This window comes from Paracoccus tibetensis, from assembly GCF_900102505.1.
GTDB lineage: Bacteria > Pseudomonadota > Alphaproteobacteria > Rhodobacterales > Rhodobacteraceae > Paracoccus > Paracoccus tibetensis.
This window is the reverse complement of record NZ_FMVT01000009.1, coordinates 109,700-163,494: the sequence shown is the minus strand read 5'-3', so window position 1 is coordinate 163,494 and position 53,795 is coordinate 109,700. Positions and strand designations below refer to the sequence as shown.

At 70.5% G+C, this 53,795-nt stretch carries 59 protein-coding genes (2 of these 59 running past the window's edge); 36 read left to right on the top strand and 23 right to left on the bottom strand.

Annotation, left to right across the window (positions count from 1 at the left end; all coding sequences use genetic code 11):
* Nucleotides 1-659, top strand: the 3' portion of a protein-coding gene (locus BLP73_RS13875; protein WP_090745789.1) for an NAD+ synthase. It extends 1,006 nt beyond the left edge of the window; 659 of the gene's 1,665 nt are visible here — the last part of the coding sequence; its start codon lies off the left edge, out of view; the stop codon is at nt 657-659.
* A 277-nt stretch (nt 660-936) separates the two neighbouring features.
* Here the strand turns inward: BLP73_RS13875 and BLP73_RS13870 are convergent, their stop codons facing one another.
* Nucleotides 937-2,493, bottom strand: coding sequence for an MFS transporter (locus BLP73_RS13870; protein ID WP_245686682.1), 1,557 nt, complete (start codon nt 2,491-2,493; stop codon nt 937-939).
* Between the two features lie 460 nt (nt 2,494-2,953).
* On the opposite strand from BLP73_RS13870, the gene BLP73_RS13865 reads away from it, so the two are divergent.
* The 3 genes from BLP73_RS13865 to BLP73_RS13855 all read left to right on the top strand — a co-directional run bounded on the left by BLP73_RS13865 (nt 2,954) and on the right by BLP73_RS13855 (nt 5,989).
* Nucleotides 2,954-3,925, top strand: a complete 972-nt coding sequence (locus tag BLP73_RS13865; RefSeq protein WP_090745783.1) for a L,D-transpeptidase — start codon at nt 2,954-2,956, stop codon at nt 3,923-3,925.
* 132 nt (nt 3,926-4,057) lie between these two features.
* On the top strand, nt 4,058-5,002 hold the full coding sequence (locus BLP73_RS13860; RefSeq protein WP_090745780.1) for a hypothetical protein: 945 nt from the start codon (nt 4,058-4,060) through the stop codon (nt 5,000-5,002).
* Between the two features lie 15 nt (nt 5,003-5,017).
* Complete coding sequence (locus BLP73_RS13855) at nt 5,018-5,989, top strand: lytic transglycosylase domain-containing protein (RefSeq protein ID WP_090745777.1); 972 nt, start codon at nt 5,018-5,020, stop codon at nt 5,987-5,989.
* A 79-nt stretch (nt 5,990-6,068) separates the two neighbouring features.
* Here BLP73_RS13855 and BLP73_RS13850 read toward each other — a convergent pair whose 3' ends face one another.
* Nucleotides 6,069-8,261: a primosomal protein N' gene (locus BLP73_RS13850; protein WP_425415695.1), complete on the bottom strand. Its 2,193-nt coding sequence runs from the start codon at nt 8,259-8,261 to the stop codon at nt 6,069-6,071.
* A gap of 132 nt (nt 8,262-8,393) precedes the next feature.
* Between BLP73_RS13850 and fsa the strand changes: the two genes are divergently transcribed.
* Genes fsa through BLP73_RS13825 form a run of 5 tightly spaced genes read left to right on the top strand, consistent with a single transcriptional unit; the run spans nt 8,394 to nt 12,181 of the window.
* Nucleotides 8,394-9,047, top strand: a complete 654-nt coding sequence (gene fsa, locus BLP73_RS13845) for a fructose-6-phosphate aldolase (RefSeq protein ID WP_090745769.1) — start codon at nt 8,394-8,396, stop codon at nt 9,045-9,047.
* Nucleotides 9,048-9,060: 13 nt separating this feature from the next.
* Complete coding sequence (locus BLP73_RS13840; protein ID WP_090745766.1) at nt 9,061-9,744, top strand: DUF484 family protein; 684 nt, start codon at nt 9,061-9,063, stop codon at nt 9,742-9,744.
* Nucleotides 9,741-10,685 carry a tyrosine recombinase XerC gene (locus BLP73_RS13835; protein ID WP_090745763.1) on the top strand — a complete coding sequence of 315 codons (945 nt, stop codon included), beginning with the start codon at nt 9,741-9,743 and terminating at the stop codon, nt 10,683-10,685. The genes BLP73_RS13840 and BLP73_RS13835 overlap by 4 nt, the downstream gene beginning before the upstream one ends.
* A 51-nt stretch (nt 10,686-10,736) precedes the next feature.
* Entirely contained in the window at nt 10,737-11,312 is a 576-nt protein-coding gene (msrA, locus tag BLP73_RS13830) for a peptide-methionine (S)-S-oxide reductase MsrA (protein ID WP_090745760.1), read from the top strand.
* On the top strand, nt 11,312-12,181 hold the full coding sequence (locus BLP73_RS13825; protein ID WP_090745757.1) for a 50S ribosomal protein L11 methyltransferase: 870 nt from the start codon (nt 11,312-11,314) through the stop codon (nt 12,179-12,181). Before msrA ends, BLP73_RS13825 begins: the two co-directional genes overlap by 1 nt.
* A gap of 75 nt (nt 12,182-12,256) precedes the next feature.
* On the opposite strand, the gene BLP73_RS13820 is transcribed toward BLP73_RS13825, so the two are convergent.
* Together BLP73_RS13820 and BLP73_RS13815 are read right to left on the bottom strand one after the other, a co-directional pair.
* Nucleotides 12,257-12,448 carry a DUF1127 domain-containing protein gene (locus BLP73_RS13820; RefSeq protein WP_090745755.1) on the bottom strand — a complete coding sequence of 64 codons (192 nt, stop codon included), beginning with the start codon at nt 12,446-12,448 and terminating at the stop codon, nt 12,257-12,259.
* Between the two features lie 205 nt (nt 12,449-12,653).
* Complete coding sequence (locus tag BLP73_RS13815) at nt 12,654-13,379, bottom strand: 16S rRNA (uracil(1498)-N(3))-methyltransferase (protein WP_090745753.1); 726 nt, start codon at nt 13,377-13,379, stop codon at nt 12,654-12,656.
* A 14-nt stretch (nt 13,380-13,393) separates the two neighbouring features.
* On the opposite strand from BLP73_RS13815, the gene ubiA reads away from it, so the two are divergent.
* The 3 genes from ubiA (at nt 13,394) to BLP73_RS13800 (ending at nt 16,909) form a co-directional block, all read left to right on the top strand.
* Nucleotides 13,394-14,344 (top strand): 4-hydroxybenzoate octaprenyltransferase, encoded by a 951-nt coding sequence (ubiA, locus tag BLP73_RS13810; protein WP_090745751.1) that lies wholly within the window; start codon nt 13,394-13,396, stop codon nt 14,342-14,344.
* Between the two features lie 61 nt (nt 14,345-14,405).
* Nucleotides 14,406-16,583 carry an OmpA family protein gene (locus tag BLP73_RS13805; RefSeq protein ID WP_090745748.1) on the top strand — a complete coding sequence of 726 codons (2,178 nt, stop codon included), beginning with the start codon at nt 14,406-14,408 and terminating at the stop codon, nt 16,581-16,583.
* A complete protein-coding gene (locus BLP73_RS13800; protein ID WP_090745746.1) occupies nt 16,580-16,909 on the top strand; it encodes a hypothetical protein in 330 nt (109 codons plus the stop codon). Before BLP73_RS13805 ends, BLP73_RS13800 begins: the two co-directional genes overlap by 4 nt.
* A gap of 92 nt (nt 16,910-17,001) precedes the next feature.
* Here BLP73_RS13800 and BLP73_RS13795 read toward each other — a convergent pair whose 3' ends face one another.
* From BLP73_RS13795 to smpB, 3 genes are read right to left on the bottom strand one after another with little or no spacing between them, the layout of a single operon-like run.
* Nucleotides 17,002-18,183 (bottom strand): amino acid aminotransferase, encoded by a 1,182-nt coding sequence (locus tag BLP73_RS13795; protein WP_090745743.1) that lies wholly within the window; start codon nt 18,181-18,183, stop codon nt 17,002-17,004.
* Complete coding sequence (gene sseA / locus BLP73_RS13790) at nt 18,183-19,037, bottom strand: 3-mercaptopyruvate sulfurtransferase (RefSeq protein ID WP_090745740.1); 855 nt, start codon at nt 19,035-19,037, stop codon at nt 18,183-18,185. The genes BLP73_RS13795 and sseA overlap by 1 nt, the downstream gene beginning before the upstream one ends.
* Nucleotides 19,038-19,092: 55 nt before the next feature.
* Nucleotides 19,093-19,566 carry an SsrA-binding protein SmpB gene (smpB, locus tag BLP73_RS13785; protein WP_090745737.1) on the bottom strand — a complete coding sequence of 158 codons (474 nt, stop codon included), beginning with the start codon at nt 19,564-19,566 and terminating at the stop codon, nt 19,093-19,095.
* Between the two features lie 95 nt (nt 19,567-19,661).
* Between smpB and BLP73_RS13780 the strand changes: the two genes are divergently transcribed.
* Together BLP73_RS13780 and BLP73_RS13775 are read left to right on the top strand one after the other, a co-directional pair.
* Nucleotides 19,662-21,308 (top strand): thiamine pyrophosphate-binding protein, encoded by a 1,647-nt coding sequence (locus BLP73_RS13780; RefSeq protein ID WP_090745852.1) that lies wholly within the window; start codon nt 19,662-19,664, stop codon nt 21,306-21,308.
* Nucleotides 21,305-22,294, top strand: coding sequence for a P1 family peptidase (locus BLP73_RS13775; RefSeq protein WP_090745734.1), 990 nt, complete (start codon nt 21,305-21,307; stop codon nt 22,292-22,294). The genes BLP73_RS13780 and BLP73_RS13775 overlap by 4 nt, the downstream gene beginning before the upstream one ends.
* A 57-nt stretch (nt 22,295-22,351) precedes the next feature.
* On the opposite strand, the gene BLP73_RS13770 is transcribed toward BLP73_RS13775, so the two are convergent.
* Entirely contained in the window at nt 22,352-23,023 is a 672-nt protein-coding gene (locus BLP73_RS13770) for a DUF1236 domain-containing protein (RefSeq protein ID WP_090745732.1), read from the bottom strand.
* Between the two features lie 180 nt (nt 23,024-23,203).
* Here BLP73_RS13770 and BLP73_RS13765 point away from each other — a divergent pair, with 180 nt between their 5' ends.
* A complete protein-coding gene (locus tag BLP73_RS13765) occupies nt 23,204-24,676 on the top strand; it encodes an NAD-dependent succinate-semialdehyde dehydrogenase (RefSeq protein ID WP_090745849.1) in 1,473 nt (490 codons plus the stop codon).
* A 103-nt stretch (nt 24,677-24,779) separates the two neighbouring features.
* Nucleotides 24,780-25,046: a GlsB/YeaQ/YmgE family stress response membrane protein gene (locus BLP73_RS13760; RefSeq protein ID WP_090745729.1), complete on the top strand. Its 267-nt coding sequence runs from the start codon at nt 24,780-24,782 to the stop codon at nt 25,044-25,046.
* 57 nt (nt 25,047-25,103) lie between these two features.
* Here BLP73_RS13760 and BLP73_RS13755 read toward each other — a convergent pair whose 3' ends face one another.
* Nucleotides 25,104-25,856 (bottom strand): DUF1013 domain-containing protein, encoded by a 753-nt coding sequence (locus BLP73_RS13755; protein ID WP_090745726.1) that lies wholly within the window; start codon nt 25,854-25,856, stop codon nt 25,104-25,106.
* 189 nt (nt 25,857-26,045) lie between these two features.
* On the opposite strand from BLP73_RS13755, the gene BLP73_RS13750 reads away from it, so the two are divergent.
* On the top strand, nt 26,046-26,681 hold the full coding sequence (locus BLP73_RS13750; RefSeq protein ID WP_090745723.1) for a ribonuclease T2 family protein: 636 nt from the start codon (nt 26,046-26,048) through the stop codon (nt 26,679-26,681).
* Nucleotides 26,682-26,919: 238 nt separating this feature from the next.
* Here BLP73_RS13750 and BLP73_RS13745 read toward each other — a convergent pair whose 3' ends face one another.
* Together BLP73_RS13745 and BLP73_RS13740 are read right to left on the bottom strand one after the other, a co-directional pair.
* On the bottom strand, nt 26,920-27,915 hold the full coding sequence (locus tag BLP73_RS13745) for an NAD(P)H-quinone oxidoreductase (RefSeq protein ID WP_090745846.1): 996 nt from the start codon (nt 27,913-27,915) through the stop codon (nt 26,920-26,922).
* A gap of 8 nt (nt 27,916-27,923) precedes the next feature.
* Entirely contained in the window at nt 27,924-28,577 is a 654-nt protein-coding gene (locus BLP73_RS13740; RefSeq protein ID WP_090745720.1) for a COQ9 family protein, read from the bottom strand.
* Between the two features lie 92 nt (nt 28,578-28,669).
* On the opposite strand from BLP73_RS13740, the gene rpsU reads away from it, so the two are divergent.
* Together rpsU and BLP73_RS13730 are read left to right on the top strand one after the other, a co-directional pair.
* Nucleotides 28,670-28,876 (top strand): 30S ribosomal protein S21, encoded by a 207-nt coding sequence (rpsU, locus tag BLP73_RS13735; protein WP_022705914.1) that lies wholly within the window; start codon nt 28,670-28,672, stop codon nt 28,874-28,876.
* 158 nt (nt 28,877-29,034) lie between these two features.
* Nucleotides 29,035-30,342, top strand: a complete 1,308-nt coding sequence (locus BLP73_RS13730) for a CitMHS family transporter (protein WP_090745717.1) — start codon at nt 29,035-29,037, stop codon at nt 30,340-30,342.
* Here BLP73_RS13730 and BLP73_RS13725 read toward each other — a convergent pair.
* Nucleotides 30,339-30,806, bottom strand: coding sequence for an Lrp/AsnC family transcriptional regulator (locus tag BLP73_RS13725; RefSeq protein ID WP_090745714.1), 468 nt, complete (start codon nt 30,804-30,806; stop codon nt 30,339-30,341). The genes BLP73_RS13730 and BLP73_RS13725 overlap by 4 nt on opposite strands.
* Before the next feature lie 135 nt (nt 30,807-30,941).
* Between BLP73_RS13725 and ald the strand changes: the two genes are divergently transcribed.
* Nucleotides 30,942-32,060 carry an alanine dehydrogenase gene (ald, locus tag BLP73_RS13720; protein WP_090745712.1) on the top strand — a complete coding sequence of 373 codons (1,119 nt, stop codon included), beginning with the start codon at nt 30,942-30,944 and terminating at the stop codon, nt 32,058-32,060.
* Here ald and mscL read toward each other — a convergent pair.
* The 3 genes from mscL to BLP73_RS13705 form a co-directional block, all read right to left on the bottom strand.
* The gene (gene mscL, locus BLP73_RS13715; protein WP_090745709.1) at nt 32,057-32,506 is read right to left on the bottom strand and encodes a large conductance mechanosensitive channel protein MscL; all 450 of its coding nucleotides are present in this window, start codon (nt 32,504-32,506) and stop codon (nt 32,057-32,059) included. The two genes, ald and mscL, sit on opposite strands and share 4 nt — an antisense overlap.
* 124 nt (nt 32,507-32,630) lie before the next feature.
* Nucleotides 32,631-33,260 (bottom strand): DsbA family protein, encoded by a 630-nt coding sequence (locus BLP73_RS13710; protein ID WP_090745706.1) that lies wholly within the window; start codon nt 33,258-33,260, stop codon nt 32,631-32,633.
* 11 nt (nt 33,261-33,271) lie between these two features.
* On the bottom strand, nt 33,272-33,805 hold the full coding sequence (locus BLP73_RS13705) for a DUF721 domain-containing protein (RefSeq protein ID WP_090745703.1): 534 nt from the start codon (nt 33,803-33,805) through the stop codon (nt 33,272-33,274).
* Nucleotides 33,806-33,889: 84 nt separating this feature from the next.
* Between BLP73_RS13705 and mutY the strand changes: the two genes are divergently transcribed.
* The 3 genes from mutY (at nt 33,890) to BLP73_RS13690 (ending at nt 37,080) form a co-directional block, all read left to right on the top strand.
* Nucleotides 33,890-34,915 carry an A/G-specific adenine glycosylase gene (mutY, locus tag BLP73_RS13700; RefSeq protein WP_139165965.1) on the top strand — a complete coding sequence of 342 codons (1,026 nt, stop codon included), beginning with the start codon at nt 33,890-33,892 and terminating at the stop codon, nt 34,913-34,915.
* A 9-nt stretch (nt 34,916-34,924) separates the two neighbouring features.
* Entirely contained in the window at nt 34,925-36,064 is a 1,140-nt protein-coding gene (locus tag BLP73_RS13695; RefSeq protein WP_090745700.1) for an alkane 1-monooxygenase, read from the top strand.
* A gap of 287 nt (nt 36,065-36,351) precedes the next feature.
* Nucleotides 36,352-37,080 carry a Crp/Fnr family transcriptional regulator gene (locus BLP73_RS13690; protein WP_139165964.1) on the top strand — a complete coding sequence of 243 codons (729 nt, stop codon included), beginning with the start codon at nt 36,352-36,354 and terminating at the stop codon, nt 37,078-37,080.
* Nucleotides 37,081-37,137: 57 nt separating this feature from the next.
* Here BLP73_RS13690 and BLP73_RS13685 read toward each other — a convergent pair whose 3' ends face one another.
* The 5 genes from BLP73_RS13685 to BLP73_RS13665 form a co-directional block, all read right to left on the bottom strand.
* Nucleotides 37,138-38,268 carry a site-specific DNA-methyltransferase gene (locus BLP73_RS13685; RefSeq protein ID WP_090745694.1) on the bottom strand — a complete coding sequence of 377 codons (1,131 nt, stop codon included), beginning with the start codon at nt 38,266-38,268 and terminating at the stop codon, nt 37,138-37,140.
* A 91-nt stretch (nt 38,269-38,359) separates the two neighbouring features.
* A complete protein-coding gene (locus BLP73_RS13680; RefSeq protein WP_090745691.1) occupies nt 38,360-38,992 on the bottom strand; it encodes a ribonuclease HII in 633 nt (210 codons plus the stop codon).
* Entirely contained in the window at nt 38,989-39,471 is a 483-nt protein-coding gene (locus BLP73_RS13675) for an ureidoglycolate lyase (RefSeq protein WP_090745688.1), read from the bottom strand. Before BLP73_RS13675 ends, BLP73_RS13680 begins: the two co-directional genes overlap by 4 nt.
* 20 nt (nt 39,472-39,491) lie before the next feature.
* Nucleotides 39,492-41,189: a glycosyl transferase family 90 gene (locus tag BLP73_RS13670; protein ID WP_090745685.1), complete on the bottom strand. Its 1,698-nt coding sequence runs from the start codon at nt 41,187-41,189 to the stop codon at nt 39,492-39,494.
* Nucleotides 41,190-41,195: 6 nt separating this feature from the next.
* Entirely contained in the window at nt 41,196-42,407 is a 1,212-nt protein-coding gene (locus BLP73_RS13665) for an MFS transporter (protein WP_090745682.1), read from the bottom strand.
* 188 nt (nt 42,408-42,595) lie between these two features.
* On the opposite strand from BLP73_RS13665, the gene BLP73_RS13660 reads away from it, so the two are divergent.
* The 3 genes from BLP73_RS13660 to BLP73_RS13650 all read left to right on the top strand — a co-directional run bounded on the left by BLP73_RS13660 (nt 42,596) and on the right by BLP73_RS13650 (nt 45,543).
* Complete coding sequence (locus BLP73_RS13660; protein ID WP_090745679.1) at nt 42,596-43,336, top strand: histidine utilization transcriptional repressor HutC; 741 nt, start codon at nt 42,596-42,598, stop codon at nt 43,334-43,336.
* A gap of 111 nt (nt 43,337-43,447) precedes the next feature.
* Nucleotides 43,448-44,746, top strand: coding sequence for a L,D-transpeptidase family protein (locus BLP73_RS13655; RefSeq protein ID WP_090745676.1), 1,299 nt, complete (start codon nt 43,448-43,450; stop codon nt 44,744-44,746).
* Complete coding sequence (locus tag BLP73_RS13650) at nt 44,743-45,543, top strand: extensin-like domain-containing protein (RefSeq protein WP_139165963.1); 801 nt, start codon at nt 44,743-44,745, stop codon at nt 45,541-45,543. The genes BLP73_RS13655 and BLP73_RS13650 overlap by 4 nt, the downstream gene beginning before the upstream one ends.
* Before the next feature lie 2 nt (nt 45,544-45,545).
* Here BLP73_RS13650 and BLP73_RS13645 read toward each other — a convergent pair whose 3' ends face one another.
* Both BLP73_RS13645 and BLP73_RS13640 read right to left on the bottom strand, forming a co-directional pair.
* Complete coding sequence (locus tag BLP73_RS13645) at nt 45,546-46,277, bottom strand: Crp/Fnr family transcriptional regulator (protein ID WP_090745670.1); 732 nt, start codon at nt 46,275-46,277, stop codon at nt 45,546-45,548.
* 124 nt (nt 46,278-46,401) lie between these two features.
* The gene (locus BLP73_RS13640; protein WP_090745667.1) at nt 46,402-47,718 is read right to left on the bottom strand and encodes a FliI/YscN family ATPase; all 1,317 of its coding nucleotides are present in this window, start codon (nt 47,716-47,718) and stop codon (nt 46,402-46,404) included.
* A gap of 96 nt (nt 47,719-47,814) precedes the next feature.
* On the opposite strand from BLP73_RS13640, the gene BLP73_RS13635 reads away from it, so the two are divergent.
* From BLP73_RS13635 to BLP73_RS13590, 10 genes are all read left to right on the top strand, one after another.
* On the top strand, nt 47,815-48,201 hold the full coding sequence (locus BLP73_RS13635) for a FlgB family protein (RefSeq protein WP_090745664.1): 387 nt from the start codon (nt 47,815-47,817) through the stop codon (nt 48,199-48,201).
* Between the two features lie 11 nt (nt 48,202-48,212).
* Nucleotides 48,213-48,605 carry a flagellar basal body rod protein FlgC gene (gene flgC, locus BLP73_RS13630; protein WP_090745661.1) on the top strand — a complete coding sequence of 131 codons (393 nt, stop codon included), beginning with the start codon at nt 48,213-48,215 and terminating at the stop codon, nt 48,603-48,605.
* 9 nt (nt 48,606-48,614) lie between these two features.
* Complete coding sequence (fliE, locus tag BLP73_RS13625; RefSeq protein ID WP_090745658.1) at nt 48,615-48,902, top strand: flagellar hook-basal body complex protein FliE; 288 nt, start codon at nt 48,615-48,617, stop codon at nt 48,900-48,902.
* Between the two features lie 3 nt (nt 48,903-48,905).
* Complete coding sequence (locus tag BLP73_RS13620; RefSeq protein WP_090745653.1) at nt 48,906-49,172, top strand: flagellar biosynthetic protein FliQ; 267 nt, start codon at nt 48,906-48,908, stop codon at nt 49,170-49,172.
* 3 nt (nt 49,173-49,175) lie between these two features.
* Nucleotides 49,176-49,892, top strand: coding sequence for a flagellar hook-basal body complex protein (locus tag BLP73_RS13615; protein WP_090745650.1), 717 nt, complete (start codon nt 49,176-49,178; stop codon nt 49,890-49,892).
* An 8-nt stretch (nt 49,893-49,900) separates the two neighbouring features.
* Nucleotides 49,901-50,686, top strand: coding sequence for a flagellar basal-body rod protein FlgG (gene flgG / locus BLP73_RS13610; RefSeq protein ID WP_090745647.1), 786 nt, complete (start codon nt 49,901-49,903; stop codon nt 50,684-50,686).
* Nucleotides 50,686-51,102, top strand: coding sequence for a flagellar basal body P-ring formation chaperone FlgA (flgA, locus tag BLP73_RS13605; protein WP_090745644.1), 417 nt, complete (start codon nt 50,686-50,688; stop codon nt 51,100-51,102). The genes flgG and flgA overlap by 1 nt, the downstream gene beginning before the upstream one ends.
* 18 nt (nt 51,103-51,120) lie before the next feature.
* Nucleotides 51,121-51,846 carry a flagellar basal body L-ring protein FlgH gene (flgH, locus tag BLP73_RS13600; protein ID WP_090745641.1) on the top strand — a complete coding sequence of 242 codons (726 nt, stop codon included), beginning with the start codon at nt 51,121-51,123 and terminating at the stop codon, nt 51,844-51,846.
* A 9-nt stretch (nt 51,847-51,855) separates the two neighbouring features.
* Nucleotides 51,856-52,467, top strand: coding sequence for a flagellar basal body-associated FliL family protein (locus BLP73_RS13595; RefSeq protein ID WP_090745638.1), 612 nt, complete (start codon nt 51,856-51,858; stop codon nt 52,465-52,467).
* Between the two features lie 76 nt (nt 52,468-52,543).
* Nucleotides 52,544-53,515 carry a glycosyltransferase gene (locus BLP73_RS13590; protein ID WP_090745635.1) on the top strand — a complete coding sequence of 324 codons (972 nt, stop codon included), beginning with the start codon at nt 52,544-52,546 and terminating at the stop codon, nt 53,513-53,515.
* 16 nt (nt 53,516-53,531) lie between these two features.
* Here the strand turns inward: BLP73_RS13590 and BLP73_RS13585 are convergent, their stop codons facing one another.
* Nucleotides 53,532-53,795, bottom strand: the 3' end of a protein-coding gene (locus tag BLP73_RS13585; RefSeq protein ID WP_090745632.1) for a hypothetical protein. 378 nt of this gene lie beyond the right edge of the window; the window shows 264 of its 642 coding nt (coding positions 379-642); its start codon lies beyond the right edge, outside the window; its stop codon occupies nt 53,532-53,534.

The window sequence follows — 53,795 nt, the reverse complement described above, 5'->3', positions numbered from 1 at the left end:
GCGCCCACCGCCTCGGGGCGCGGCTAGACGAGGTCCATATCGACGGCGCGCGCGAGGCGGTCACGGGCGCGCTGGCGCATCTGATGGCGGGCACCGAGCCCGACATCACCGAGGAGAACATCCAGTCCCGCCTGCGCGGCCTGATGCTGATGGCGCTCTCGAACAAGTTCGGCGAGATGCTGCTGACGACCGGCAACAAGTCCGAGGTGGCGGTGGGCTACGCCACGATCTACGGCGACATGGCCGGCGGCTACAACCCGATCAAGGACCTCTACAAGACCCGGGTCTTCGAGACCTGCCGCTGGCGCAACGCCAATCACCGGGACTGGATGATGGGCCGCCCCGGCGAGGTCATCACCCCGCGGATCATCTCCAAACCCCCTTCGGCCGAGCTGCGCCCCGACCAGAAGGACGAGGACTCGTTGCCCCCCTACGAGGTGCTGGACGCGATCCTCGAAGGGCTGGTCGAGAAGGACCTCTCGCTCGCGGAACTCACCGCGCAGGGATTCGACGCGGAGACCGTTCGCAAGGTCGAGGGCCTGCTCTATGTGAGCGAGTGGAAGCGCTATCAGGCGGCGCCCGGCCCGCGCATCTCGACCAAGGCCTTCTGGCTGGACCGCCGCTACCCGCTGGTCAACCGCTGGCGCGACCTGCCGTGAGGCAGCAGGGGGGCGCTGCCCCCCGTCCCTGCGGGACTCCCCCCGGGATATTTCGGGACCAAAGCAGGACAGAGAACACCCTGCCTGCCGGGGATCGCTCCAGCGTCAGACAGGGTGCCTGCTTCGGTCACGGTCATCGGCGTCCCCGCCTGTACCGTAGACCTCAAGTAGCACCTGCCCGTTAAGAAAGGCTTAAGCCTGCTTTGGTCGTGAAATATCCTCCGGGGGTCCGGGGGTGGAAAACCCCCGGCTTGCGAGGGTGCCGCCGGCGCTACGCTCAGGGGATCTCCATCTTCCCGATCAGCGGCAGATCGTCCTCGGGCGTGACGTTGTGGCGCTCGATCATGCGGTGGACCAGCGGATCGCCCTCGCCTTTGTGCAGGGCGCGCAGCGCCACCGTCACCTCGGCGTCCGACTTGGTGCGGCGCAGGTTGTGGCGGACATACTCGTCCCAGGTCGCGATGTGGTAGGTCTCGCTCCACTGGTCGGGATGCTCGAGGTCACGCAGCAGCGCCCAGTTGCGGGCGCCGTCGCGGCGGCGGATGTTGCGGCGCAGGCGCATGAGGCGCAGGAACTCGGCCACGTCCTCCTGCTCGATCCGGTAGTCGACCATCACCATGATCGGGCCCGAGCGGCCGCGCAGGTCCAGCCGCAGCGAGGGCTCGCGGAAGCGGTTCACCGGGTCCAGATCGGCGGTCCCGAACTCGGGCGCGCGGAGCCAGAAGCCGAGCGCCGCGCCGACCAGCAGCAGCAGGCCCGCCGTCGTCAGCGCCCGGTCCACCCCCTCGGCGCCTGCGAGCGCCCCCCAAGCCCAGGAACCCGCCGCCATCCCGCCGAACGTCGCCGTCTGGTAGAGCGCCAGCGCCCGCGCCACGACCCAACGCGGCGTCGAGAGCTGCACCGTCACGTTGAAGAGCGACAGCGCCAGCACCCAGGACGCCCCGGCCGGCACCAGCGCCAGCGCGTGCAGCCAGACGGACTGGGTCAGCCCCAGCAGCAGGGCTGCGGCCGCGAAGCCGGCGAAGGCGAGGCGCACTACATGCTCGTTCTCCAGCCGCGCCCGGATGCGGCCGTTCAGCATGGCGCCGATGATCGCGCCGATCCCGTAGCAGCCGAGCAGCCCGCCGAAAAGCAGCGAGCCGCCCTCGGGATGGCTGGTGGCGACAAGCGGCAGCAGCGCCAGCACCGCGATGGCGGCAAAGCCGAAGAGCGCGCCGCGCAGGATCACCCGCATCAGGTTCGGCGACAGGGCGACATAGCGCAGCCCCGCGCCCATGGCCGCGACGAAGGGCTCGGGCGTCGTCACCCGCGGCGCAAGCTTCGGCCGCCAACGGCTCATCGCGCCGAGCAGCGGCAGGTAGCTCACCGCGTTCACCGCGAAGGCCGCGGCGGCGCCGAACCCGGCGACAATAAGCCCTCCGGCGGCCGGGCCGACGCTGCGCATCAGGTTGAAGCCGACCGAGTTGAGACTGACCGCCGCCGGCAGGTCCTCGCGCGCGACCAGATCGCCCATGCTGGCCTGCCAGGGCGGGTTGTAGACCGCCTGGCCCGCCCCCAGCATGAAGGTGAAGCCGAGGAGCAGCCAGGGCGTCAGCCCGCCGCTCCAGGCAACCAGCGCCAAGGCGGCCGAGACGACGGTCATGAAGATGAGCGCCAGCATCAGCAGCGTCTTGCGGTCGAAGATGTCGGCAAGCGCCCCCGAGGCGATGGCCAGCAGCATCACCGGCAGCGTGTTCGAGGCCTGCACCAGCGCGATCAGCGTGGCGCTGTCGGTCAGCTGGGTCATCAGCCAGGCCGCCCCCACCGCCTGCACCAGCCCGCCGAAATTCGACATCAGCGTCGCCCCCCACAGGAGGCGGAAGTCCGGGTAGCGGAACGGCGCCAAGGCGGAGGCCGGGCGGGACGATCTGGACGGGGGCCGGTTCTGGCGCAAGGGCGGGACTTCTCGTGCTTCTGGTCGTGGCCCCGGTGACATGCGCCGGCGGCCTTGTCACCGGCGAACGCGCCCCGGGACGCGGGGCAACTAAACGCGCCGCAGTTGAAACCAAAGGACACGTCAAGTTGTTCCCCTGACGTAGAAAGTTGATTGTGCTGACGCCCTTGCGCCACAGAAGCGGCCAGCCGGGTCCTGCTGACGCCGAGTTGTGCGGCCTTGGACTTGACGTGCACCGGGCTTGCAGGCTCAACGAAGAACGTACGAATCGCGCATGACGGCCTGTTGCGCGCGACGACCCCCAGATGCTGCCCGGACGCGTCCCTGCCGATGCGTTCTTGATGGACAAGGAAAGCGAACGATGCGCCTCGCACCCCTCTTTGCGGCGCTGGCCCTCGGGCTGGCGGCCTGCGGCCCAAGCCAGGAAACCGCCACCGCGCCCGCCCCGACGCGTTCGGCCGAGGTGCCCGCGATTTACCAGGCCCGCCAGGACGCGGGCCCGAGCGGAGAGGTCATCCAGATCCCGGCCGTCCGCGCCGCCTACCTGACCGACCGCAACCGTCGCCAGATGGTCCCCTTCAACGGCAGCGAGGCTCCCGGAAGCATCGTCGTCGATCCCTATGCGCGCGTCCTCTACCACGTGCAGCCCGGCGGGCAGGCGATGCGCTACGGCGTGGCGGTCGGCCGCGCCGGCAAGGGCTTCGAGGGCTCGGCCACCATCGCCCGCAAGGCATCGTGGCCCAGCTGGCGCCCGACCGACAACATGATCCGCACCGAGCCCGAGCTGTACAGCCAGTTCGCGGGCGGCCTGTCGGGCGGGATGCACAACCCGCTCGGCTCGCGGGCGCTCTATCTCTACCAGGGCAACACCGACACCTATTACCGCATCCACGGCACGATGGACCCCTCGTCGATCGGCAAGGCGACCTCGGCCGGCTGCATCCGCCTGTTCAACCAGGACATCATCGACCTCTTCGAGCAGGTGCCGAACGGCACCCGCGTCACCGTCCGCTCGCAGAGCGACAGCCTGCGGATGGAAGGCCCGATGATCGAGACGCCCGAGGGCTACGTGATCCCCGCCTCCGAGATGCAGCAGGCGCAGGCGCAGGGGCAGGCGCCGGCCGCCGCGCTCGCCGCGCCGGCCTATGACCCGATGGCGGCGCAGCCGGCCGATCCCTACGCGCAGATGGCGACCGCGCCGGCCTTCGATCCGATGGCCAGCGGCGCCGTGGCGGTGACCGATCCCTTCGCGCCGAGCGCGCCGGCGGCCCTGCCCGCGGCCACCGCCACCACCTGGGTCTCGCCGGTCGAAAGCGCCGTGCCGGCCTGGTAGGCATCGCCTGCCCCGCGGAACCTGCGACGGACCCCGGCCCCGGCCGGGGTCTTTCCATTTGCATCCGCAGCACAATTTGAGCAAAGTCTTGGCGTGCGCGATGTCCTGCAACCGGGTTTCCAGAGTGGTCTGATGCCGAATTATCTTAAGCTCGAGCAGGACCTTCTGGGTCCCGACCTGCGCGATCTCACCCGGCAGAGCCGGCAGCCCGAGCTTGGCGAGCTTGCCGATGCCGCGCTTCTTGCCCTGCTGGAGGACCTGCGCGCCGCCGAATCCGACGCGCCCGAGGCCGCATCCGAGGCCGCCGCGCCCGGCCCGCGCGACCTTCTGGCCGCCGCGATCCGCCGCGCCGAGGCCGAACGCCGCCGGCGTGGCCTTCCCTCTGCCCGCGCACGCAAGGCAGGAGCGGCCAGCGCGCCCGCGCCTGCCAAGGCGGTCGCGGTGAAGCCCGGCAAGGGCGCCGGCGCCAAGCGCGCGCCCGCCACCGTTCGCCGCACGCCGCCCGGCCGCAAGCCGGCCGAGGCGCGCAAGACCGATCTGCGCACCGAACCGCACCGCCTCCCGCGCCGGAAGGGCGCGGCGGCCGACAACCAGTCACTCACGAGGGACGACAGGATGACCGACAAGGAAGCCGCCAAGGCCGCGAAGAAGGCCGAGAAGCAGGCGGCGAAGGCCTCCGAGAAGGCAGCCGCCGCCGAGGCGCGCAAGGCCGAGAAGGACGCCGCGCGCGACGCGCGCAAGGCCGAGAAGAAGGCCGCCAAGCAGGCCGAGAAGGACGCCGCCAAGGCCGAGCGCAAGTCGGCCCGCAAGGCCGAGAAGAACGCCGCTCGCGCCGAGACCCAGACCGCGGCCAAGCCCGCCAAAGACAAGTCGGCCAAGGACAAGCCGGCCAAGGAGAAGCCCGCCGGCAAGGCCCGCGCCGCCGCTGCCGCTGCCGCCGAGGCGCCGAAACCCGCCCGCGGCAAGACCGCGGCCGCCAAGGCGGAGAAGCCCGTCAAGGCCGAGAAGCCGGCAAAGCCCGCCAAGGCCGATGCCGGCAAGGGCAAGGGCAAGACCCGCCCGGCCAAGGCCGACTGAGGCCGCGCATGACCCATGCCGGCTGATCCTCCGAAGACCCCGGCGCGCCCGGGCTGGCGCGCGCTCGCGACCCGGCTCGCCGCGGTCGCGCTGCTGCTCGCGCCGGCCCCGGCGGGGGCGGCGCCAGCCGTTGACGCGCTTCTGGGGCTTCCGCCGCCGCGCCTGACCGACCAGATCCGCTGCACCGATGACGGCCGCGACTGCATCCGCCAGAGCAGCTATGCCGCCGATGTCTGCCGCCTGATCGAACGCAACGCCGCCGAGCACCGGCTGGACGCGGCCTTCCTCGCGCGTCTCCTCTGGAAGGAAAGCCGGTTCGAGCCGGCGGCGGTCAGCCCGGCCGGCGCGCTCGGGATCGCGCAGTTCATGCCCGGCACGGCCGCGCTCTACCGGCTGGACGACCCGTTCAACCCCGCCCAGGCCATCGCAAAATCGGCCTGGTACCTGCGCCGCCTCACGGACCAGTTCGGCAATATCGGCCTTGCCGCCGTCGCCTATAATGGAGGCGAGGCGCGGGCCGCGCGCTTCAAGGCGCGCGAGACCTCGACCCTGCCCTTCGAGACGCTGGACTATGTCGAGGCGATCACCGGCCACAGCGCCCATCGCTGGCGCGACCAGCCCCCCGCCAGCGGCGATCTGAAGCTGGCGCTGGCCGATGGCATGCCCTTCCGCGCCGCCTGCGAACTGATGGCCGACAGCCGCAAGCTGCGCGAGTTCGACACCCAGCCACGCGTCTTTCCCTGGGGCGTGATCGTCGCAAGCCATCCCAGCCAGTCGGGGGCCGCCCAGCAAGTCGCGCGCCTGAACCGGACGCTGCGCCCGATCCTAGATGACGGCCGCCGCGTCGGCTATGTGCGCAAACGCATGAACGGCATGCCGAGCGCCGTCTACACCGCCCAGGTCGGCTACGAGAGCCGCACCGACGCCATCCGCTTCTGCACCCGCTTCCAGAGCCTCGGCGGCCGCTGCATCGTCCTGCGCAACTGACCCATCTTCTGTGTTGAAATATCCCCGGGGGTGAATTGGCCGCAGGCCAAGAGGGGGCAGGCAGCCCCCTCCTCCGCGCTCAGAGGAAGCTCTGCGGGTCGATGTCCACCGACAGGCGCAGGTTCACCGGCAGCTTGATCGGCGCCAGCCAGTCCGCGATGGCCGCCTGCAACGGTGCCTGGCGCGGCGCGCGGACCAGCATCCGCATCCGGTGCCGCCCCCGCACCCGCGCGATGGGCGCCGGCGCCGGCCCCCACAGCTCTGCCCCCGCCTCGGCCAGCGGCAGGGCGGCATCGGCCAGGTGACGGGCGAAGTCGCTGACCACCGACAGATCCGGATGCGACAGGATGATCCCCGCCAGCCGGCCGAAGGGCGGCATCCCGGCCGCCTGCCGGCCCGCGGCTTCGGCATCCCAGAAGGCCTCGTCGCTGCCTGACAGGATCGCCCGGATCACCGCGTGGTCCGGCTGGTGCGTCTGAAGCAGCGCCACGCCCGGCGCCGCCCCCGACTGACGCCCCGCCCGCCCCGCCACCTGCCGCATCAGCTGGAAGCTGCGCTCGGCCGCGCGCAGGTCGGCCCCCTGCAGGCCCAGGTCGGCGTCGATCACGCCCACCAGCGTCAGCTTCGGAAAATTGTGCCCCTTGGCGACGATCTGCGTGCCGATGATGATGTCCGCGCCGCCTTCCGCGATCCGCGCGATCGTCTCCTTCAGGGCCCGCGCCGAGTGGAAGAGGTCCGAGGACAGCACCTCGGCCTTCGCCTCGGGGAACCGCGCGGCGACCTCCTCGGCGATGCGCTCGACGCCCGGCCCGACCGGCGCCAGCTTCCCCTCGACCCCGCAGGAGGGGCAGGCCAGCGGGATCGGCCGCGTCTCGCCGCATTGGTGGCAGACGAGGCGGTTCTGGAAGCGGTGCTCGACCATGCGGGCATCGCATTGGTGACAGCCCACCTGCTCGCCGCAGGCGCGGCAGACGGTGACGGGCGCGAAGCCCCGGCGGTTCAGGAACAGCAGCGACTGCTCGCCCCGCGCCAGCCGCGCCTCGACCGCGCGGACCAGCGTCGGAGAGATCCAGCGCCCCGCCTCCATCGCCTCGGCCCGCAGGTCGATCGCGGCCATCTCGGGCAGCTCGGCCGCGCCATAGCGCGAGCGCAGGTCCAGCCGCTGATACTTGCCCGTCGCCGCGTTCACCCAGCTCTCCAGGGACGGCGTCGCCGAGGCCAGCACCACCTGCCCCGCGTTGATCGAGGCGCGCAGCACCGCCATGTCCCGCGCGCTGTAATAGACGACATCCTCCTGCTTGTAGCTGCCGTCATGCTCCTCGTCGACGACGACCAGCCCCAGGTCGCGGAAGGGCAGGAACAGGGCCGAGCGCGCGCCGACCACAAGCTGCACCTCGCCGCGCCCGGCCATGTGCCACAGGCGCCGCCGCTCGGAGCGGGTGATGCCGCTGTGCCATTCGCCGGGACGGGCGCCGAAGCGCGCCTCGACCCGGTCGAGGAACTCGGCCGAGAGCGCGATCTCGGGCAGCAGGACCAGCGCCTGCCGGCCCTGCGCGAGGCACGCGGCCACCGCCTCCAGATAGACCTCGGTCTTGCCCGATCCGGTGACACCGCGCAGAAGCGTCGTGCCGTAGCCGCCCGCCTTCAGCTTGGCCCGCAGCGCATCGGCGGCGGCCTGCTGGTCGGCGTCCAGCGGCTTGCCCGGCCGCGCCGGGTCAAGCGCCGGATAGGGCAGATCGCGCGGCGCCTCGATCTCGGCCAGCGCGCCCTGCGTCACCAGCCCCTTGACCACCGACACGCCCACGCCGGCGAGTTGCGCCAGCTCGGAGGCCGCGAAGCTCGCCCCGCCATGATCCGCCATGACCTGCATCACCCGCGCCCGTGCCTCGGTCATTCGGGACGCCTGCCCCGAGCCCGGCACGATCACCCGTCGCGCCGCCGGCGGCTGGTCGAGGTCCGGCGCCCGCGTCGCCATCCGCAGCATCAGGGGCAGCGGCGTCAGCGTGTAGTCGGCCGCCCGTGACAGGAAATCGAGGAAGCGGGCGTCGAAGGGCTCGGCCTCCAGCACCCGCGCCACGGGGCGCAGCTTGGCCAGGTCGAAATCGCCCACCCCCTCACCCCAGACCAGCCCGATCACCCGGCGCGGCCCAAGCGGGACCAGCACCAGCGCGCCCTGCCGCACGCCGCCCTCGGGCGCCAGATAGTCCAGCATCCCCACCGGCTCGCAGGTCAGGACGCCGATCCGGGCGCGGGCGGGAAAGAAGGCGGGCATCTTCATCGGTTGCGATAAAGCCATGCGCGCCACCATATGCAAGGCAGCATCGGCGGGCGCGGCCCTTCTGACTTCCGGGCGCCGACCTTTTGCGCTATCACCCCCCAGAACCGAACCGAGGAGCCTTGGCCCATGAAATTCTTCGTCGATACCGCCGACATCGCCGCCATCCGGGACCTGCACGAACTGGGGATGGTCGATGGCGTGACGACCAACCCCTCGCTCATCGCGAAGTCGGGCCGCAACATCGCCGAAGTGATCCGCGAGATCTGCGAACTGGTCCCCGGTCCCGTCTCGGCCGAGGTGGTCGCTTCGGACGCGGCCGAGATGATCCGCGAGGGCAAGCACCTGGCGCAGATCGCCGGCAACATCACCGTGAAGGTGCCGCTGACGCTGGACGGGCTCAAGGCCTGCCGCGCCCTCTCCGACGACGGGCACATGGTCAACGTCACGCTCTGCTTCAGCCCGGCGCAGGCGATCCTGGCCGCCAAGGCCGGCGCGACCTTCATCAGCCCCTTCATCGGCCGGCTGGACGACATGCACCTGGACGGCGTGGACCTGATCGCCGACATCCGCGAGATCTACGACAATTACGGCTACGAGACCCAGATCCTCGCCGCCTCGATCCGCAACGTGAACCACATCATCGAGGTCGCCAAGATCGGCGCCGACGTGATCACCGCCCCTCCGGCCGTCATCAAGTCCATGGCGAACCACCTCTTGACCGACAAGGGGCTGGAGCAGTTCAATGCGGACTGGGCCAAGACCGGCCAGAAGATCCTCTGAGGGGACGGCGCGCATGAGCACGGGGCTTGAGCCCGAGATCCGGGACCGCATCCTCGCCGATCCCGAGACGATCCTTGGCGACGCCGACGTCATGCGCGCCCTCGTCGGGGCCCGCGACGCCGAGCTTGGCGCCAATGTCGTCGACATCCGCGGCCGGGCCATGCAGGCGCTGGAAGACCGGCTCGGCCGGCTGGAGAGCGCGCATGAGAACGTGATCGCCGCGGCCTTCGACAACCAGTCCGGCACGGCGATCGTCCACCGCGCCGTGATCGGCCTTCTGGAGGCGGTGGATTTCGAGGATCTCATCGGCTGCCTGCAGTCCGAGATCGCGCCTCTCCTGCGGATCGAGACGCTGCGGCTGATCGTGGAAGCCGACCCGCCCTTGCCGAAGCTGCCCGAGGACGTGTTCATCGCCCCGCCGGGCGCGGTGGACCGGATCGTGACGGCCGGCCGGCGGGCGCCGCGGGGCGACGACATCGTGTTGCGTCCCGCCTCGCCCATCACGCAGCCGATCCACGGCCGCGCCGTCGCCTCGGAGGCGCTGCTGCCGCTGGACCTCGGCGCGCGCCGGCCGCGGGCGATGATCGTCATGGGCAGCGCGGATGCGACGCGCTTCATGCCCGCTCACGGCACCGACCTCTTGCGCTTCTTCGCGCAGGTGCTGCGGCTGGTCCTGCTGGCGCGCCTTCGGGGATGAGCGCGGCGGCCGGGCAGCCGATCCTCGCCTTCGCGCCGGCCACGGCCGAGGCGCTGACGCGCTGGCTGGACAGCGAGGCCGCGCTGCGCGACCGCTCGCCGCACACCATCGCCGCCTATCGCGGCGATCTGACCGCCTTCCTGCACTTTCTCGCCGGCTACTGGGGCGAGGCCGTCACCCCGGCCGCGCTCGGCCGGCTGGCGCAGGCCGACATGCGCGCCTTCGCCGCCGCCGAGCGCGGGCGCGGGCTGGGGCCACGTTCGCTGGCGCGGCGCCAGTCGGCCGTCCGCAGCTTCCTGCGCTGGATCGCGGACCGCCAGGGCTTCGATCTGTCGGCCGCGTTGTCCGCGCGCAGCCCGCGCTACGCCCGCTCGCTGCCCCGGCCGCTGACGCCGAGCCAGGCGCAGGACACGCTTGACCTCGTGGCGACCGACCATCCGACGCCCTGGATCGCGGCGCGCGATGCGGCCGTGCTGACGCTGCTCTGGGGCTGCGGGCTGCGCATCTCGGAGGCGCTCGGCCTCGACGGTCGCGACTGGCCCTTCACCGAGGCGCTGCGCGTGCGCGGCAAGGGCAAGCGCGAGCGGCAGGTTCCGGTCCTGCCCGTCGCGAAGGCGGCGGTCGCGGACTACCTCTCCGCCTGCCCCTGGCCGCTGGCACCCGACCAGCCGCTGTTCCGCGGCGCGCGCGGCGGCCGGCTGGATGCCGGGGCCATCGCCGCCAGGATGCGCAGCGCCCGCGCCGCGCTTGGCCTGCCGGCCACGGCGACGCCCCATGCCATGCGCCACAGCTTCGCCACGCATCTTCTGTCGGCGGGGGGCGATCTGCGGACGATCCAGGAACTTCTGGGCCATGCCAGCCTCTCGACGACGCAGGTCTATACCGGGGTCGACGATGCGCGGCTTCTGGATGTCTACCGCGCGGCGCATCCGCGCGGGTGAACCCCGCCGCCGGGCCGGGCGTTCCGGCCTGACGCACATCACGAGGGAAACATGACCGACCACGCCATCTTTCACCGCCCCCTCCGCGCCGAGGTGCCGCAGGGCCACGACCAGGCGATCTTCGGCATGGGCTGCTACTGGGGGGTCGAGCGGCTGTTCTGGCAGCAGCACGGCGTCTGGCTGACCGAGGTGGGCTTTGCCGGCGGCGAGACCGAGAACCCGACCTATGACGAGGTGAAGACCGGCACGACCGGCCATGCCGAGGTGGTGCGGATCGTCTATGACAGCTCGCTGATCAGCTACGACCACCTGCTGAAGCTGTTCTGGGAGAACCACGACCCGACCCAGGGCGACCGGCAGGGCGGCGACATCGGCAGCCAGTACCGCAGCCTGATCATGGCCTGCAACGACAGCCAGGCCGCGGCGGCCGAGGCCTCGAAGATCGACTACAACAACCGCCTCGCGGTGCAGGGCCTGCCCGAGATCACCACCCGGATCATCCCGGCCGGCCCCTTCTGGCCCGCCCACGAGGCGCATCAGCAGTATCTTGAGAAGAACCCCGACGGTTATTGCGGGCTCAAGGGCACCGGGGTAGAGGCCTCCATGCCCAACCCGGACCCGATCTGATGCCCACCTTCACCGCGCTGACCCACCTGAAAGGCCGCGAGGCCGCCGAGGCCCTGTCCGAAGCCTGCGAGGACCTGACCCCCGAGCCCGTGGGCACCGGCATCTTCGAGATCGAGGACGGCAGCGAGCGGTGGGAGGTCGGCGCCTACTTCACCGAAGCGCCGGACGAGATCGGCCTCGCGCTGCTGGCCGCCGCCCATGGCGCCAACCCCTTCGTCATCTCGGAACTGCCCGAGGTGGACTGGGTCGCCCATGTCCGGCGCGAACTGACCCCCGTCCGTGCCGGCCGCTTCTACGTCCATGGCAGCCATGACGCGGACAGCGTGCCCGAGGGTGTCGAGGCGCTGTGCATCGAGGCCGCGATGGCCTTCGGCACCGGCCATCACAACACCACCAAGGGCTGTCTCGAGGCGCTGGACCGGCTGGCGACCGAGGGCTTCCAGGCCGAGCGCGTGGCCGACATCGGCTGCGGCACGGCGGTGCTGGCGATGGGCGCCGCGCGGCTCTGGCACCACACGGTGCTGGCCAGCGACATCGACCCGGTGGCCGTGGACACGGCAGCGGCGAACGTGATCGCCAACGGCCTTGCCGGCCGCGTCGTCTGCCTCGAAGCGGCGGGCTTCCAGCACCCGACGCTGCACGAGGCCGCGCCCTACGACCTGATCCTGGCGAACATCCTCAAGCAGCCCCTGATCGACCTTGCGCCCGACATGGCCGCGCATCTGCGCCCCGGCGGCAAGGCGATCCTGTCGGGCATCCTGGTGACACAGGCAGACGACGTGGCGGCGGCCTACCGGGCCGCCGGCCTTGCGCTGGACCGGCGCGACGATCTGGGCGACTGGACGACGCTGGTGTTGACGCGCGGCTGAGCCGCGCATGAAAAAACCCCCGCGAGCGATCGTGGGGGCTCGTTCATCCGGCCCTTTCGGGCCATGCGGCGGGCGTCAGAGGCCGCGCGCAATCCGCTCGATGTCGCCGCGGGTCAGGCCGATGTCGTCCAGCTCGCGGTCCGAAAGGCGGTTCAGCTCGCGCCGGGTCACGCGCGTGTCGCGCCATGCTTCCAGCATCGAGGTGAAGCGCGCGACGATGCCTCCCTGGCCCAGTGCGGCGCTGTGGTTGGTGTCGATCGTCGTCATTTTATCACCTGTTCATAAACTGCCCGCCTATCGGGCAGCACTCGGACAGAGAGGCACATAAGCCGAGCAGGACGATGCGAGTAGCCGGGAAAGCGGCATGCCCGCCATGCGCCCGGCGCAAGGGAAAAGCGCCTGTTCCGCCGCCGCCGTTCGCAGGATCTTCATCCTTTTGTGCCGCAGCTCGTGCCGCAGCGAGCAGAGGCCGTCAGCCGCCCTGCCAGTCCCCCAGCTGCGCCTGCCACAGGGCAAGCGCCGCGACGGCCGCCGTATCGGCGCGCAGGATGCGCGGCCCGAGGCTGACCGGCGTGACGAAGGGCGTCCGGCCGAGCCGCTGCCGCTCGGCCTCTGAGAACCCGCCCTCGGGGCCGATCAGGATGGCCCAGGGGCCGCGCGGCAAGCCGGCGAGCGTCTCGGCCGGGCCGGCGCGGGCTTCGTCCGCCCAGAGGATGCGGCGCCCCGCGTCCCATCCGTCCAGCAGCCGCGCCAGCGGCACGAGGTCCGCGACCTCGGGCACGAAGGTGCCGCCGCATTGCTCGGCGGCCTCGACGGCATGGGCCTGAAGCCGGTCCTGGCGGATACGCTCGGAATTGGTGAAGTCGGTCTGCACGGGCAGGATGCGCGCCGAGCCCATCTCGGCCGCCTTCTCGACGATGAAATCGGTGCGGGCCTTCTTGATCGGCGCGAAGATGAGCCACAGGTCCGGCGGATCGCGCTGCGGCGCCACCTGCGCCAGAAGCTCGAGACTGCCGCCGCGCTTGCCGGCATCAAGCAGCCGCGCCGACCACGCCCCGTCGCGGCCGTTGAAGACGGTGATCTCGTCCCCCGGCTTCAGCCGCATGACGCCAGACAGGTAATGCGCCTGCGCCCCGTCCAGCGGCGCGGCTTGCCCCTCGGCCAGCGGGTGATCTATGAACAGCCTGATTTTCGCCATGACGGGGCAAGGCTATGCAAGATCAACGGCAAGCGCCAGATGCCGCCCTCCATTCCGTGTCCGACGCACCCGCGGGCAACTGGGTGGACCGCTACGCCCCCGCCTGGTCGCGGCCTTGGCTGCGCCTCAGCCGCGCCGACCGGCCGATCGGCACCTGGCTTTTGCTGCTGCCCTGCTGGTGGGGGATCGGGCTGGCGATGATGGCGGACGCCCCGCGCTGGTTCGACCTGTGGATCGCCCTCGCCTGCCTGATCGGGGCCTTCGTCATGCGCGGGGCGGGCTGCACCTGGAACGACATCACCGACCGCGACATCGACGCGCAGGTCTCGCGCACCCGCTCGCGGCCGCTGCCCTCGGGCGCGGTGACGCTGAAGGGCGCCTATGGCTGGCTGATCGCGCAATGCCTCATCGGCTTCGTGATCCTGCTGACGCTTGGCTGGGCGGCGATCTGGCTAGGCGTCGCTTCGCTGGCGCTGGTCGCGATCTATCCCTTCGCCAAGCGATTCACCTGGTGGCCGCAGGTCTTCCTTGGCCTTGCCTTCAACTGGGGCATCCTTCTGGCCTATGCCGCGCATATGGGGCGGCTGGACCTAGCCCCGGTCGCCGCCTACCTGGGCGCGATCGCCTGGACGATCTTCTACGACACGATCTATGCCCATCAGGACGCCGAGGACGACGCGCTGATCGGCGTCCGCTCCACCGCGCGCCTTTTCGGCGAGGCGAGCCCGCGCATCCTGCCGACCTTCGCCCTTGTCGCGGTCGCGCTGCTGGGGCTGGGGGCGGCGCTGGCCGGTCGCAATCTCTTGATGGCCTTCGCCGGCATCCTGGGCTTCGCGCTGCATCTGGGCTGGCAGCTCTCGAAGTTCCAGCCGGATCATGGCGCTAGCTGCCTTCGCCTGTTCCGCAGCAACCGTGACGCGGGGCTGATCCTCGCAGGGTTCCTGGCGCTGGCAGGGCTGGTCTGATTGCACGGCTGACGCGCGGGGGCTAGATGTGGCCCGCCGATCACAGTCCGGGAGCCTATCCATGACCGCGCGCAGCCGCCTGACGACCTCGCTTGCGACCCTTCTGGTGATGGGTGGCGCCGGCGGGCTGTTCTGGTGGGGCGCGCAGGCGGCGGCCGACTTCATCGAGACGCGCTCGACCGAGGAGGTGCGTGCAGCGCTCGCCGCCGCCGGCCAGGACTGGGTCGAGGTGCGCGCCGACGGGCTCGAGGTCCGCCTGACCGGCACCGCCCCCTCCGAGGTCGAGCGCTTCCGCGCAATGAGCCAGGCCGCGACCGCGGTGGACGCGACGCGGGTGCTGGACCGGATGACCGTCGCCGCGACCGAGGCGATGACGCCACCCGAGTTCAAGGTCGAGCTGCTGCGCAACGATGCCGGCATCTCGGTGATCGGGCTGGTTCCGGCCTCGACCGACCGGGTGGCCCTGATGCGCCAGTTGCGGACCGAGACGGCGGCGCCGCAGATCACCGACCTGATGGAAAGCGCGGATTATCCCGTGCCGGAGGGCTGGACCGAGGCGCTGGATTACGGCGTCGCGGCGGTGCAGGCTTCGGCGCAGTCCAAGATCTCGATCCAGCCCGGCCGGGTCCAGGTGACCGCCCTTGCCGGCAGCGCGGCCGAGAAGGCCCGGCTGGAGACCCGCCTGCAGGAGGCGCGTCCCGAGGGACTGGCGCTGCAGGCCGAGATCTCGGCGCCGCGCCCGGTCGTCTCGCCCTTCCTGCTGCAGGCCGTCATGGACGCGCGCGGAATGCGGATCGAGACCTGCGCCGCCGATGACGAGGACGCGCGCGAGAAGATCCTGGCCGCCGCCGAGGCCGCCGGCGTCGCGGGCAGCCCCGCCTGCACGCTGGCGCTCGGCGCGCCCTCGGGCGATTGGGGCGATGCCGCCAGCCTTGCCATCTCGGCGCTGGCCGAACTGGGCGCGGGTCGGCTGACGATCAGCGATGCCGATGTCGCGCTGCTGGTGCCCGCAACGCTGGACCGCGGGGCACTGAACCGCGTCACCCAGAGCCTCGATGCCGCCCTGCCCCGCGTCTTCGCCCTGACGGCCGAGCAGGAGCAGGCCGAGGACGCGCCGCGCGGCCCGGTCGAGTTCGTGGCGACCCTGTCCGAGACGGGCAGCCTGACCCTGCGCGGCGGGATCGCCGACACCCGCATGCGCGAGGCGGTGGACAGCTTCGCCAACTCGCGCTTCGAGGTGGCGCGCAGCACCCTGCGGCCCAGCCCCGACGTGCCGGGCGGCTGGACGGTGCGGATGATCGCGGGACTGGAAGCCTTGGGCGTGCTGGCATCGGGCAGCGTGCAGGTGACGCCCGAGCTGATCACCCTCAGCGGCACCTCGGGCGATCCCGACGCGCCCCGCACGGCCGCGGCGCTCTTGTCGCAGCGGCTCGAGCCGGGGCTGCCCTTCGAGCTGGCGATCCGCTACGACCGCCTTCTGGACGAGGGGCTGGGCCTGCCGGACGGCGAGGAATGCGTCGCGCGGCTGAACCTCATCATGTCGGAATCCGAGATTGGCTTCGAGCCGAGCCGGTCCTCCATCGCCGGGGATCCGGCGCCGACGCTGCGCGGGCTCGGGACGGCCATGGAGGACTGCGCCGAGTTCCAGATCGAGGCCGGTGGGCATACGGATTCGCAAGGCTCGGAAGGGTTCAACGCGGACCTCTCGCGCAGCCGGGCGCAGGCCATCGTCTCGGCCATGGCCGAGGCGGGGATCGACGTCGGCAACATGACCTCGCGCGGCTATGGCGAGAGCCAGCCGATCGCCACGAACGAGACCGAGGAGGGCCGCGAGGCGAACCGCCGGATCGAGTTCCGCCTGATGTCGCCCCATCGCGTGCGCAGCGCGCCGCTGCCCGAGCCGGTCGTGGTGACCGGCGTCACCGGCGCGGACCCCGCGCCCGAGGCGGAAGCACCGGCCCCGGCCGTGGCCGCAGGCGGGTTCGGCCCCGAGCGCCCGCAGGTGCAGGGGCCGGTCCTGCCGGGCCCGGCGCCGCAGATGCAGGGCCCGGTCCTGCCCGCCGCCCGCGAGCTGTCGCTGGCGCCGCGGACGCTTGGGGCGAGCGAGGAGTTCCAGACGCTGGACGAGCGCGAGGAAAGCATTAGGCTGCCGGTGCTGACGCCGACCCCCGAGACGCCGCGTCCCTCGGCGCGGCCCGCAGGCGTCGGCGCGCAGGACGAGGACCTGACCGCCGAATGAACCGCTCCGAATTCATCGCCGCCACCGCCATCATCCTGTTCGGCGCCTTCCTTCTGGGCTGGTTCGCCTGCTGGCTGCTGCACCGGCTGACGCGGCCGGGCCGCGAGGACATTGCCCAGCACGGCAGGATCGCCCATGCGCTGCACGAGGCCGAGGCGGCGCGGGATGCCGCGCGCGAGACGCTGGCCGAGCGCGAGGCGGTGTTTGCAGAGCGGCAGGCGGGTGCGGCGGCCGAGCTGCGCGCCGCGACCGAAGGCCTGCGCGAGGCGCGGGCCGAGATCGAGGAGCTGCGCGACTTCATCGAGCAGCGGCTGGCCCGGCGGTAAGGAACGGGGGCGCTCGCGCCCCCTCTTGGCCTGCGGCCAATTCACCCCCTGAGGATATTTCGGCACAGAAGATGCGGCGGGTGCCGAAGCCTTCAGATGCCGGCGTCGATGATCGCGCGGGCCAGCACCGGCACCGTGTGCTGGTTGAGGCCCGCGATGTTCAGCCGCGAGTCGCCGACCATGTAGATCGCCGCCTCCGATTTCAGCTGTTGCACCTGCTCGGGCGTGGCGCCGAGGCGCGAGAACATGCCGCGGTGATGGGCGATGAAGTCGAAGCGGTCGCTGCCCGAGAGCTGGCGCAGCTCGGCCGCCAGCTGGTCCCTGAGGCCCAGCATGGTGTTCCTGACCTCCTCCAGCTCGGCGGCCCAATCGGCGCGCAGGGCGTCGTCGGTGAGGATGGTCTGCACGATGCGGGCGCCGTGATCGGGCGGGAAGGAGTAGTTCTGCCGGTTGAGGTAGGCCATCGCGCCTTGCGCCAGGTCGCGGGCCTGCGTGGTCTCGGCCAGCGCAATCAGGATGCCGGTCCGCTCGCGGTAGATGCCGAAGTTCTTCGAGCAGGAGGCGGCGATCAGCACCTCGGGCAGGCTTTGCGCGACGAGACGGGTGGCCTCGGCATCCGCGTCGAGCCCGTCGCCGAAGCCCTGATAGGCGAGATCGATCAGCGGGACGGCGCCTGTCGTCTGCAGGATGTCGATGACCTCGCGCCACTGGTCCAGCGTCAGGTTGGCGCCGGTCGGGTTGTGGCAGCAGCCGTGCAGAAGGACGATGTCGCCCTTCTTGGCGCGGGCGATGTCCTGCTTCATCGCTTCGAAATCGACGCCGCGGGTGGCCACGTCGAAATAGCGATACTCGACGTAGGGCAGGCCCATGAACTTCATGATCGACAGGTGGTTCGGCCAGGTCGGGTCCGAGACATGCACCGTCAGCCCCGGATGGGCCATCCGCGCCAGTTCCAGCGCCTGTCGGATCGCGCCGGTGCCGCCCACGGTCGCGACCGAGGCGAGGCGGTCCGCCGGGACCTCGGCCAGCACCATCTTCGCCATCGCGCTGCGATATTCCGGCTCGCCGGCGAGGCCTGTATAGGCCTTGGTCGTCTGCGTCTCCCAGATGCGCTGCTCGGCCGCCTTCACCGCGCGCATGACCGGAGTCACGCCCTCGGGGTCCTTGTAGACGCCGACGCCCAGGTCGATCTTGCCCTGGCGGGTGTCGGCCTTGAACTCCTCGATCAGCATCAGGATCTTGTCAGGGGCTTGCGGTTGCAGGTTGGACAGCATCAGGCGTCTCCGGTTGCGATATTCAGGTCGGGAAAGCTGCCCCATTCGGTCCAGCTTCCGTCGTAGAGCGCGTTGTCGCGGTGGCCGATCCGCGCCAGCGCCAAGGACAGGACGGCGGCGGTCACGCCGCTGCCGCAGGTGGTGATGACGGGGCGGTCGAGGTCCACGCCGGCGGCCTGGAAGGCGGCGCGCAGCTGGTCAGGGCGCAGCAGGGTGCCGTCCTCGGCGAAGAGCTGGCCGAAGGGGAGGTTCCGCGAGCCGGGGATGTGGCCGCTGCGGAGACCCGAGCGCGGCTCGGGCGCCTCGCCGCGGAAGCGGGCGGCCGCGCGGGCGTCGACGATGCTGGCGGCGCCGAGCTTGGCGGCCTCGGCGACCTGGGTCACGTCGCGCACCAGCGCCGGCTGGCGGGTGGCGGTCAGGTGGCGGTCGCGGATCTGCGGGGCTGCATCGTCCAGCGGGCGACCCTCGGCCCGCCACTTGGCGAGGCCCCCGTCCAGCACGGATGCGCGGCGGATGCCCATCAGGCGAAAGGTCCACCAGGCGCGGGCGGCACTGCGGACGTCGCTGTCGTCGTAGATCACCACCTGCTGGCCGTCCCCGATGCCCAAGGCGCGGACGGCGGCGGTGAAATGCTCGGCCGTCGGGGCCATGTGCGGCAGGGCCGAGCGCGTGTCGCTGATGGCGTCGATGTCGAAGAAGCGGGCGCCGGGGATGTGGGCGGCGCGGTGTTCGGCGCGGGCGTCGCGGCCGGAGGCGGGCATGTGCCAGCTCGCGTCGAGGATGCGCAGGTCGGGGTCGTTCAGACGCGCGGCCAGCCAGTCCGTGCCGACCAGAACCTCGGGATCGTCCGTCATGCTGCCCCCCTCGCTGCGCGCACCGCTCTACAGGGCCGCGCGCAGGGCTGCAACGTCAACCCTGCTTCAGAAGCCGCTGTTTCTGCCGGTTCCAGTCGCGTTTGGCGCTGGTCTCGCGCTTGTCGTGGTTCTTCTTGCCCTTCGCGACGCCGATCTTCAGCTTCACGATGCCGCGGTGGTTGAAGTACATCACCAGCGGGATCAGCGTCATCCCCTCGCGCGCGGTGGCCTGCCAGAGGCGCGACAGCTCGCGCTTGTTGACCAGCAGCTTGCGGCGGCGGCGCTCCTCGTGGCCGAAGACGCCGGCGCGGGCGAGGGCCGCAATGTAGCCGTTGATCAGCCACAATTCGCCCCCTTCGACCGAGGCATAGCTTTCGGCGATGTTGGACTGGCCGGTGCGGAGCGACTTCACCTCGGACCCGGTCAGCATGATGCCGACCTCGAGATCGCTCTCGATGAAATAGTCGAACCGGGCGCGCCGGTTCTCGGCGATCACCTTGTAGTTCTTGCTGTCGTCGTCCTTGGCCATGACGCTTGCAGATAGGGTTGGCCGGCCGCGCTGTAAAGGGCGCGTTGCGCCCGGTGCCCATCCGGGCCAGCATGCCGCGCAAACGGAGGTGCATGATGCGACATGGCGGGCAGATCCTGGTGGATGCCTTGAGGCTGCACGGGGTGCGGCGGGTCTTCTCGGTGCCGGGCGAGAGCTATCTGGCGGTGCTGGACGGGCTGCTGGGCGCCGGCATCCAGAACGTCGTCTGTCGCCACGAAGGGGGCGCCGCGATGATGGCCGAGGCCTCGGGCAAACTGACCGGGATGCCGGGGGTGTGCCTGGTGACGCGCGGACCGGGGGCCACCAACGCCAGTTCGGGGGTGCATGTGGCGCGGCAGGATTCCACGCCGATGATCCTGCTGATCGGCCAGATCGCCCGCGCGGACCGCGACCGCGAGGCGTTCCAGGAGGTCGATTACCGGCAGATGTTCGGCGGGCTGGCGAAATGGGTCGCGCAGATCGAGGACACCGACCGCATCCCCGAATACATGGCCCGCGCCTTCGATCTGGCGCAGTCGGGGCGGCCCGGCCCGGTCGTGCTGGCTTTGCCCGAGGACATGCTGTCGGCCGAGGCGGACGTGCCGGACCTGCCGCCCGCGCCGCGGCCGGTGGCGGGTGTTTCCGAAGCGCAGCTTGCGGCGATCACCGAGGCGCTGGCGGCGGCCGAGCGGCCCATCGTCATTCCCGGCGGCGCGCTGTGGACGCAGGCGGATGCGGACCGGCTGACGGCCTTCGCCGAAAGCTGGGGCCTGCCGGTTGCGGTGCCCTTCCGGCGGCAGGACTACATGGACAACCGGCACCCGAACTATGCGGGCGATCTGGGCGTCGGGATGAACACGCGCATGGGCGAGGCCTTGCGCGAGGCGGATGTGATCCTGTCCCTGGGCTCGCGCCTTTCCGACACTTTGACGGCGGGCTTCACGCTGATGGAGCCGAAGGCGCAGGGGCGGCGGATCGTGCATGTCTACCCGGACCCCGACGAGATCGGGCATCTGTGGCGCGCCGATCCCGGCATCGCCGCCTGCCCCCGCGCGGTGCTGGCGGCGCTGGCCGAAGCCCCTGCCCCGCGCCGGTGGGATGACTGGACCGCGCAGCTCCGGGCGCATTACGAGGAGTGGCAGACGCCCCGCCCCACGCCTGGCACCGTCAGGATGGAGCAGGTGGTCTGCTGGCTGTCCGCGAATCTGCCCGAGGACGCGATCATGACCAACGGCGCGGGCAACTACGCCGCCTTCGTGCACCGCTACTTCCGCTTCAAGCGCGCGAAGACGCAGATCGCGCCGACCTCGGGTTCGATGGGTTACGGGCTGCCGGCGGCCATCGCTGCGAGCCTCGAGCATCCGGGGCGCACGGTCGTCTGCATGGCGGGGGACGGTTGCCTGCAGATGACGCTGAACGAGCTGTCCACCGCCGCCCAGCACGGCGCGACGCCCATCGTGGTGGTCGCGAACAACGGCCGCTACGGCACGATCCGCATGCATCAGGAGAAGCACTATCCCGGCCGCGTCTCGGGCACGGACCTCGCCAACCCGGACTTCGCCGCCCTCGCCCGCGCCTTTGGCGGGCATGGCGAGGTGGTGACGGAGGATGCCGAGTTCGGCCCAGCCTTCGAGCGGGCGCAGGGCAGCGGCAGTTTCGCCGTGATCGAGCTGCGGCTGGACCCCGAGGCGCTGACCACCTTCGCCACGCTCAGCGAGATCCGGGCCAAGGCGCAGGGATGAGGCCGGGGGCGCGCAACCTCATCACCGATGTCGCGGGGCTGCGGGTGGGAAATGCGTCGGACGCAGCGCTGCAGTCGGGGGTGACGGTGCTGGTCGGAGATGCGCCCTTCGCGGCCTCGGTCCATGTGATGGGCGGGGCGCCGGGGACGCGCGAGACGGATCTGCTGGCACCCGATAAGCTGGTGCCGGCGGTCGATGCGCTGGTCCTGTCGGGTGGCTCGGCCTTCGGCCTTGCAGCCTGCGACGGGGTGATGGCGGCGCTGCATGCGGCGGGGCGGGGCTTTGCGGTGGGCGCGGCGCGCGTGCCCATCGTGCCGGGCGCCATCGTCTTCGACCTGCTGAACGGCGGCGACAAGGCGTGGGCGCGGAACCCTTACCCCGCGCTCGGCGAGGCTGCCTTCGCGGCCGCCACCGCGCGCTTCGAGATCGGCAGCCATGGCGCGGGGACCGGGGCGCTGACGGGGAACCTCAAGGGCGGGCTCGGCTCGGCCTCGGCGGTGCTGGAGGGCGGCGCGACGGTGGGCGCGCTGGTCGTGGTCAACGCGCTCGGCCAGGCGACGGTGGGCGAGACGCGCCACTTCTGGGCCGCGCCGTGGGAGCTGGAGGGCGAGTTCGGCGGCCTCGGCCTGCCTGCGGCCTTCCCGGCAGCGCATGAGCCGGCACCGATGAAGCGCATGGGCGAGGCCACGACCATCGCCATCGTCGCCACGGATGCTGCACTGGACAAGGCGCAGCTTCAGCGGATGGCGGTCGCGGCGCATGACGGGATGGCGCGGGCGCTGGTGCCCAGCCACACGCCCCTGGACGGAGACCTGGTCTTCGCCGCATCGACCGGCGCGCGCCCACTGGCCGATCCGCTGGCCGATCCGTTCCTGCTGGGCCATGCGGCGGCGGCGACGCTGGCGCGGGCCATCGCGCGGGCTGTCTACGCGGCCCGGCCCTGCGCGGGCGACCGGCAACCCTGCTGGAGCGGTCTGGCGCATTGAAGAACGGGCGGTGCGACAAGCGCACCGCCCTTCAGAGAGATCGCCAAGAGGGACAGCTCAGCGATAAATGTAAACGATCTGACGGTCGTTCGGGTTCACCAGAACCGTCTGATTGTTGATCTGGGCGTAGCGGTAGTCCGGTTGGTCCGGAATCTCGTAGATCTCGACTGTATCGGGCACGCCCGCGCCGAGCACCACCTCGCCGTCCAGATAGACCGGCTGGACCGTGTTGCTGGTCACATAGGTCGTGACCTCGGTCGTGGGCTCGGGGGTTGCCGCGGCGCCTGCGCCGCCGCCGATGGCCGCGCCCACCACGGCGCCCACGGGGCCCGCGATCAGCGCGCCCATGGCCGCGCCGGTCGTGCCGCCCACGGCCGCATTCTGGCCGGTGTTGGGGCTGTCATCGGCCGGCGCCTCGATGACGGTGACGCCGATCGTCTCGCGGTTCGGGGTCAGGGCCAGCACCTCGTCGCCGGCCGCGACGTTCAGGTATTCGCCATAGGCCCAGCCATTCAGGTCGTTGTAGCTGACCTCGCACCAATTGGCGGCCTCGATGCAGCCGGCGACATTGGCCTCGGCGCCCGAAGGGATTGCGCCGATGACCTCGTGCTGCACGCCGGGGCCGGAGCGGACGTTGAGATCGGTCGCCGCGGTGGCGGTGGTCTGGGCTGCGGCGGCGGTGCCGAGTGCCAGCGTGGCCGCAGCAGTGGTCAGGATCAGGTTACGCATGTTATCCTCGCTTCTTGATGCCCTTGAGATGGGCTGATGATGCGGTGAACCCCCCGCGGCCCGCCGCCGTTCCCGCACGCCTCCTTCACGTTCCGGTGCGTCAGCCTGCCGCACCCCCGGCTTTGACAAGCCCCGGGCCGCGTGGTCATCTTCGCCAAACCCCATGAAGGCGAGGCTGCCATGACCAAGCACTCCACCGATCTGCGCACGCTTCTGCGCGACCCGTCCCTGCTGGAAACCCGCGCCTTCGTCGCCGGCGAATGGGTCGACGCCGATGACGGCGCGACCTTCGACGTGACCAACCCGGCCCGCGGCGACGTGATCGCCAAGGTCGCGGACCTTGGCCGCGCCGAAACCGCGCGCGCCGTTGACGCCGCCGAGGCCGCGATGAAGGACTGGGCCGCCCGCCCCGCCAAGGAGCGCGCGCAGGTGATGCGAAAGTGGTTCGACCTGATGATGGAGGCGCAGGACGACCTCGCCCGCATCCTGACCGCCGAGATGGGCAAGCCCTTCCCCGAGGCCAAGGGCGAGATCGCCTACGGCGCCAGCTTCATCGAGTGGTTCGGCGAAGAGGCCAAGCGCATCTACGGCGAGACGATCCCCGGCCACATGGCCGACAAGCGCATCACGGTGATCCGCCAGCCCATCGGCGTGGTCGGCAGCATCACGCCCTGGAATTTCCCGAACGCCATGATCGCCCGTAAGGCCGCGCCTGCCCTGGCCGTGGGCTGCGGCTTCGTCGCCCGGCCCGCGGCCGAGACGCCCCTTTCGGCGCTGGCGATGGCGGTGCTGGGCGAGCGTGCGGGCCTGCCCAAGGGCATCCTGTCGGTCGTGACCTCGTCCCGCTCGTCCGACATCGGCAAGGAGTTCTGCGAGAACCCCAAGGTCCGCAAGCTGACCTTCACCGGCTCGACCGAGGTCGGGCGCATCCTGCTGCGCCAGGCGGCGGACCAGGTGATGAAATGCTCGATGGAGCTGGGCGGCAACGCGCCCTTCATCGTCTTCGACGACGCCGATCTGGACGCGGCGGTCGAGGGCGCGATGGCCTCGAAGTTCCGCAACAACGGCCAGACCTGCGTCTGCGCGAACCGCATCTATGTCCAGTCGGGGGTCTATGACGCCTTTGCCAAGAAGCTGGCGGCGGCGGTGGACAAGCTGCGCGTCGGCGACGGGCTGGAGGAGGGCGTGACCACCGGGCCGCTGATCAACGAGAAGGCCGTCGAGAAGGTCGAGGAGCATATCCGCGACGTGCTGGACGGCGGCGGCGAGGTCATCAAGGGCGGCAAGCGCAAGGACGGCCTGTTCTTCGAGCCGACCGTGATGACGGGCGTGAAGGACGACATGAAGGTCTCGACCGAGGAGACCTTCGGCCCGCTCGCCCCGCTCTTCCAGTTCGAGACCGAGGGGGAGGTGATAGCCAAGGCCAATGCCACGATCTTCGGCCTCGCGTCCTATTTCTACGCCCAGGGCATCGGCCGCATCACCCGCGTGCAGGAGGCGCTGGAATACGGCATCGTTGGGGTTAACACGGGCATCATCTCGACCGAGGTCGCGCCCTTCGGCGGTGTCAAGCAGTCGGGCCTCGGACGCGAGGGCAGCCGGCACGGGGCCGAGGATTATCTGGAGATGAAGTATATCTGCCTGTCCGTCTGACATTTTCCCATTCGCGGGCGGGAACACATCCGCCCGCTGCGGCATTTAGGCAGCGACAGGTCGCCGCAGGGGCGGCCGCCTTACGCAAGAAAAGGGACATGCCATGGAAGGTTTCGGCTGGATCATGACGATCATCCTTGGTGCGCTGGCCGGCTGGATTGCCGAGCGCATCATGAAGAGCAACATGGGGTTGCTGATGAATATCATCCTGGGGATCGTCGGCGCGCTCCTGGGTAACTGGCTTTTCCGCCTGCTGTTCGACGCCACGCTCGGCGGGATCGTCGGCCAGCTCATCGTCGCGGTGATCGGCGCCTCGCTGCTGATCTGGATCGTCCGGATGATCACCGGCCGCCGCCACACGCGGATGTAACGGCACGCCCTCTGAACGAGAAAGACCGGGCATCTGCCCGGCCTTTTTCATGGCGATCTAGCGGCGGCCGCCCTCGTCCTCGTCATCCTCGTCGTCATGGTCCGGCAGGTTGAAGAAGCTTTCCGCGTCCAGCTCGGGCTCGGGCTTCTTCTCCTCGCGCGTCAGCGAGAAGTTCTCGAGGCCCGCGATCGAGCTGGGCAGGCGCGGCTCGTCGGACATCGACAGCGAGGTCTCGGTGCTGACCAGCTTGCGCCGCTCGTCATCGGTCATCACGCCGCCCTCGGCCGCCTTCTTCTTGGCGGCCTTCTGCACGGCCGCATCCAGCTCGGTCTGGCGGCAGAGGCCAAGCGCGACCGGGTCGATCGGCTGGATGTTCTGGATGTTCCAATGCGTGCGCTCGCGGATCGAGGCGATGGTCGGCTTCGTGGTGCCCACCAGCTTGGCGATCTGCGCGTCCTGCAGCTCGGGGTGGAACTTCACCAGCCACAGGATGGCGGCGGGGCGGTCCTGCCGCTTGGACAGCGGGGTGTAGCGCGGCCCGCGGCGCTTCTCCTCGCCCTCGGCGGCCGGGTTGTGCTTGAGGCGCAGGCGGTAGGCGGGGCTCGCCTCGCCGCGCCTGATCTCTTCGGGGTCCAGCTGGTGCGAGGCGACCGGGTCGTAACCCTTCACGCCCGCGGCGACATCGCCGTCGGCGATGCCCTGCACCTCCAGCTCGTGCAGACCGCAGAAATCGCCGATCTGCTTGAAGCTGAGGGTCGTGTTGTCGACCAGCCAGACGGCGGTGGCCTTGGCCATCAGCGGCTTGCTCATGTCAGTCTCCTTCGCGTCTTGATCCCGAACAATAACGGGCGGGGCCGGGAAAACGGCTTTCGGCGGATGCCATTCCTCGTTTTCGGGGGGAATTGCCGGGTCATATAGCGATTTCAGGGGGCGGGGAAAAGGGGAATCCACAGCCATGTCGGGGATGCGCCCGCCCGGCCTTCCCGCTACTGTCGGCGCATGAGCCTGCTGCGCGCCCTGATCCTCGCCGCCGCCCTTCCCGCCGCTGCCCTGGGGCAGGACATCGCCGGGCGGTTCGACTACTACATCCTGGCGCTCAGCTGGCAGCCCGAATGGTGCCGCCAGACCGGCGCCGCCCGCAGCGCGCCGGAATGCGCCGCCGGCACCGGGCGCGGCTTCACCGTCCACGGGCTCTGGCCGCAGCACGAGAAAGGCTGGCCCGAGTTCTGCGAGACCGCCGAGCGCGACCCGTCGCGGCGGCAGAACGCGGCCATGGGCGACATCATGGGCTCGGCCGGCCTCGCAGCGCATCAATGGCGCAAGCACGGCCGCTGCACGGGCCTCTCGGCCGAGAGCTATTTCGCCGCCACCCGCGCGGCCGCGGACGCGGTCGTCATCCCGCCCGTGCTCGCGGCGCCAGGGGCGCCTTTGCGCCTTCCGCCACAAGAGATCGAGGCGGCATTCCTCGCCGCTAATTCCGCCCTGTCTGCCGACGGCGTGAGCATCCGCTGCCGCGACAAGGCACTGACCGAGGTCCGCATCTGCCTGACCCGTGATCTGGAGCCGCGCGACTGCGCGCCCGATGCGCGCCGCGATTGCCGCGACGGCGCGCTGGAGATCGCGCCCCTGCGCTGATTTGCGTCCCGCGACGGCCGGGGGGCCAGCCCCCCGGACCCCCCGGGATATTTCGGCACAGAAGACGACCTTAGGGACTTCTCAAGACTGTAGCTTCATGATGGAGAGGCGGTACAGGCGGGGACGCCGATGACCGTCACAGGAGATGCCACACCCCGTTGGGACGAGCGCCCGCAGGGCGGTGCGTGCTGTCATCTTCTGTGCGAAAACATCCCCGCCGGAGGCAGCCGGCCTCGCCTCAGGCGCCGTCGCCCGCCACCTTGAGGACGATCTTGCCGATATGCTCGCTGCTCTCCATCCGGCGGTGCGCCTCGGCCGCCTCGGCGAGGACGAACTCGCTGTCGATGGTCACGCCGACCGCCCCCTGCCCGATCATCGGCCAGAGCTGCTTGCGGATCGCGTCGGCCAGCTCGGCCTTGGCGACGTCCGATTGCGGGCGCAGCGTCGATCCGGTGACCGTCAGGCGGTTCACCATGATCTGGGCGAAGTTCAGCTGGACCTTCGGGCCCTCAAGGAAGGCGATCATGACGAGGCGACCGTCCTGCGCCAGCGTCTTGATGTTGCGGGGGATGTAGCTGCCGCCCACCATGTCGAGGATCAGGTCGGCGCCCCCCGCCTCGTGCAGGATGCGGGTGAAGTCCTCGTCGCGATAGTTGATTGCGGTGGCGCCGAGCGCGCGGATCGCCTCGCATTTGGCAGGGCTTCCCGCCGTGGCGAAGACGCGGGCGCCGAGGGCGCGGGCGACCTGGATCGCCATCATCCCGATGCCCGAGCTGCCGCCATGGACGAGGAAGCGCTCGCCCCCGGTCAAGCGGCCGCGCTGGACGACGTTGGACCAGACGGTGAAGGCGGTCTCGGGCAGGCAGGCGGCCTCGCGCAGGCTCAGGCCGTGGGGGATGCGCAGGGCGTGGTCGGCGTGGCAGACGGCGTATTCGGCATAGCCCCCGCCGGGCAGAAGCGCGCAGACCTGCTCGCCCTTCCGCCAGCGGGTGACGCCCGCGCCCATGCCGACGATCTCGCCCGCGGCCTCGAGCCCCGGCAGGTCCGACGCGCCAGGCGGCGGGGCATAGGTGCCGGCGCGTTGCAGCACGTCCGGGCGGTTCACGCCGGCATAGGCCACGCGGATCAGGATCTGGTCATGGCAGGGCACCGGGACCGGCCGCGTGGCCTGCCGCAGCTGGTCGGCCGCGCCGGGGGCCGCGATCTCGACCGCGGTCATCGCATCGGGGATCATGCTCATGCTCAGCGGACCTTGCCCGGCAGGGCGCGGGGCCGGGGTGCACGGATCCAGCCGAAGGCCGCGCGGCCGAGGGCCTCGGCGCCGGGCAGCTTGCGCAGGCGGGCCTTGACGCTTTCGAACTGCATGACGTCCTCGATCCGCCGGGCGAGGAAGGCGCGCGTCTCGCTGCGGCCGGGCGAATCGTCGCCGAGCCAGAAGAGCACCGTGGCCGAGATCACTGCCGCCAGCGTCATGCGCTTCGAGTACCAGTTCACGTCATCCGAGACATCGCCGAGGCCCGTCCAGATCACGTCCGCCGTCTCCCAGACCAGGCGCGCGGCGAGGGCGGCGTTCTGCGGCAGGGCCAGGGTCGCAGCGCCGGCGCGGACCAGTTCGGGATCGACCAGTTCCAGCCGCCGCCAGACGGCCTCGGTCACGCGGAAGCGGAACTTGCCCTCGAGCGGGTGGTCGGCCAGCGACCGGCGCAGCGCCTCGTCCGCGCGGCGATGATAGGCCGCGGCCAGGCCCGCCCCGCCCTGGGGGAAGTGCACCCGCACCAGATCGCGGGACATGCCGATGTCGCGGGCGCCGGCGGCCAGCGCGGCCTCGTTCATCCCCTCGAACGGGACATGGATCAGCGCCGCCTCAAGCAGCGCATCGCGGTCGGTCTGGGTCATCGCTCGCCTCACTGGACACATGCGCCCGTCTCTGCTAGGGGGGCGCTTCCTGCAATCTATCAACTCTAACCTAGGAAGGTGGTGACAACCACATGCAGGTCAATGTTCGCGACAACAACGTCGAACAGGCGCTCCGTGCTCTGAAGAAGAAACTTCAGCGCGAAGGTGTCTTCCGCGAAATGAAGCTTCGGCAGCATTTCGAGAAGCCGTCGGTCAAGAAAGCCCGTGAAAAGGCCGAGGCCGTCCGCCGTGCCCGCAAGCTGGCCCGTAAAAAGGCACAGCGCGAAGGCGCACTGTAAGACAGGCGCGACACGCGTTTCACGTCAGACACCCCGCGGCCCGCGCCGCGGGGTGTTTTCGTTCAGGCCGCCGCGGGGCGGAAAATGTCTGCTCAAACCTTGGAACCTCGTCCGATCCGCCGTAAGCACGCGGGCAATTTGCGCAGGGGAGGTTCCGCATGCTGGCATTCATTGGTCTGGTGACGATCGTCCTGGTGGTGGGCTTCCTGCTTCTGGGCCGCATGTCCCCGATCGTGGCGCTGACGCTGGTGCCGCTTGGCGGCGCGCTGGTCGCGGGCTTCGGCCCCGAGGCGCTGACCGAGTTCTTCAACGACGGCCTCTCGCGCGTGATGCAGGTGGCGACGATGTTCGTCTTCGCCATCACCTTCTTCGGCGTGTTGCAGGACACGGGCCTCTTCCGCCCGCTGATCAACGGCCTCATCCGGATGACGCGCGGCCATGTCGTCGCGGTGACCGCCGGCACCGCCATCGTCGGCGCGCTGGCCCATCTGGACGGCGCCGGCGCCACGACCTTCCTGCTGACGGTGCCCGCGCTGCTGCCGCTCTACGAGCGCCTGAGCATGAGCCGCTACCTGATGCTGATGATGCTGGCGCTCGGCGCGGGGATCGCGAACATGCTGCCCTGGGCCGGCCCGCTCGGTCGGGCGGCGGCGGTCACGGGCATCGACCTGACCGCGCTGTGGCATCCGCTGATCCCCATCCAGCTGATCGGCATGGCGCTGCTGGTGATGCTGGCCATCGGCCTCGGCCTGCGCGAGCAGCGCCGCATCGCGGCAGCCGGAGGCGCGGCGGCGTCTTCCGCGTCGGGCGGCATCGGCGGTGTCGAGGCGACCGAGGACGAACGGGTGCTGGAGCGTCCGCGCCTGCTGGCCGTCAACGGCGCGCTGTTCCTGGCAGTCGTCGCGGCGCTGGTCACGGGCCTCCTGCCCCCGGCGCTGATCTTCATGATCGGCCTGTCGCTGGTCCTGCTGATCAACTACCCGGACGTCGAATCGCAGATGCTGCGCATCCGTGCCCATGCGCCCGCCGCCCTGCTGATGGGCGCGATCATCCTGTCGGCCGGCACGTTCCTGGGGATCATGGACGGCACCGGGATGCTGCGCGCGATGGCCGCCTCGATGGTCGCCGTCCTGCCCGAGGCCGCGATCGGCAGCCTGCACATCATCGTCGGCACGCTCGGCATGCCGCTGGAGCTGGTCCTGTCCACGGACGCCTTCTATTTCGGCATGCTGCCCATCGTGCTGGAGGTGACGCAACCCGCAGGCGTGCCGGCCGAGCAGGTCGTCCATGCGATGGTCATCGGCAACATCATCGGCACTTTCGCCAGCCCTTTCTCGCCCGCGCTGTGGCTGGCGCTCGGCCTCGCGCGCGCCGATATCGGCACGCATATCCGCTATTCCTTCGTCTGGATGTGGGGCTTCTCGCTGGTGGTGCTGGGCGTGGCTTGGGCGCTTGGCCTCTTCTAGGGCGCGACCGGGATCGCCGTCGTGCGGAAGACGGTCCGCAGCGCGAAGGAGGAATGCATCTGTGCCACGCCCGGAAGGCGCGCGAGGTGCTGGCGGTGGATGCGGGCGAAGTCGTCCGTGTCCTCGACCACGATCTTCAGCAGGTAGTCGGCCGTGCCCGCCATCAGGTGACATTCCAGCACGTCGGGGATCTGGCGGACGGCCTTCTCGAAGGCGTCCAGCACCTCGTCCGCCTGGCCCGACAGGGTGATCTCGACGAAGACGGTCGTCTGGCGGCGCAGGGCGCGGGCGTCCAGAAGCGCGACATAGCCCGAGATGACGCCCGCCTCCTCCAGCCGCTGCACGCGGCGGTGGCAGGCCGAGGGCGACAAATGCACCCGCAGCGCCAACTCGGCATTGCTGATTCGCCCCTCTTTCTGAAGAAGGGCGAGGATGCGGCGGTCGATTGCGTCAAGCTGGGTCATGAGCGGCACAATCTTCGAACTTCGGCCGCATTTCCAGAAGCTTCTTCGGCCGCAGGCACCCGAAGCGCCAGCATCCCGCAGCACCTTCCGCGCGTTCCGTGACAGCATGAGCGGCACAGGCAAGGGAGAAACGCCATGAAGATCGGATGCCCCAAGGAGATCAAGCCGCAGGAGTTTCGCGTCGGCCTGACCCCCGCCGCCGCCGCCGAGGCCGTGGCGCGCGGTCACCAGGTGCTGGTGCAGACCGAGGCGGGTGCAGGCGCGGGCTTCACCGACGAGGATTACCGGAAGGCCGGTGCCACCATCGCCCCCGACGCGGCGGCGGTCTTCGGCGAGGCCGAGCTGGTCATCAAGGTGAAGGAGCCGCAGGCTCCTGAACGTGCGATGCTGCGCAAGGGGCAGGTGCTGTTCACCTACCTGCACCTTGCCCCCGACGCGGACCAGACGCGCGAGCTTCTGGCCTCGGGCGTCACCGCCATCGCCTATGAGACGGTGACCGATGCGCGCGGCGGGCTGCCGCTGCTGGCGCCCATGTCCGAGGTTGCGGGGCGGCTTGCGCCCCAGGTCGGCTCATGGGCGCTGCAGAAGGCCAATGGCGGTCGCGGCGTCCTGATGGGCGGTGTGCCGGGCGTACGGCCGGCTAATGTGGTCATCATCGGCGGCGGCGTCGTGGGCGCGGCGGCGGCGCGGGTGGCCGTGGGGATGGGCGCCAATGTGACGGTGATGGACCGCTCGGTCCCGCGCCTGTCCTATCTGGACGACATCTTCATGGGCAAGCTGACCACGCAATTCGCCAGCGGCCCAGCGACGGCCGAGGCGATCACCCGCGCCGACATGGTCATCGGCGCCGTGCTGATCCCGGGCGCCGCCGCGCCGAAGCTGGTCACGCGCGAGCAGCTGTCCACGATGCCGCAGGGGGCGGTGCTGGTGGACGTGGCCATCGACCAAGGCGGCTGCTTCGAGACCTCGCGCGCGACCACGCATCAGGACCCGATCTACGAGGTCGACGGCATCATCCACTACTGCGTGGCGAACATGCCCGGCGCGGTGGCGCGCACCTCGACGCAGGCGCTTGGCAACGTGACGCTGCCGCATCTGTTGGCGCTGGCGGACAAGGGTTGGCGGCAGGCGGTGACCGACGACGCGCATCTGCGCGCCGGCCTCTCGACGCATGAAGGGCAGCTGACCTCGCCCCCGGTGGGCGAGGCGCTGAAGCTGGACGCGGTGACGCCCGAGGCGCTGCTGGACCTCTAGCGCACCGGGTTGGCCCGGTCCGCGAGCAGGTCGCGGATCTGGGCCAGCAGCTCTTCCTGGCTGGGGCCGTCGGGACCGGCGGCCTCCTCGACCTCGCCCTTGCGGACGGCGGCGGCCTGCAGGCGGTTGACCGCCTTGACCAGCAGGAAGACCGCCCATGCGATGATCAGGAAGTTCAGCACCGCCATCAGGAACGAGCCGTAGGCGAAGATCGCCGCGCCGGAGTTCCGCGCGGCCGCCAGGCTGGAGCCGTCGGCCACGGCGCCGGAGAGGACGACGTACTTGTCGGTGAAGTCGATCCCGCCGGTCAAGAGCCCGAGGATCGGGTTGATCAGGTCGGCCACCAGCGAGTTGACGATGGCCGTGAAGGCGGCGCCGATGATGATCCCGACGGCCAGGTCGATGACGTTGCCGCGGGCGATGAAGGTCCGGAATTCCTTGAACATGTGCGCTGTTCCCTGACGCGAGTTCCCTCGCGTCAGACTGGCCGCCAATGCAACAAAAGGCAATGCGGCCCGAAGGCTGCGGCCGGGGCAGCGCGCGCCCCGGCGTCAACCCGCCAGCGGGCGCTCAGTTGGTCGGCGCGGCCTCGGGCTGCACCTCGTCCAGCTTGGCCTGGATGATCTGGCGCATGCTGTCCCAGGGCTGGTTCGCGACCTTCTCGTCGCCGATGATGAAGGTCGGCGTCGCCTCGACCCCGTCGGCGGTGGCGTTCTGCTGGAAGGTCGTGATCAGCTGCTCGACCTTGCCGGTGTCCTCCCAGCAGGCGGTCATCTGCTCGTCCGTCATTCCCGCCTTGAGGCCGATGCGGCGCAGTCCGGCCGCGATCTCGTCGCCCGACGAGCCGGCCAGCCACTTGTCCTGCTCCTCGAACAGCATGTGCGTGACCGGATAGTAGCGGTCGTCCCCGCCGCAGCGCGCCAGCACCCCGGCCCAGAGGCCCGGCTGGTCGAAATAGACGTCGCGCTGGATGAAGCGGACTTGGCCGGTGTCGATGAACTCGGCCTTCAGTTCGGGGAAGACGTTGTTGTGGAAGTTGGCGCAATGCCCGCAGGTGAAGCTGGCATATTCGATCATCGTCAGCGGCGCGTCCTCGGCGCCCATGGCGATGTCGGGCAGCACCTCGGGCTGGGCGTCCTGCGCGATGGCTGGGACGGCAAGGGTCAGCGCAAGCGCGGTCGCGGCAGAGCGGAGGAACATGGAAAATCCTTTCAGGTCTTGCGTGTGTTTCGGCTGGAGACGTTCAGCGCCAGCCGGGCGATCGCCTCGGCCAGCGTCGGATCGGAGAACTGGCCCGCCACTTCGGCCGCGCGGGCCAGTCTGGCGGGATCGGGCGGGGCGGGCGCCTTGGGGGCATGGGCGAACTGCGCCTGCCCCTCGGCAAAGCCCTGCGCGGCGGTCTGGGTCAGCGTGATGCGCTGGATGGCGTTGTACCCGTAGCAGGCGTTCACCCGCTCGCGCAGCTGCGGCAGCTGCATCTCGACCATGGGCGCCATCGGCCCCGAGGTCAGCAGCGTCAGCGTCGCCCCGAAGCTGCCGCGGGCATGGCTGATGCGGACCGGGCGGGTGACGGCGGCAAGGCGCTCGCCCGCGATCTCGGGCCAATGGGTCAGAAGCCGCGCGACCGCGAAGCCCCGCCCCTCGGCCGCCTTCTGCACGCGGTCCGCCAGCAGCGATGCCGCCGGCTGGAAGCCGCGCCCGCGCCGCCGCGCTGTCCCCTTGCTGCTGGCCGGAGCCTGTGCCATCTGCGCCCGTTCTGCTATCTCGTCCCAAGACATAGCCAGACCAGGGGGCGGATGAAAGCGCGCCGCTTGAAAGGAATCACATAAGTGCGTGACAGCAAGGTGATCGCGGAGGCGCTTCTGGACTGGTATGACCGCCACGCTCGCGCCCTGCCCTGGCGCGCCCCGCCCGGCACGCCGGCGATGGACCCCTACCGCGTCTGGCTGTCCGAGGTGATGCTGCAGCAGACCACGGTGGCGGCGGTCAAGGACTACTTCCATCGCTTCACCGCCCGCTGGCCGACGGTTCAGGCGCTGGCGGCCGCCGAGGATGCCGAGGTCATGGCCGAATGGGCGGGCCTCGGCTATTACGCCCGCGCCCGCAACCTCTTGGCCTGCGCCCGCGCGGTGGCGGCGGCGGGCGGCTTTCCGGACACGCGAGAGGGTCTGGCGGCGCTGCCGGGGATCGGGCCCTACACCTCGGCCGCCATCGCCTCGATCGCGTTCGAGCGGCCCGAGACGGTGGTGGACGGCAATGTCGAGCGTGTCGTCTCGCGCCTTTTCGCCGTCGAGGAGCCGCTGCCGCGCTCGAAGCCGCGCCTGACCGCGCTGGCCGCCACGCTGACGCCGCAGCGGCGGCCCGGAGATTTCGCGCAGGCGATGATGGACCTTGGCGCCACGATCTGCACCCCGCGCAGCCCCGCCTGCGCCATCTGCCCGCTGATCACGCCCTGCGACGCCCGCGCCAAGGGCATCGCTGCCGACCTGCCGCGCAAGCTGCCGAAGGCGGCCAAGCCCGAGCGGACCGGCACCGTCTGGATCGGCCGCCGCGGCGGGATGATCCTGACCGAGCGGCGCGCGGAGAAGGGGCTGCTGGGCGGCACGCTCGCCTTCCCCTCGACCGGGTGGGACGGCAGCGACCTGCCGCCGCCCGGCGCCGGTGACTGGCGCGGCATCGGCGAGGTCCGGCATGTCTTCACCCATTTCTCGTTGACGCTTCGGGTGGAGCTTGGCGATCTGGCCGGCAACCCTGCGCGGGGCGCGTTTGTCCCCCTGCGGCAGATCGACCGCGCGGCCCTTCCGGGCCTCATGCGCAAGGTCTGGGATGTGGCGCTGCCGCATCTGGCAACCTAAGATTGCGGCATGAGCGAATCGCGTCCCTCGTCCCTGCCCGCCGCCGCGCCCTTCTGGCTGTCCGTGGTGATGGTGCCGCTGGTCGCCTTGGCCGCTTGGCGGGGTGGCTGGTGGTGGGCGCTGATCCCTGCCTATGCCTGGTACCTGACCACCGCGCTCGACGGCCTTCTGGGCCTCAACGAGGCGAACGCAGATCCCGAGACGGGGGCCGACCAGCTATTCTGGCACCGGGCCGTCACGATCGTCTGGTTCCCGTTGCAGTTCGCGGCGATCTTCGGCGGCATCTGGTACGTGCAGGCGACCGGCCACCTGTCCGGGTGGGAGAAGCTGGGCCTGTTCTTCGGCATCGGTGTCATCTCGGGCAGCATCGGCATCGTCTATGCCCACGAACTGCTGCACCAGAAGACGCCGCTGGAACGCTGGCTCGGCGATCTGCTGCTTGCCTCGGTGCTGTATTCGCATTTTCGCACCGAGCATCTGCTGGTCCACCATTCCTGGGTCTCGACCCCGCGCGACGCGGTCTCGGCGCGCTACAACGAGGGGTTCTACAGCTTCTTCTGGCGGGTCCTGACCCAAGGGCCGCGCAGCGCGTGGCGGGCCGAGACGCGCTTTCTCGCCCGCGCCGGCCGCCGCCCTTGGGACCGGCGCAACCCCTTCTGGCGCTACGCGGCGCTGCAGGGGGCGATGCTGGCGCTGGCCGTGGGGCTGGGCGGCTGGACGGGCCTCGCGCTGTTCCTCTTCCAGGCCTTCATCGCCGTCTGGCAGCTGGAGCTGACGAACTACGTCGAGCATTACGGCCTGTCGCGCAAGCACCTGGGCGGGGGCCGGTACGAGCCTGTCCGCCCGCATCACAGCTGGAACGCCAGCCACACGGCGACGAACTGGCTGCTGATCAACCTTCAGCGCCACTCGGACCACCACACCAAGCCCGACCGGCGCTTTCCGCTGCTGCAGACCTATGCCGAGGACGACGCCCCGCAGCTGCCCCTCGGCTACCCCGCCATGACCTTCGTGGCGATGGTCCCGCCCTTCTGGCGCCGCCGGATGAACCCGCGCGTGCGGGCCTGGCGACGCCGCTTCTACCCCGAGATCGTGGACTGGACCCCCTATAATACGGGCGAGCTGCCTTTGCCGCGGAACGCGCTCTAGGGGAAAATCATCCTCCTCTGTCGTCTAGCAGACACAGGGCGCGCAGAGGCCGGCCTACAACTAAGGTGCCGGCTGGAGGCGCAGGGTGTGTGTTGCGTTGGTACGGTTCCGCGCTTCCGGTCGGACGAGACAATTTCCGAAAAATCAAGTATAAAGCCATTAGCTGCTCCCGAAGGTCGGGACGGCGCGGCAACGGGCTTGAGGAATTGTCGAAGGGTGGCTGCCACAGCGACACCGACGGGGGCACAACGCCCCGGAGCCCGCGCTTCGGCCTGACGGGCGCCGAGTTGACTCGCCTGTTCCACAGCTCTCCGCCCGCCCTTCTGGCCGGGATCACGCTGGCGGGCTTCCTGGCCTTCATGGAACGGTGCCGCACGCACAGGTTCCCCGAGGCCAAGCCCATCCTGCGGCAGGGCGAGGCGACGAGCGCCGCCTACCTGGTGCTGCGCGGGGCGGTCGAGGTCAGCTTCATCGACAATGACGGCAACCGCGTCCTGGCCCATCTCGCCCGCCCCGGAGAGGTCGTCGGCGAGGTCGAGATCCTGTCGGGTCGCCCCTGCGCGGCCACCTGCATTGCTCAGGCGGGCAGCCTGCTGGCCGCCTTCGATCTGGGCATGGTCAGGCGCGCCCTGCCCGCCGAGACGCTGCTGCACAACCTTGCCGGCATTTTCCACGACCGCCTGATCCGCGACAACCGCCAGCACACGGTCGCCATGTTCTTCACCTCGGAAGACCGCATTCGCATGCACCTGCTCAGCCTGACGACGATCGACCAGCCCTGCGCGCAGATCAGCCAAGCCGATCTTGCGACCTTCTGCGGCTGCTCGCGCCAGACGGTGAACCGGACGCTGGCCCATCTTCGGGCGCTCGGGATCGTCGGGCTCAGCCGCGGCTCCATCCTAATCCGCGACCGCGCGGCGCTGGAGGCGGCGCGGCTGTCGGCCGAGGGTATCGGCGCGGGCTCGCGCAGCCGCGCGGCGGCCTCCGGCGCGGATGAAAAGGCCCCGCCATGCTGACATGGCGGGGCAGTGGCCCTGCCACATGACCGGCAGGGCGGCGAAACCTCGTGAGGATCAGTTGGGCCGGGGCGCCTCGCCCTCCATCTCGGCGCGGATCTGCTGGCGCAGGATGTCCAGCGGGATCATCCGGCCCTCGCGACGGAAATGCCAGTAGGTCCAGCCGTTGCAGCTGGGCGCGCCTTCCAGCGCGGCGCCGACCTGGTGGATGGAGCCCTTGACGTCGTTGCCGATCAGGCTGCCATCGGCGCGGACCTTGGCCTTGTGCCGGTTGCCGATCGAGAACAGCTCCTCGCCCGGGCGCAGCATCCCGCGCTCGATCACCTGGCCGAAGGGGACGCGCGGCTCGGCGCGCTTGGCGCGGGTGGTGGCGATGGCCTCGGCGTCGAAGCGGCGCACGCGCGACAGGCGGCGGGCGGCGACCTCGCGATAGGCTTCCTCGCGCTCGATCCCGATGAAGTCGCGGCCCAGCATCTTGGCGACCGCGCCGGTCGTGCCGGTGCCGAAGAACGGGTCCAGCACCACGTCGCCCGGGTTGGTCGTGCCGACGATGACCCGGTGCAGCAGCGATTCGGGCTTCTGGGTCGGATGCGCCTTTTCGCCGGCCGCGTCCTTCAGCCGCTCGCCCCCGTTGCAGATCGGCAGAACCCAGTCCGAGCGCATCTGCACGCCCTCGTTCAGCGACTTCAGCGCCTCGTAGTTGAAGGTGTATTTCGAGCTTTCGGACTTGGCCGCCCAGATCAGCGTCTCATGCGCGTTGGTCAGGCGCTTGCCGCGGAAGTTCGGCATCGGGTTCGTCTTGCGCCAGATCACGTCGTTCATGATCCAAAAGCCCTGGTTCTGAAGCTCGGCGCCGACGCGGAAGATGTTGTGGTAGCTGCCGATCACCCAGATCGCCCCGTTCGGCTTCAGAAGGCGCCGCGCGGCGGCCAGCCAGTCCCTCGTGAAGCTGTCATAGGCCGCGAAGGTCGAGAACTGGTCCCAGTGGTCGTCCACGGCATCGACGCGGCTGTGGTCGGGCCGGTGCAGCTCGCCCTTCAGCTGAAGATTGTAGGGCGGGTCCGCGAAGATCAGGTCGACGCTGCCGGCGGGCAAGCCGTTCATGATCTCGATGCAGTCGCCGGCCAGGATCTGGTTCAGCGGCAATGGCGGCGCGGAACTGGTCCGCGGGGTCTTGGTTTTCGTCATGCTCTGCCTTCGGGGAATGCCGGCTTCCTGCCGGTCTGATCTGCCCCCAAAGATGATTCAGAGCCGATTCGCCGTCAATTTCTTTATTGAATCAAGCACTTGCTAAACCGTCTTTACACAAGATGTTGTGGACGGGCGCGAAGCTGCGTCTATGATGTGGGGTGACCCCAAGATCTAGAAGAGCCTGCAGATGCGCGGGAGTCGGATAGCCGGCATTCGCCTCCCAGCCATAGCCAGGGTGCTGTTGCGCCAAATCCACCATCAGCCGGTCGCGCGCCACCTTCGCCAGGATTGAGGCGGCGGCGATCGACAGGCTCAGCGCGTCGCCCTTGACGATGGTCTCGCCGGGGCAGTCCAGCCCCTCGGGCAGGCGGTTGCCGTCGATCAGCGCAAGGCAGGGGCGCTGGCGCAGGGCTGAAAGGGCGCGGCACATGGCCAGATGGCTGGCGCGCAGGATGTTCAGGCGCTCGATCTCCTCGACGCCCACATGCACGACGGCGCAGTCGCAATGGGCCGCGATCCAGGCGGCCAGAACCTCGCGGCGGGCGGGCGTCAGCTTCTTGGAATCATTCAGCCCGTCAGGCAGCCCCGCCTCCGGCAGGATCACGGCGGCCGCGGTCACGGGACCGGCCAGCGGGCCGCGCCCCACCTCGTCGACGCCCGCGACGAGGCGCGCGCCGCGGGCGCGGGCCGCCGTCTCGAAGCTGAGGTCCGGCCCGCTCACGCGGTGATCCTGACGGGCGCGATGCGGACCTCCTGAAGGTTCGAGCCGTCGCCTTCCCGGTCGATCACCAGGAAGTCCGCCGGCCGGTCGAGCGGCGTCAGCACCCCGTGCCAGGTCCCCGCGCGCAGGTTCACGCCCACCCCGGCCGGCACCAGGAAGGCCCGCGGCGCGCCCGGGCGCCCGTCCTCGTCGGGCGCGACGACGGAGAGCCACGCGTCGGGGCCGAGCGGCATGAAGGCCTGGCTGCCCAAGGGGTGCCGCTCCAGCAGGTCGCAATCGTAGGGCAGGCTCACCGGGACCGAGCGGAAGATCGAGATGATCGCCTCGCCGCCGCCCCGTTCGACGGTGGCCAGCGCGTGATGACGCTCGCAGCGGCCGGCATTGATCATGCGGTCCGCCGCCGCGCGCGGGGCCAGCACCTCGCCGAAGGGGGCGAAGGCCTCGCGGGTCAGCGGCTCGATGCGGATGGTGTGGGTCATGGCGGCCTCCTCCACGCCGTCTAGCGCGCCGCGGCCAGCCCGTCGAGGATCAGCGACATCAGCCGCCGCCGCGCCGCGGGATCGCGCAGATGCGCCGCCTCGTGCCGGGCGCGGCCGGACATGCGCTGGCACTCGTCCGGATGGGCGCGCGCCCAGGCCAGCTTCTCCTCGATGTCGGCAAGGTGGCGGGAGACCGGGATGTAGTGGACCCAAGGCCGGAAGCGGCCCGAGTAGAACACCTCCCACCCGTCCTCCTCGGCCAGGAGGACCGATCGGCTGTCGATGGCCGGGATGAAGTTCGAGCCGTGGTCGTAGCCGGTCAGGCAGAGCTGGTAGCGGAAGCGGTGGAAGAAGGCGCGCGGCTGGCGCGGGGCGCAGAAGGGTGCCAGCCGCGGATGATCGGCGAAGCGGGCGAAGCGAGGGGCCATGACGGCCGCGATGTCGAAGTCGGGATGCGCCCGGTAGCGGGCCAGGAAGGCCATGCGGTTGGTCCGCGCCAGCCCCTCCCATGCCGCCGCGCGTGCGGCATCGTCCTCGGCCGCCTCCAGCCGCTCCAGCCAGACATGGCTGGCCGGGCCGGGCTTGACCCCCGGCCGCATCTCGGAGCCCGAGATCATGCCGCGCCAGACCAGCCGGTCCTCCTTCTCGTGCCATGGCACCTCGTCGGGCGCCGCCGCCGGATCGAAGCCGGGCAGGCCGATCGCGTGCTGGTCGGGCAGCGGCCAGAGGACCGCGTTCACCGCCCCCGCCCGGCGGTTGTGGCAGAGGACCGGGCGGCCGGGCGCGACGCCCTCGGGACTGCCCAGCCAGCGCGAATCCTCCATGTCCATCCAGACCGGATCGCGGCGGCCGAGGCGGAGGATGTCGTTCACCACCCCCTCGGCCCGGACCAGCTTGAAGTGCCGCCCCTCATGCGTGACGGCCACGGGACCGGCGCCGCCCTCCAGCACCGCCATCTGCCGCGCCACGCCCTCGGGGTCGGTGACGGGCGCACCAGCCGCAGAGACCGCCCCGTCCCAGTGGCAGGCGAAGCGCGAGAGGGCGCCGGGCGCGATGTCCGTCCCCGGCCGCAGCGTGCCGAGGCAGAAGCGCGCCAGATCCGCCGCCCAATCCGGCGGCGCGGACGCGGGGCGCGGCGGCGCGCGGCGCTGGCCCGGCTCGAGCTTCCAGCGGCTGATCGGCAGGACCGGCAGGGGGACGAGATCGCCGAGAAGCCGCGCCAGGTCGGCGGGCGTGTCGCGGTCCAGGTCCAGCTCGATCAGCCGCCCGCTGCCGGCGAAATGCGCGCGGACCGCGGCCAGATGTGCGTCCCAGTGCCGGGCCCAGACCTCGGGCAGGTCGTCCTCGCCCAGCCCGAGGTGATGCGCCCAGGCCCGCGCCGCCCGCCCCTCGTCGCGGGCGAGGCGCTGCGCGATCCAGTCCTCACGCCGCCGCGACGTCAGCAGGAAGCGTGCCTGCGGAAACTGCTGGTCGAGGAAGGCGAAGCGCCGCCACGCCTCGAGCGGAGGGCGCCAGTGCGGCGTCCGGCGGTAGAGCCCGGTCAGCAGCCGCGCCTTGCGCCAAGGGCGCAGTGGGGCGAGGCCGCGGCCCTCGGCATAGAGGATGTCGGCGGCCAGGCGCCCGTCCTCGTGCAGCGCGACCTCGTGGCCGTTGGTGCGGAAGATGCGGGCGATCTGCGCCTCGCCGCAGCAGTCGGGGCTGATGTGGAAGATCCGCAAGCCGAGTCAGCCGCCGATCATGCGGCTGCGGCGCGGCAGCAGGATCGTCAGCAGCCCCAGCACCGGCAGCCAGGCGACCAGCGCGAAGACCGCTTGGATGCCCCGCGCATCCGCCAGCACCCCGAGCGCCGCCGCCGAGATGCCACCCATCCCGAAGGAGAAGCCGAAGAACAGCCCCGCGATCATGCCGGTGCGGCCCGGCACCAGCTCCTGCGCGAAGACGACGATGGCCGGGAAGGCCGAGGCGAGGATGAGGCCGATCACAAAGGCGAGGGCCGCGGTCGCATAGAGCCCGACATGGGGCAGCAGCAGCGTGAAGGGCAGCACGCCCAGGATCGAGATCCAGATCACCGCGAGCGGCCCGATCCGGTCGCCGAAGATGCCGCCCAGCATCACGCCCGCCGCCATGCCCGCCAGGAACAGGAACAGCATGATCTGCGCCCCCTGCGCCCCGAGGCCGAAGGTCTCGATCGTGTAGAAGGTGAAGTAGCTGCTCATCGCGGCCGAGTAGATGTTCTTGGTGAAGGTCAGGATCGCGAGGATCGTGATGGCGCGGATCACGGTGACCCGCGGCAGCGTCAGCCGCGTCTCGGCGGGGCGCGCGGCGGCTGCCCTGCGGCGTGTCTCGGCCCAGGTGCCGACATGCCACAGCAGCGCCGCGCCCAAAGCCGCGGCGACGGCGAACCACGCCACCGCCGGGCGGCCGAGCGGGACCACGATGAAGGCCGCCAGCAGCGGGCCGAGCGACTGGCCGAAATTGCCGCCCAGCTGGAACAGCGACTGCGCCGTGCCGAATCGTCCGCCCGAGGCCAGCCGCGCCACGCGCGAGCTTTCCGGGTGGAACACGGCCGAGCCGATCCCGATCAGCATCGCCCCGGCCAGCAGCATCGGATAATGCGTCGCGAAGGCCAGCAGCAGCACCCCTGTGAAAGTCGAGAACATCCCGAAGGGCAGCGAGCGCGGCTGCGGATGGCGGTCCGTCGCCATGCCGATCAGCGGCTGCAGCAGCGAGGCGGTCACCTGGAAGGCCAGCGTCAGCACCCCGATCTGGCTGTAGCTCAGGGCGAACTCGGCCTGCAAAAGCGGGTAGATGGCGGCCAGCATCGACTGCATCACGTCGTTGACCATGTGGCAAAGGCTAATCGCGGTCAGGATGCCCCAGGATGTCAGCGCGGCCGTCGAGGCAAGGGGATCTGGCGTCCGGGCGGCTGCGGGCATGGGCGGTCTCGGGCTGTTGCACATCCTGCAATATACTGAACTTGCAGGCAAAGAAAGGGGCGTAAATAGGACTTTAGGATATGCCCCGATGCACGGCTTTGCCTAACCATACGGATAGGTGCTCCGCGAGGCGCTTTAACTTATGTCTGATGTTGTAAATTTCGCCGCGTAACGAGGAACTAATCACCATGAACGCGCATTTCACCTTTTCGCCTGAAATACAGGCGGCGCGGCGCACCCGCATGAACACCTGGCAGGCCATCCGCGCCGATGTCCTCAACCGCATCCAGTCGGGCGAATGGGCGCCCGGCTCGCTGATCCCGACCGAGCACGAACTGGCCAAGGCGATGGGCTGCGCGCGGGCGACCGTGAACCGCGCCCTGCGCGATCTGGCCGACAGCGGCATCATCCAGCGCCGGCGCAAGGTCGGAACCCGCGTCACCGCCCGCCCCTCGCGCCGCACGCGGCTGGACATGCCGGCGGTCCGCGACGAGATCGAGGCGCTCGGCGCGGCCTATGGCTACCGCCTGACCGAGGCCGTGCTGGAGGCGCCGATGGAAAGCGCGGCGCGCGCCCTGCAGGTCGCCGACGACCGGCCGACGCTGCTGGTCCGCGCGGTCTACCTGGCCGACGACCGCCCGCATTGCTGCGAGATGATCTGGCTGAACCCGCGCGCCCTGCCGGACCTCGACCGCCTCGCCTTCGAGACGCAGTCGCCCCATGAATGGCTGGCGCAGAACGTGCCGGTGACGCAGGCGCAGTTCGCGATCCTGTCGGAAAGCGCCTCGGGCGCGACCGCGTTGCAGCTGGGCCTGGCCCCGGGAACGCCGCTTCTGGTCATCGAGCGCATCAACCTGCGCGACGGCGTGCCGGTCTCGTTCTCGCGCCAGTTCTACCCGCCGCGCTACCGGCTGAGCATCAACGACTGAACCCTGCGCGGCCCGCGCCGCGCGGCGATTGACCGAAACGTGACCCCGGGGGTATCTGGCGCGAACTCGCGCAATACGCGATGTTTCCTCCAGTTCCTTCCGGAGTTCACGATGCCCCACCCCGCCGCCCTCGGACGCCTGTTTCTGGGCCTGGTCCTGTCCAGCGCCTGCCTTGCCCTTGCCGGCCTGCCGGCGCTGGCCCAGGGCGACCGCCCCTTCACCGCCGCCGACATCGAGGCGGCGCAGTATGACGGCGGCGACATCCCGTCCGGACGCTCGGCGCTGACCGCGAAGGTGCAGATCCTGCTGGACCGGTCGGGCACCTCGCCTGGCGTGATCGACGGCTTCAAGGGCGCCATGAGCCAGAGCGCGATCATGGCCTTCGAGCGGCGGGCAGGGCTGCCGATGGACGGCCTTCTCGACGCACATGTGTGGAACCTGCTGCAGGCCTGGGCCGAACGGCCAGCGACGCAGAGCTACACCATCACCGCGGCGGATGCCGAGGGCCTCGTGGACCACATCCCGACGGATTATGCCGAGAAGGCGCAGATGCCGTCGATGGGCTATACCAGCATCGCCGAGCGCCTGGCCGAGCGCTTTCACATGGACGAGAAGTTCATCCAGTTCCTGAACCCCGGCGTCACCCTCGCCCCGGGCGCGACGATCCAGGTCATGGCCCCGAACGCCCGCATCCGCGGCGAGGTCACGCGCATCATCATCGACAAGGACAGCCGCCGCGTCGCCGGCTACAACGCCCGCGGCGAGATGCTGGTGGACTATCCCGCGACCATCGGCTCGTCGGCCACCCCCTCGCCGGCCGGCACGCACAGCGTCCGCACCGTGGCCATCAACCCCAACTACACCTACAACCCCGAGGTCAACTTCCAGCAGGGCGACAACGACCGCAAGCTGGTGATCCCGCCGGGGCCCAACGGGCCGGTCGGCACGGTCTGGATCGGGCTGACGAAGCCGACCTACGGCATCCACGGCACGCCCACGCCCTCGCAGCTCTTCCACAACCAATCGATGGGCTGCGTGCGCCTGACCAACTGGGATGCCGAGGAACTGGCGGGCATGGTGCGCATCGGCGCGACCAGTGTCGAGTTCCTGGCCAGCGGCGTAACCATCGCTGATGTCACCGGCGGCGCCCGTGCCGCCAGCGCCCCGGTGGCCGAGATCGCGCTGCCGGACGCCGCGCCCGCGGCCGCCGCCGTGCCCGCGACCGAGACGCCGCTGGCCCTGCCCGATGCCACCGCGCCAGCCGCTACCGCGCCGGCCGCGGATGTCGTCGAGGACACGACCGAGCCTGAACTGGCCCCCGCCGGCGAGAGCGATCTTCTGGGCGAGGCGCTGTCGGGCGCCCTGCCCGAGGGCTTCGTGGTGCCCCTGCCCGCCGAGACGCAGCCGTGACGAGGCTCGGGCGGCTCTCGCTGACAGCCGCCCTGATCCTGGCGGGCGCAGCGGCTCTTGCACAGGAGGCGCCGCCCACAGAGCGCCCGCCCGCCCGTCCCGAGATGATAGAGGCGGAACCCGAACCGCCCGCGGCCGACGATGCGGCGGATGCCCAAGAGCCGGCGCCGCAGGAGGGCGAACTGATCGGTCCTCCCGCACCGCCGGCCTGGTTTACCATCGCCGGCTCGGACGCCGACCACGCCGCCTGCCTGTCGCTACTGCGCCGGGGCGGCGCAACCTTCACCGAGCCGCCTCCGATCGCCGAGGCTGAGGCATGGGACTGCGGCATTGCCCGGCCGGTGCAGGTGACGCGGCTTTTGCGAGGGGTCGAGCTGCCGGACGCGCCGATCCTGCGCTGCCAGACGGCGCTTGCGCTGGCCGGCTGGACGCGCGACTTCCTTGTGCCGGCCGCCCGCGCCGTCTCGGACGATGCGCCGCTGACCGCGCTGCGGACCGGCCCCGGCTATGTCTGCCGCGACCGCGTCGGCACCGGAGACGCCGATCCGCCGCCGTCGGAACATGCACTCGGCAACGCCATCGACGTCATGTCCTTCGAACTAGAGGGGCGCGAGCCGCTGCCCGTCCGCCCGCGCGCCGAGGACGGCGACGCCGACGCCGCCTTCCAGCGCGCGGCGCAGGCGACCGGCTGCCTGTTCTTCACGACGGTGCTCGGGCCCGGCTCGAACGCGGCGCATGACGATCACCTGCATCTGGACCTCTCGCAGAGATCCAGCGGCTGGCGCGTCTGCGACTAGGCTCAGCGGCTCTTGCGCTCCATGTCCAGATAGGTCGTGTCGAACCGCGCCAGCGCCGACAGGCCGTTCCAGTCGAGGATCGTGACATCGGCCCCGGTCCAGCGGATCAGCCCGCGATCGCGAAGGTCGCGCACGGCCCGGTTCACGTGGATCGGCGAATAGCCAAGGATGTCGGCCAGCTCGCGCTGCAGCAGCGGCAGCGAGAACTGCCAGCCCGAGGCGGCGCCGACAGCGTTCAGCCGCGTGTAGATCTCGCACAGAAGATGCGCCAGATGCGCGCTCGAGCGCAGCGAGGCGGCGGCGACCAGCCATTGCCGGTGGATGGCCGCGTCGATCAGCGTCGCCATCCACAAAAGCCGCGTCAGGTGCGGGAAGTTCTCAGTGATCTCGGTCAGCTCGCTGTGATCGATGAACTCGACCTCGACCGCGCCGACCGCAATGACCGAGTGGTCGAGACCGGCCAGCACGAAGCCGTGCAGGTCGATGAAATCGCCCGGCACATGGAGCGCGGTGATCACCCGCTCCTGCGGCCGGCCGACAAGCTGGTGCGAGCGGGCCGACAGCCCGCGCAGCATCATGCAGCTGGTATGGCCGACCTGTTCGGCGGCGACGATCGTCTCTCCGGCGTTGAAGCTGGCATTGCGTGTGGGCACCGCGCGCAGCCGCGCCAGATCGCGCTCGCTCAGTCTGTCACGTCTTTGCAGATAGCGAACGAAATACTCGGTGATCGCCATCAAGCATCTCCTTCTTCACGGCTGGCGGACACTGGCAAATGATGTTTTTGTCCGCAATGGCCCTGCAGCAGGTTCTAACATTGATTAGCCGCGGAAACGCGTAACGTCCGCAATGGGTTGCACGTCACCGGCCCACCGGTGGACGCAGCGCCGCGGCCAGCGCGGCGAAGCTGTCGGCGATGCCGGCGCAGCGGCGCGCGACGAAGGCGTCGAGCGCCGGATAGAGCCGAACGGCCTCGTCGAGACGGGGATCAGAGCCCGGAGCATAGAGCCCCGCGCGGATCATCAGTTCGGATTCGGCATAGGCCCCGAGCGCGCCTCGCGCCTTCGCGATCAGCGCATTCTCGGCCGCGTCCGCTGCCTCGGGCAGCGAGCGCGAAACCGATCGTACCACATCGACGGCCGGAAAGCGCCCCCGTTCGGCGATGGCGCGGTCCAGCACCACATGCCCGTCCAGCGTGCCGCGCAGCACGTCCGCGATCGGCTCGTCCATGTCCGAGCCGGCGACGAGCACCGTGAAGATGCCGGTGATGTCGCCGCAGCCCTCGGGCCCGGGGCCGGCGCGTTCGGCCAGGCTCATGACGAGGTTCGAGACCGAGGGCGGGAAGCCGCGGAAGCTGGGCGGCTCGCCCGCGGCCAGCGCGATCTCGCGATGCGCCTCGGCGAAGCGGGTGATCGAATCGGCCAGCAGCAGGACGTGCCGGCCCTGGTCGCGGAAATGCTCGGCCACGGCCGTCGCAGCCCATGCGCAGCGGCGGCGGATCAGCGGCGAGCGGTCCGAGGTCGCGGTGACGATGACGGCGCGCGCCATGCCCTCCGGGCCAAGCGTGCGCTCGACGAATTCGCGCAGTTCGCGCCCCCGCTCGCCGATCAGGGCGATGACGACGACATCGGCCTCGACCCCCATCGCCAGCTGCGAGAGCAGCGTCGACTTGCCCACGCCCGAGCCCGCGAAGAGCCCGATCCGCTGCCCGGCCACAAGCGGCAGCAGCGTGTCGAAGACCGCAAGCCCCGTCGCCAGCCGCGGCCCGAGCCGCTTGCGCGAGACGGCGGGCGGCGCCTCGGCCCGAAAGGCGCGCGGCGCCAGCCCCTGCGGCAGCGGCCGCCCGTCCAGCGGCTGGCCGAGCGGGTCGATGATGCGCCCGATCCAGGCGTCGCAGGGCGAGATGCGCGGCGCGTGCAGCAGCTCGACCTCGGCGCCGACGGCCAGCCCCTCGATCCCGCCCTCGGGCAGGACATCGGCGTGGCGCGGCCCGAGGCCCACGATCTCGGCGGCCAGCCGTCCCCCCGGCAGCGCGATCGCCACCCGGTCGCCGACCGACGCGATGTCGTTCAGCCCCGCCACCCGGATCAGCCCCGCGCGCACGGCGCTGACCTGTCCGAAATGCCGCGCCAGCCGCAATTCGGCCATCCGCTGCGCGATCGATTCAATCTTTAGCATTCCCGCTTCCCGTCCCGCCGGCTTTCTGCCGCTGCGAAACGGTTTCTAAACCAATCGGGGTTAAGACCGGGTTTATCGTGAATGAGGAGAAGCCTCATGTTTGAGAGAATCGAAATGATGCGGATGGCCCGCGCCATGGGCCACCACGTGGCGCAGCGGCAGGTCGCCGTGGCGCGCAACATCGCCAATGCCGACACGCCGGGCTATCGCGCGCAGGACCTTGCCCGGTTCGAGGACAGCTATCGCCGCGGCGTCGAGACACCGGCCCTGCGCACCAGCAACGCGCGCCACATCCCCTATGAGGGCCAGCTGCGCCCGGCCGCCCTGACGACCGACGAGGCGCAAGCCTCGCCGAACGGCAACACCGTCTCGCTCGAGACCGAGATGGTCCGCGCCGCCGAGGTCAAGCGCCAGCACGACCTGTCGATCGGGATCTACCGCTCGGCGCTGACGCTCATGCGCGCCAGCATCGGCCGGCGCTGAGGGAGGGGACGATGAGCGAACCGATTTCCGCCCTGCGCCTTGCCGCCTCGGGCATGCGCGCGCAAAGCGAGCGCCTGCGCCACACCGCCGAGAACATGGCGAACGTCGACACGCCCGGCTACCGGCGCAAGCTGGTAACCTTCGAGGAGGCGGTCCGCTTCGGCCGCCCCACCGGCGAGGTCGAGGCCGGCCGGATGCGGCTGGACCAGACGCCGCTGCCGCAGATCTACGACCCGGCCCACCCGATGGCCAATGCCGAGGGCTACTACGCCGGCTCGAATGTCGAGCTGATGATCGAGCTGGCCGACAGCCGCGAGGCCGGTCGCAGCTATGAGGCCAATCTCCGCATGTTCGAGCAGACGCGCCAGATGGGTGCGTCGCTTCTTGAAATCCTCCGCCGCTAAGGGGTCCCGATGCTGAACAATATCGCCGCCGCAAGCAACTACACCACGGCCCGCGCGGCCGTCGCGCCCTCGGGCGATGGCCAGGGCGCCATGCAGCGCCTCGGCAGTGCCGCCGAGGATTTCGCGCGCCAGATGGCGCAGGTCGACGAGGTCTCGACCGGCGCGATGACCGGCCAGGTGCCGACGCACCAGCTGGTCCAGACCCTGGCCGAGGCCGAGCTGGCGATGGACACCGTCGTCGCCATCCGCGACCGCGTGGTCGAGGCCTACCAGGAAATCCTGCGGATGCCGGTCTGAGCCATGACCGAGACCGTCCTCTTCGACATGCTGCGCCAGGCGCTGCTGATCTCGGTGCGCATCTCGGCCCCGCTTCTGGGCGTGGCGCTGGTGGCCGGTGTGATCATCGGCCTCTTCCAGGCGCTGACCTCGGTGCAGGAGATGACGCTGACCTTCGTGCCGAAGGTGGGCCTGATGCTGCTGGTCTTCTGGGTCACCATGAGCTTCATGACCACGGCCCTGTCCGACTTCTACCTCGGGCAGATCATCCCGATGATTGCGGGAAGCTGAGCCATGGACAACGCGATCTATGCCAGCCTCACCCGGCAGTCCGGCCTCATGCGCGAGATGCGCGTGGTGGCCAACAACATCGCCAATGCCAGCACGCCCGGCTACCGGCGCGAGGGCGTCATCTTCGCCGAGCACCTGGCCTCGCTGGATCGTTCGGGCGACACGCTCTCGATGGCCCATGCGCGCGGGCGGCTTCTGGATCTGGGACAGGGCGGGCTGACGCAGACGAACAACCGCTTCGATCTGGCCATCGAGGGCGAGGGGTTCTTCCTCGTGCAGACGCCCGAGGGGAACCGCCTGACCCGCGCCGGCGCCTTCACCCCCTCGGGCGAGGGCGAGCTGATGAACGCGGACGGTCATCGCCTTCTGGACGAGGGCGAGGCGCCGATCATCGTTCCCGCCGGGGCAAGTGCCGTCGCGGTCGCACCGGATGGCACGCTCTCGGCCAACGGCGTGCCCTTCGGCCGCATCGGCATCTTCAACGCCCCCGAGGGCACCACCCCGACCCGCCAGGGCGGCACGCTCTTTGCCTTCGAGGGCGCGCCCGAGCCGGTCGAGCAAGCCAGCATCCGCCAGGGCTTCCTGGAGGATTCGAACGTCGATCCGATCTTCGAGATCACCCGCATGATCGAGGTGCAGCGCGCCTATGAGCTGGGCGCCAGCTTCCTCGACCGCGAGGACCAGCGCATCCGCGGCGCCCTTGCCGCCATGACCCGATAGGACATCCCATGAGAGCCCTGCAGATCGCCGCAACCGGCATGAGCGCCCAGCAGACCCGGGTCGAGGTCATCTCGAACAACCTCGCCAACATGTCGACGACCGGCTACAACGCCCGCCGCGCCGAATTCGCGGATCTCCACTACCAGCAGGCCGCGCGCCCGGGCACGGTGACCGCGGCCGACGGCACCGTGCTGCCCGCCGGCGTGCAGCTGGGTCTCGGCGTGCGGCCGACGGCCGTCAGCGTGAACCTGCAGCAGGGCGCGCTGAGCCAGACCGGCGGCGATCTCGACCTCGCCATCGACGGCGACGGCTATCTCGAGGTGACGCTGCCCTCCGGCCTCTCGGGCTACACCCGCGACGGCGGGCTGAAGCGCTCGGCCGAGGGGATGGTGGTGACCTCGGACGGCTACCCGGTCGTGCCCGAGATCACGATCCCGGACGACGCCCGCTCGATCGCGATCAACGCGGGCGGCGAGGTCTACGCCTATTTCGCCGACCGAGTCGAGCCCGAGCTTCTGGGCCAGTTCACGCTGGCCAGCTTCTCGAACGAGAAGGGGCTCGAGGCCATCGGCTCGAACCTCTACATCGAGACCGCGGCCTCCGGCGCGCCGCAGGTGGCGGGCCCTGGACAGGACGGGCTCGGCACGCTGCGACAGGGCTATCTGGAGGAAAGCTCGGTCGACGCGGTTCGCGAGATCACCGAGCTGATCAAGGCACAGCGCGGCTACGAGCTGAACGCCAAGGTCATCACCGCCGCCGACCAGATGCTCGGCGCGACGACGCAGGTGCGCTGATGCGGGCGCTGCTGGTTTTGGCGCTGGCCCTCTGTCCCGCGCTCGGCGAGGCCGCGGTGCTGGCGGCGGCGCGGACCCTGCCGGCCGGCACGGTCATCACCGCGGGCGATCTGCGCGCGGTCGATGGCGGCCGGGCGGGCCTCTCCGATCCCTCGGCCGCGATCGGCATGCAGACCCGGATCACCATCTACGAGGGCCGCCCGCTGCATGCCTCGATGCTGCAGCCGCCGCGCCTCGTGAACCGCAACCAGATGCTGCGCCTCGTCTTCCAGCACGGGGCGCTGCGGATCGAGACCGAGGGGCGGGCGCTGGACGATGCCGCCGCCGGCGACACGATCCGCGTGATGAACATGGCCTCGCGCACCGCCGTCACCGCCCGCGTCATGTCGGACGGGACCGCGATCGTGGCCCAGTAGGACAAGCCAGGGACCGACATGAAACACGCCCATCTTCTCTGCCTCGCGCTGGCCCTTGCCGGCTGCGCCCGCACGGCGCATCTGGGCCGCCCGCCCGAGCTGACCTCGCCCCGCCAGACCGAGGAATTCCAGGCGATGATCAACCCGCCGCTGGACCTGCCCGTCGATTCGGGACGCCCGGAAGCCTCGGCCTCGCTCTGGGCCGGCACGCAGTCGTCGCTGATCAGCGACCGGCGCGCGGCCATTCGCGGCGACATCCTGACCGTCGCGATCGAGATCGACGACCGCGCCGAAATCAGCAACAGCTCGGGCCGCAGCCGCGCCGCGCGCGAGCGCGCCAGCATCCCCCAGCTGATGGGCATCCCGCAGCGCCTGGCGGGCGAGCTGCCGGACGGCGCCAGCTTCGAGGATCTGGCGGATGCCTCGGCCAGCTCCAGCTACAAGGGCAGCGGCAACATCTCGCGCCGGGACAAGCTGACCCTGCGCGTGGCGGCAACGGTGATCGACCGCCTGCCGAACGGCACGCTGCACATCCAGGGCACGCAGGAGGTGCGCGTGAACAACGAGCTGCGCGAGCTGACCGTCAGCGGCTTCGTGCGCCCGGGCGACATCGACCGCAACAACGAGATCGCCTATGACCGCATCGCCGGCGCCCGCATCTCCTATGGCGGCCGCGGCCAGATCACCGACGTGCAGCAGCCCCGCTACGGGCAGCAGATCGCCGACATTCTCCTGCCCTACTGAGGTAAGCCCATGATCCGCAAGATCCTGCCTCTTCTGCTTCCCGTGCTCGCGCTGATCGGCGGGATCGCTGCCGGCACCGCGATGCAGCCCGCAAAACCCGACGAGGGCGACGCGCATGCCGCTGCGGCGGCCGATGACGGACATGGCGCGCCCGCCAAGGAGGAGGCGGCCGACGATCACGCCGCGGCCAAGGATGACCATGCCGCGCCCGCCAAGGACGACGGGCACGGCGCTGCGGCCAAGGACGACGGTCATGGCAAGGGGGGCAAGGATGACGGGCACGGGGGCGAGAAGACCGGTCCCGGCTGGTTCACCTTCCCCGGCCAGTTCTTCGTCCCGCTGGCGCGCAACGGCGACATGGGCGCGATGATGATCATCACGCTCGTCCTCGAGACCGACGCGGCAAGCCTCAGTGCCTTGGAGGGACAGGAGCACCGGCTGCGGGACGCGCTGCTGCGGCAGCTGCTGATCCACGCCAATACGGGCGGCTTCGACGGCAACTACACGGTCGACCGCAACCTGCAGCGCATCCGGGAAGACCTTCTGCAGGCGGCGCGGGCCAGCACCGACATCACCATCCACGCCGTGCTGATCGAGGACATCGTCCGGCAGGGTGGCTGACCGGGCAGGCTTGCGCCCGGCCCCTCACCGCGCCACAAGCGCCGGCAGACCGGGCGCAGCAGGAACGGATGATGACGTGAAGGACCGCCATGTCGTGATCCTGCTGGCCAGCTACCAAGGCGCGGCGCATATCGGCGCGCAGCTGGACAGCATTGCCGTGCAGACCCACCGCGACTGGTCGCTGATCGTCTCGGACGATGGCTCCACCGATGGCACGCGCGACATCGTGCGCGATTTCGCGGCGCGCTTCCCCTCGGGCCGCGTGGCGCTGGTCGATGGTCCCCGCAAGGGGGCGACGCCGAACTTCCTGTCGCTTCTGGCGCGCGCGCCCGAGGGGGCGGCGCTGGCCTTCAGCGATCAGGACGATCTCTGGCTGCCGGGCAAGCTGTCGCGGGCGCTGGACGTGGTTTCCGGCGCGCAGCCGGCCCACTACGCCGCCCGCACCATCATCACCGATGAGAACCTCTGTCCCCTGACGGGATCACGGCTGTTTCACCGGCCCTTCGGGCTACGAAACGCGCTGGTTCAGGCGCTGATGGCAGGGAACACCTCGGTCTTCAATCCCGCCGCGGCCCGCCTGCTGAAGGAGGGCGCGGCCGCTGCAGAGGCGGCGCAAATTCCGGCCCATGACTGGTGGGCCTATCAGCTGATGGCGGCGGCGGGCGCTCGGCTGGTGCACGACCCGCAGCCCGCGCTGCTCTATCGCCAGCACCCGCGCAGCGAGGTCGGGCGGAACGACACGCTCGGCGCTCTTGCGCTGCGCGCGCGGCGGCTGGCGCAGGGCGAGTTCGGTGACTGGATGGCGTCGAACCTGGATGCGCTTGCCGGGGCGGAGCATCTGCTGACCAAGGAGGGCCGGGACCTGCTTCATGCCGTCCGGCCGCTGATCGACATGTCAGGCGCCGAGGCCGTCAGGCTGATCCTGAAGACGGGGCTCTACCGCCAAACTCGTGCGGGCACGGCGGCGCTGCTTTCGGCCGCCGCAGCGGGCCGCCTGCGCGCGCGGCGCCTGCCGCAGGCGTCGCGGCCGCCCGAGGGCGGCCGCTGAGGAGCCTCGGACCGGATCAGCCGTCCGTTCCGCCACCTTCGCCTTCGCCCTCACCACCTTCGCCTTCGCCCTCACCGCCGTCGCTGCCGCCGTCACCGCCCTCGCCGGCGTCGCCGGCTTCGCTGTCGGCGCCGTCGCTGTCACCTGCGCCGTCCGCCGCATCGCCGTCGGCTGCAGCGCCGTCGGCGTCATCGGCCGAATCGTCGGCCGCGCCGTCGGAGACAGCATCCGAGGCGCCGGTCGAGCCGCGCCCCGGTTCGGAGGCCGCCGCCGCGTCGGA

Bases quoted from the DNA above. Each gene is read 5' to 3' on its own strand.
- BLP73_RS13870 (WP_245686682.1), bottom strand. From the start codon at position 2,493: ATGTCGAATTTCGGCGGGCTGGTGCAGGCGGTGGGGGCGGCCTGGCTG.
- BLP73_RS13865 (WP_090745783.1), top strand. From the start codon at position 2,954: ATGCGCCTCGCACCCCTCTTTGCGGCGCTGGCCCTCGGGCTGGCGGCC.
- BLP73_RS13860 (WP_090745780.1), top strand. From the start codon at position 4,058: ATGCCGAATTATCTTAAGCTCGAGCAGGACCTTCTGGGTCCCGACCTG.
- BLP73_RS13855 (WP_090745777.1), top strand. From the start codon at position 5,018: ATGCCGGCTGATCCTCCGAAGACCCCGGCGCGCCCGGGCTGGCGCGCG.
- BLP73_RS13850 (WP_425415695.1), bottom strand. From the start codon at position 8,261: ATGCCCGCCTTCTTTCCCGCCCGCGCCCGGATCGGCGTCCTGACCTGC.
- fsa (WP_090745769.1), top strand. From the start codon at position 8,394: ATGAAATTCTTCGTCGATACCGCCGACATCGCCGCCATCCGGGACCTG.
- BLP73_RS13840 (WP_090745766.1), top strand. From the start codon at position 9,061: ATGAGCACGGGGCTTGAGCCCGAGATCCGGGACCGCATCCTCGCCGAT.
- BLP73_RS13835 (WP_090745763.1), top strand. From the start codon at position 9,741: ATGAGCGCGGCGGCCGGGCAGCCGATCCTCGCCTTCGCGCCGGCCACG.
- msrA (WP_090745760.1), top strand. From the start codon at position 10,737: ATGACCGACCACGCCATCTTTCACCGCCCCCTCCGCGCCGAGGTGCCG.
- BLP73_RS13825 (WP_090745757.1), top strand. From the start codon at position 11,312: ATGCCCACCTTCACCGCGCTGACCCACCTGAAAGGCCGCGAGGCCGCC.
- BLP73_RS13820 (WP_090745755.1), bottom strand. From the start codon at position 12,448: ATGACGACGATCGACACCAACCACAGCGCCGCACTGGGCCAGGGAGGC.
- BLP73_RS13815 (WP_090745753.1), bottom strand. From the start codon at position 13,379: ATGGCGAAAATCAGGCTGTTCATAGATCACCCGCTGGCCGAGGGGCAA.
- ubiA (WP_090745751.1), top strand. From the start codon at position 13,394: ATGCAAGATCAACGGCAAGCGCCAGATGCCGCCCTCCATTCCGTGTCC.
- BLP73_RS13805 (WP_090745748.1), top strand. From the start codon at position 14,406: ATGACCGCGCGCAGCCGCCTGACGACCTCGCTTGCGACCCTTCTGGTG.
- BLP73_RS13800 (WP_090745746.1), top strand. From the start codon at position 16,580: ATGAACCGCTCCGAATTCATCGCCGCCACCGCCATCATCCTGTTCGGC.
- BLP73_RS13795 (WP_090745743.1), bottom strand. From the start codon at position 18,183: ATGCTGTCCAACCTGCAACCGCAAGCCCCTGACAAGATCCTGATGCTG.
- sseA (WP_090745740.1), bottom strand. From the start codon at position 19,037: ATGACGGACGATCCCGAGGTTCTGGTCGGCACGGACTGGCTGGCCGCG.
- smpB (WP_090745737.1), bottom strand. From the start codon at position 19,566: ATGGCCAAGGACGACGACAGCAAGAACTACAAGGTGATCGCCGAGAAC.
- BLP73_RS13780 (WP_090745852.1), top strand. From the start codon at position 19,662: ATGCGACATGGCGGGCAGATCCTGGTGGATGCCTTGAGGCTGCACGGG.
- BLP73_RS13775 (WP_090745734.1), top strand. From the start codon at position 21,305: ATGAGGCCGGGGGCGCGCAACCTCATCACCGATGTCGCGGGGCTGCGG.
- BLP73_RS13770 (WP_090745732.1), bottom strand. From the start codon at position 23,023: ATGCGTAACCTGATCCTGACCACTGCTGCGGCCACGCTGGCACTCGGC.
- BLP73_RS13765 (WP_090745849.1), top strand. From the start codon at position 23,204: ATGACCAAGCACTCCACCGATCTGCGCACGCTTCTGCGCGACCCGTCC.
- BLP73_RS13760 (WP_090745729.1), top strand. From the start codon at position 24,780: ATGGAAGGTTTCGGCTGGATCATGACGATCATCCTTGGTGCGCTGGCC.
- BLP73_RS13755 (WP_090745726.1), bottom strand. From the start codon at position 25,856: ATGAGCAAGCCGCTGATGGCCAAGGCCACCGCCGTCTGGCTGGTCGAC.
- BLP73_RS13750 (WP_090745723.1), top strand. From the start codon at position 26,046: ATGAGCCTGCTGCGCGCCCTGATCCTCGCCGCCGCCCTTCCCGCCGCT.
- BLP73_RS13745 (WP_090745846.1), bottom strand. From the start codon at position 27,915: ATGATCCCCGATGCGATGACCGCGGTCGAGATCGCGGCCCCCGGCGCG.
- BLP73_RS13740 (WP_090745720.1), bottom strand. From the start codon at position 28,577: ATGACCCAGACCGACCGCGATGCGCTGCTTGAGGCGGCGCTGATCCAT.
- rpsU (WP_022705914.1), top strand. From the start codon at position 28,670: ATGCAGGTCAATGTTCGCGACAACAACGTCGAACAGGCGCTCCGTGCT.
- BLP73_RS13730 (WP_090745717.1), top strand. From the start codon at position 29,035: ATGCTGGCATTCATTGGTCTGGTGACGATCGTCCTGGTGGTGGGCTTC.
- BLP73_RS13725 (WP_090745714.1), bottom strand. From the start codon at position 30,806: ATGACCCAGCTTGACGCAATCGACCGCCGCATCCTCGCCCTTCTTCAG.
- ald (WP_090745712.1), top strand. From the start codon at position 30,942: ATGAAGATCGGATGCCCCAAGGAGATCAAGCCGCAGGAGTTTCGCGTC.
- mscL (WP_090745709.1), bottom strand. From the start codon at position 32,506: ATGTTCAAGGAATTCCGGACCTTCATCGCCCGCGGCAACGTCATCGAC.
- BLP73_RS13710 (WP_090745706.1), bottom strand. From the start codon at position 33,260: ATGTTCCTCCGCTCTGCCGCGACCGCGCTTGCGCTGACCCTTGCCGTC.
- BLP73_RS13705 (WP_090745703.1), bottom strand. From the start codon at position 33,805: ATGGCACAGGCTCCGGCCAGCAGCAAGGGGACAGCGCGGCGGCGCGGG.
- BLP73_RS13695 (WP_090745700.1), top strand. From the start codon at position 34,925: ATGAGCGAATCGCGTCCCTCGTCCCTGCCCGCCGCCGCGCCCTTCTGG.
- BLP73_RS13685 (WP_090745694.1), bottom strand. From the start codon at position 38,268: ATGACGAAAACCAAGACCCCGCGGACCAGTTCCGCGCCGCCATTGCCG.
- BLP73_RS13675 (WP_090745688.1), bottom strand. From the start codon at position 39,471: ATGACCCACACCATCCGCATCGAGCCGCTGACCCGCGAGGCCTTCGCC.
- BLP73_RS13665 (WP_090745682.1), bottom strand. From the start codon at position 42,407: ATGCCCGCAGCCGCCCGGACGCCAGATCCCCTTGCCTCGACGGCCGCG.
- BLP73_RS13660 (WP_090745679.1), top strand. From the start codon at position 42,596: ATGAACGCGCATTTCACCTTTTCGCCTGAAATACAGGCGGCGCGGCGC.
- BLP73_RS13655 (WP_090745676.1), top strand. From the start codon at position 43,448: ATGCCCCACCCCGCCGCCCTCGGACGCCTGTTTCTGGGCCTGGTCCTG.
- BLP73_RS13645 (WP_090745670.1), bottom strand. From the start codon at position 46,277: ATGGCGATCACCGAGTATTTCGTTCGCTATCTGCAAAGACGTGACAGA.
- BLP73_RS13640 (WP_090745667.1), bottom strand. From the start codon at position 47,718: ATGCTAAAGATTGAATCGATCGCGCAGCGGATGGCCGAATTGCGGCTG.
- BLP73_RS13635 (WP_090745664.1), top strand. From the start codon at position 47,815: ATGTTTGAGAGAATCGAAATGATGCGGATGGCCCGCGCCATGGGCCAC.
- flgC (WP_090745661.1), top strand. From the start codon at position 48,213: ATGAGCGAACCGATTTCCGCCCTGCGCCTTGCCGCCTCGGGCATGCGC.
- fliE (WP_090745658.1), top strand. From the start codon at position 48,615: ATGCTGAACAATATCGCCGCCGCAAGCAACTACACCACGGCCCGCGCG.
- BLP73_RS13620 (WP_090745653.1), top strand. From the start codon at position 48,906: ATGACCGAGACCGTCCTCTTCGACATGCTGCGCCAGGCGCTGCTGATC.
- BLP73_RS13615 (WP_090745650.1), top strand. From the start codon at position 49,176: ATGGACAACGCGATCTATGCCAGCCTCACCCGGCAGTCCGGCCTCATG.
- flgG (WP_090745647.1), top strand. From the start codon at position 49,901: ATGAGAGCCCTGCAGATCGCCGCAACCGGCATGAGCGCCCAGCAGACC.
- flgA (WP_090745644.1), top strand. From the start codon at position 50,686: ATGCGGGCGCTGCTGGTTTTGGCGCTGGCCCTCTGTCCCGCGCTCGGC.
- flgH (WP_090745641.1), top strand. From the start codon at position 51,121: ATGAAACACGCCCATCTTCTCTGCCTCGCGCTGGCCCTTGCCGGCTGC.
- BLP73_RS13595 (WP_090745638.1), top strand. From the start codon at position 51,856: ATGATCCGCAAGATCCTGCCTCTTCTGCTTCCCGTGCTCGCGCTGATC.